This window comes from Alcaligenes sp. YSL9 (assembly GCF_030515105.1).
Taxonomy (GTDB): Bacteria; Pseudomonadota; Gammaproteobacteria; order Burkholderiales; family Burkholderiaceae_B; genus Alcaligenes; species Alcaligenes phenolicus.
Map to the genome: position 1 here is coordinate 1 of NZ_JALXJU010000003.1, position 57,355 is coordinate 57,355.

54 protein-coding genes (1 of these 54 cut by a window edge) are annotated in these 57,355 nt (G+C 56.2%); 42 read left to right on the forward strand and 12 right to left on the reverse strand.

From position 1 onward, the window contains the following. From M2Q46_RS12680 to dsbD, 26 genes are all read left to right on the forward strand, one after another. A partial coding sequence (locus M2Q46_RS12680) for an Ig-like domain-containing protein (protein ID WP_302357374.1) occupies window positions 1-4,901 on the forward strand: 4,901 nt, incomplete at its 5' end. 426 nt (window positions 4,902-5,327) lie between these two features. After that, window positions 5,328-5,960, forward strand: coding sequence for a transglutaminase-like cysteine peptidase (locus M2Q46_RS12685; RefSeq protein WP_035269590.1), 633 nt, complete (start codon window positions 5,328-5,330; stop codon window positions 5,958-5,960). 101 nt (window positions 5,961-6,061) lie between these two features. Next, window positions 6,062-8,002: a LapD/MoxY N-terminal periplasmic domain-containing protein gene (locus M2Q46_RS12690; RefSeq protein WP_257112714.1), complete on the forward strand. Its 1,941-nt coding sequence runs from the start codon at window positions 6,062-6,064 to the stop codon at window positions 8,000-8,002. Between the two features lie 278 nt (window positions 8,003-8,280). Beyond that, on the forward strand, window positions 8,281-8,649 hold the full coding sequence (gene rplN, locus M2Q46_RS12695; protein WP_003805375.1) for a 50S ribosomal protein L14: 369 nt from the start codon (window positions 8,281-8,283) through the stop codon (window positions 8,647-8,649). Window positions 8,650-8,662: 13 nt separating this feature from the next. Next, the gene (gene rplX / locus M2Q46_RS12700; RefSeq protein WP_003805373.1) at window positions 8,663-8,983 is read left to right on the forward strand and encodes a 50S ribosomal protein L24; all 321 of its coding nucleotides are present in this window, start codon (window positions 8,663-8,665) and stop codon (window positions 8,981-8,983) included. Between the two features lie 12 nt (window positions 8,984-8,995). Further along, the gene (gene rplE / locus M2Q46_RS12705) at window positions 8,996-9,535 is read left to right on the forward strand and encodes a 50S ribosomal protein L5 (RefSeq protein ID WP_009459981.1); all 540 of its coding nucleotides are present in this window, start codon (window positions 8,996-8,998) and stop codon (window positions 9,533-9,535) included. 10 nt (window positions 9,536-9,545) lie between these two features. Next, window positions 9,546-9,851, forward strand: coding sequence for a 30S ribosomal protein S14 (gene rpsN / locus M2Q46_RS12710; RefSeq protein WP_003805371.1), 306 nt, complete (start codon window positions 9,546-9,548; stop codon window positions 9,849-9,851). 11 nt (window positions 9,852-9,862) lie between these two features. Beyond that, window positions 9,863-10,258: a 30S ribosomal protein S8 gene (gene rpsH, locus M2Q46_RS12715; protein WP_009459979.1), complete on the forward strand. Its 396-nt coding sequence runs from the start codon at window positions 9,863-9,865 to the stop codon at window positions 10,256-10,258. Window positions 10,259-10,270: 12 nt separating this feature from the next. Then, the gene (gene rplF, locus M2Q46_RS12720) at window positions 10,271-10,804 is read left to right on the forward strand and encodes a 50S ribosomal protein L6 (protein WP_009459978.1); all 534 of its coding nucleotides are present in this window, start codon (window positions 10,271-10,273) and stop codon (window positions 10,802-10,804) included. Window positions 10,805-10,825: 21 nt separating this feature from the next. Next, window positions 10,826-11,179 (forward strand): 50S ribosomal protein L18, encoded by a 354-nt coding sequence (gene rplR, locus M2Q46_RS12725; protein WP_009459977.1) that lies wholly within the window; start codon window positions 10,826-10,828, stop codon window positions 11,177-11,179. Window positions 11,180-11,191: 12 nt separating this feature from the next. After that, window positions 11,192-11,713: a 30S ribosomal protein S5 gene (gene rpsE, locus M2Q46_RS12730; protein ID WP_003805367.1), complete on the forward strand. Its 522-nt coding sequence runs from the start codon at window positions 11,192-11,194 to the stop codon at window positions 11,711-11,713. Window positions 11,714-11,716: 3 nt separating this feature from the next. Then, window positions 11,717-11,902: a 50S ribosomal protein L30 gene (rpmD, locus tag M2Q46_RS12735; RefSeq protein WP_003805366.1), complete on the forward strand. Its 186-nt coding sequence runs from the start codon at window positions 11,717-11,719 to the stop codon at window positions 11,900-11,902. A gap of 11 nt (window positions 11,903-11,913) precedes the next feature. Then, a complete protein-coding gene (gene rplO, locus M2Q46_RS12740; protein ID WP_022983333.1) occupies window positions 11,914-12,354 on the forward strand; it encodes a 50S ribosomal protein L15 in 441 nt (146 codons plus the stop codon). Window positions 12,355-12,366: 12 nt separating this feature from the next. Then, window positions 12,367-13,692, forward strand: a complete 1,326-nt coding sequence (gene secY / locus M2Q46_RS12745; RefSeq protein WP_003805363.1) for a preprotein translocase subunit SecY — start codon at window positions 12,367-12,369, stop codon at window positions 13,690-13,692. Between the two features lie 9 nt (window positions 13,693-13,701). Beyond that, entirely contained in the window at window positions 13,702-13,920 is a 219-nt protein-coding gene (gene infA, locus M2Q46_RS12750) for a translation initiation factor IF-1 (RefSeq protein WP_003805361.1), read from the forward strand. 32 nt (window positions 13,921-13,952) lie between these two features. After that, on the forward strand, window positions 13,953-14,066 hold the full coding sequence (rpmJ, locus tag M2Q46_RS12755; protein WP_003805360.1) for a 50S ribosomal protein L36: 114 nt from the start codon (window positions 13,953-13,955) through the stop codon (window positions 14,064-14,066). 36 nt (window positions 14,067-14,102) lie between these two features. Further along, window positions 14,103-14,468 (forward strand): 30S ribosomal protein S13, encoded by a 366-nt coding sequence (gene rpsM / locus M2Q46_RS12760; RefSeq protein WP_003805346.1) that lies wholly within the window; start codon window positions 14,103-14,105, stop codon window positions 14,466-14,468. Window positions 14,469-14,482: 14 nt separating this feature from the next. Continuing rightward, the gene (rpsK, locus tag M2Q46_RS12765; RefSeq protein WP_003805343.1) at window positions 14,483-14,881 is read left to right on the forward strand and encodes a 30S ribosomal protein S11; all 399 of its coding nucleotides are present in this window, start codon (window positions 14,483-14,485) and stop codon (window positions 14,879-14,881) included. An 11-nt stretch (window positions 14,882-14,892) separates the two neighbouring features. After that, entirely contained in the window at window positions 14,893-15,516 is a 624-nt protein-coding gene (rpsD, locus tag M2Q46_RS12770) for a 30S ribosomal protein S4 (protein ID WP_009459976.1), read from the forward strand. Window positions 15,517-15,669: 153 nt separating this feature from the next. Then, window positions 15,670-16,653: a DNA-directed RNA polymerase subunit alpha gene (gene rpoA / locus M2Q46_RS12775; protein WP_003805337.1), complete on the forward strand. Its 984-nt coding sequence runs from the start codon at window positions 15,670-15,672 to the stop codon at window positions 16,651-16,653. Between the two features lie 202 nt (window positions 16,654-16,855). Then, window positions 16,856-17,242, forward strand: coding sequence for a 50S ribosomal protein L17 (rplQ, locus tag M2Q46_RS12780; protein ID WP_003805334.1), 387 nt, complete (start codon window positions 16,856-16,858; stop codon window positions 17,240-17,242). Window positions 17,243-17,740: 498 nt separating this feature from the next. Next, window positions 17,741-18,826, forward strand: a complete 1,086-nt coding sequence (locus M2Q46_RS12785) for an LLM class flavin-dependent oxidoreductase (protein ID WP_035269604.1) — start codon at window positions 17,741-17,743, stop codon at window positions 18,824-18,826. Between the two features lie 123 nt (window positions 18,827-18,949). Next, on the forward strand, window positions 18,950-19,495 hold the full coding sequence (locus M2Q46_RS12790; RefSeq protein ID WP_009459970.1) for a flavin reductase family protein: 546 nt from the start codon (window positions 18,950-18,952) through the stop codon (window positions 19,493-19,495). A gap of 123 nt (window positions 19,496-19,618) precedes the next feature. Then, window positions 19,619-20,593 carry an AraC family transcriptional regulator gene (locus M2Q46_RS12795; RefSeq protein ID WP_009459968.1) on the forward strand — a complete coding sequence of 325 codons (975 nt, stop codon included), beginning with the start codon at window positions 19,619-19,621 and terminating at the stop codon, window positions 20,591-20,593. Window positions 20,594-20,639: 46 nt separating this feature from the next. Continuing rightward, window positions 20,640-21,026, forward strand: a complete 387-nt coding sequence (gene cutA, locus M2Q46_RS12800; RefSeq protein ID WP_009459966.1) for a divalent-cation tolerance protein CutA — start codon at window positions 20,640-20,642, stop codon at window positions 21,024-21,026. Window positions 21,027-21,063: 37 nt separating this feature from the next. Beyond that, entirely contained in the window at window positions 21,064-22,989 is a 1,926-nt protein-coding gene (gene dsbD, locus M2Q46_RS12805) for a protein-disulfide reductase DsbD (protein ID WP_302357385.1), read from the forward strand. Between the two features lie 118 nt (window positions 22,990-23,107). Here the strand turns inward: dsbD and hemB are convergent, their stop codons facing one another. Together hemB and yihA are read right to left on the reverse strand one after the other, a co-directional pair. Next, window positions 23,108-24,127: a porphobilinogen synthase gene (gene hemB / locus M2Q46_RS12810; RefSeq protein ID WP_035269608.1), complete on the reverse strand. Its 1,020-nt coding sequence runs from the start codon at window positions 24,125-24,127 to the stop codon at window positions 23,108-23,110. Continuing rightward, a complete protein-coding gene (gene yihA, locus M2Q46_RS12815) occupies window positions 24,124-24,747 on the reverse strand; it encodes a ribosome biogenesis GTP-binding protein YihA/YsxC (RefSeq protein ID WP_009459957.1) in 624 nt (207 codons plus the stop codon). Before yihA ends, hemB begins: the two co-directional genes overlap by 4 nt. A 157-nt stretch (window positions 24,748-24,904) precedes the next feature. On the opposite strand from yihA, the gene M2Q46_RS12820 reads away from it, so the two are divergent. From M2Q46_RS12820 to ccsB, 3 genes are all read left to right on the forward strand, one after another. Beyond that, window positions 24,905-25,609 (forward strand): cytochrome c, encoded by a 705-nt coding sequence (locus tag M2Q46_RS12820; protein ID WP_026484814.1) that lies wholly within the window; start codon window positions 24,905-24,907, stop codon window positions 25,607-25,609. Between the two features lie 226 nt (window positions 25,610-25,835). Continuing rightward, window positions 25,836-27,878, forward strand: a complete 2,043-nt coding sequence (locus M2Q46_RS12825) for a cytochrome c biogenesis protein ResB (protein ID WP_035269614.1) — start codon at window positions 25,836-25,838, stop codon at window positions 27,876-27,878. A 15-nt stretch (window positions 27,879-27,893) separates the two neighbouring features. Further along, on the forward strand, window positions 27,894-29,252 hold the full coding sequence (gene ccsB / locus M2Q46_RS12830) for a c-type cytochrome biogenesis protein CcsB (RefSeq protein WP_035269615.1): 1,359 nt from the start codon (window positions 27,894-27,896) through the stop codon (window positions 29,250-29,252). An 877-nt stretch (window positions 29,253-30,129) separates the two neighbouring features. Here the strand turns inward: ccsB and M2Q46_RS12835 are convergent. From M2Q46_RS12835 to M2Q46_RS12850, 4 genes are all read right to left on the reverse strand, one after another. Further along, window positions 30,130-33,042, reverse strand: coding sequence for an EAL domain-containing protein (locus M2Q46_RS12835; protein ID WP_302357386.1), 2,913 nt, complete (start codon window positions 33,040-33,042; stop codon window positions 30,130-30,132). 199 nt (window positions 33,043-33,241) lie between these two features. After that, the gene (gene lysA, locus M2Q46_RS12840) at window positions 33,242-34,510 is read right to left on the reverse strand and encodes a diaminopimelate decarboxylase (protein WP_009461980.1); all 1,269 of its coding nucleotides are present in this window, start codon (window positions 34,508-34,510) and stop codon (window positions 33,242-33,244) included. Window positions 34,511-34,551: 41 nt separating this feature from the next. After that, window positions 34,552-34,686 carry a lipoprotein gene (locus M2Q46_RS12845; RefSeq protein WP_080655585.1) on the reverse strand — a complete coding sequence of 45 codons (135 nt, stop codon included), beginning with the start codon at window positions 34,684-34,686 and terminating at the stop codon, window positions 34,552-34,554. 96 nt (window positions 34,687-34,782) lie between these two features. Next, on the reverse strand, window positions 34,783-37,230 hold the full coding sequence (locus tag M2Q46_RS12850; protein WP_035269617.1) for a penicillin-binding protein 1A: 2,448 nt from the start codon (window positions 37,228-37,230) through the stop codon (window positions 34,783-34,785). 119 nt (window positions 37,231-37,349) lie between these two features. Here M2Q46_RS12850 and M2Q46_RS12855 point away from each other — a divergent pair, with 119 nt between their 5' ends. From M2Q46_RS12855 to M2Q46_RS12865, 3 genes are read left to right on the forward strand one after another with little or no spacing between them, the layout of a single operon-like run. Then, complete coding sequence (locus M2Q46_RS12855; protein WP_009461975.1) at window positions 37,350-37,955, forward strand: shikimate kinase; 606 nt, start codon at window positions 37,350-37,352, stop codon at window positions 37,953-37,955. Continuing rightward, window positions 37,956-39,044 (forward strand): 3-dehydroquinate synthase, encoded by a 1,089-nt coding sequence (gene aroB, locus M2Q46_RS12860; RefSeq protein ID WP_302357387.1) that lies wholly within the window; start codon window positions 37,956-37,958, stop codon window positions 39,042-39,044. Between the two features lie 5 nt (window positions 39,045-39,049). Continuing rightward, window positions 39,050-40,174: a deoxyguanosinetriphosphate triphosphohydrolase gene (locus M2Q46_RS12865; protein ID WP_060185522.1), complete on the forward strand. Its 1,125-nt coding sequence runs from the start codon at window positions 39,050-39,052 to the stop codon at window positions 40,172-40,174. A 148-nt stretch (window positions 40,175-40,322) separates the two neighbouring features. Here M2Q46_RS12865 and uvrA read toward each other — a convergent pair whose 3' ends face one another. Continuing rightward, window positions 40,323-43,286 (reverse strand): excinuclease ABC subunit UvrA, encoded by a 2,964-nt coding sequence (uvrA, locus tag M2Q46_RS12870; protein ID WP_302357644.1) that lies wholly within the window; start codon window positions 43,284-43,286, stop codon window positions 40,323-40,325. A 111-nt stretch (window positions 43,287-43,397) separates the two neighbouring features. Here uvrA and M2Q46_RS12875 point away from each other — a divergent pair, with 111 nt between their 5' ends. Together M2Q46_RS12875 and ssb are read left to right on the forward strand one after the other, a co-directional pair. Then, window positions 43,398-44,609: an MFS transporter gene (locus M2Q46_RS12875; RefSeq protein WP_302357388.1), complete on the forward strand. Its 1,212-nt coding sequence runs from the start codon at window positions 43,398-43,400 to the stop codon at window positions 44,607-44,609. 260 nt (window positions 44,610-44,869) lie between these two features. Further along, window positions 44,870-45,388, forward strand: a complete 519-nt coding sequence (ssb, locus tag M2Q46_RS12880) for a single-stranded DNA-binding protein (protein ID WP_063692165.1) — start codon at window positions 44,870-44,872, stop codon at window positions 45,386-45,388. A 185-nt stretch (window positions 45,389-45,573) separates the two neighbouring features. On the opposite strand, the gene M2Q46_RS12885 is transcribed toward ssb, so the two are convergent. The 3 genes from M2Q46_RS12885 to M2Q46_RS12895 form a co-directional block, all read right to left on the reverse strand. Next, window positions 45,574-48,045, reverse strand: coding sequence for a TonB-dependent receptor (locus tag M2Q46_RS12885; RefSeq protein WP_302357389.1), 2,472 nt, complete (start codon window positions 48,043-48,045; stop codon window positions 45,574-45,576). 79 nt (window positions 48,046-48,124) lie between these two features. Next, window positions 48,125-49,066 carry a FecR domain-containing protein gene (locus tag M2Q46_RS12890; RefSeq protein ID WP_035269623.1) on the reverse strand — a complete coding sequence of 314 codons (942 nt, stop codon included), beginning with the start codon at window positions 49,064-49,066 and terminating at the stop codon, window positions 48,125-48,127. A gap of 20 nt (window positions 49,067-49,086) precedes the next feature. Next, on the reverse strand, window positions 49,087-49,587 hold the full coding sequence (locus M2Q46_RS12895; protein ID WP_035269625.1) for a sigma-70 family RNA polymerase sigma factor: 501 nt from the start codon (window positions 49,585-49,587) through the stop codon (window positions 49,087-49,089). 159 nt (window positions 49,588-49,746) lie between these two features. On the opposite strand from M2Q46_RS12895, the gene M2Q46_RS12900 reads away from it, so the two are divergent. From M2Q46_RS12900 to M2Q46_RS12915, 4 genes are read left to right on the forward strand one after another with little or no spacing between them, the layout of a single operon-like run. Next, entirely contained in the window at window positions 49,747-50,406 is a 660-nt protein-coding gene (locus M2Q46_RS12900) for a GntR family transcriptional regulator (RefSeq protein ID WP_009461966.1), read from the forward strand. Window positions 50,407-50,420: 14 nt separating this feature from the next. Beyond that, window positions 50,421-51,338: a fumarylacetoacetate hydrolase family protein gene (locus M2Q46_RS12905; protein ID WP_083055022.1), complete on the forward strand. Its 918-nt coding sequence runs from the start codon at window positions 50,421-50,423 to the stop codon at window positions 51,336-51,338. Between the two features lie 11 nt (window positions 51,339-51,349). Further along, window positions 51,350-52,324: a tripartite tricarboxylate transporter substrate binding protein gene (locus M2Q46_RS12910; protein ID WP_302357390.1), complete on the forward strand. Its 975-nt coding sequence runs from the start codon at window positions 51,350-51,352 to the stop codon at window positions 52,322-52,324. A gap of 57 nt (window positions 52,325-52,381) precedes the next feature. Next, on the forward strand, window positions 52,382-52,768 hold the full coding sequence (locus tag M2Q46_RS12915; RefSeq protein WP_172400387.1) for a RidA family protein: 387 nt from the start codon (window positions 52,382-52,384) through the stop codon (window positions 52,766-52,768). Between the two features lie 40 nt (window positions 52,769-52,808). Here M2Q46_RS12915 and M2Q46_RS12920 read toward each other — a convergent pair whose 3' ends face one another. Further along, window positions 52,809-54,059 (reverse strand): MFS transporter, encoded by a 1,251-nt coding sequence (locus tag M2Q46_RS12920; RefSeq protein WP_239054886.1) that lies wholly within the window; start codon window positions 54,057-54,059, stop codon window positions 52,809-52,811. After that, entirely contained in the window at window positions 54,019-54,552 is a 534-nt protein-coding gene (locus tag M2Q46_RS12925; RefSeq protein ID WP_080747983.1) for a Chromate resistance protein ChrB, read from the reverse strand. The genes M2Q46_RS12920 and M2Q46_RS12925 overlap by 41 nt, the downstream gene beginning before the upstream one ends. A gap of 79 nt (window positions 54,553-54,631) precedes the next feature. On the opposite strand from M2Q46_RS12925, the gene M2Q46_RS12930 reads away from it, so the two are divergent. The 4 genes from M2Q46_RS12930 to M2Q46_RS12945 all read left to right on the forward strand — a co-directional run. Further along, window positions 54,632-55,081: a hypothetical protein gene (locus M2Q46_RS12930; RefSeq protein WP_302357391.1), complete on the forward strand. Its 450-nt coding sequence runs from the start codon at window positions 54,632-54,634 to the stop codon at window positions 55,079-55,081. Beyond that, entirely contained in the window at window positions 55,074-55,622 is a 549-nt protein-coding gene (locus M2Q46_RS12935; protein ID WP_009461955.1) for a bacterioferritin, read from the forward strand. The genes M2Q46_RS12930 and M2Q46_RS12935 overlap by 8 nt, the downstream gene beginning before the upstream one ends. A 183-nt stretch (window positions 55,623-55,805) precedes the next feature. Then, on the forward strand, window positions 55,806-57,041 hold the full coding sequence (locus M2Q46_RS12940) for a multidrug effflux MFS transporter (protein WP_302357392.1): 1,236 nt from the start codon (window positions 55,806-55,808) through the stop codon (window positions 57,039-57,041). 63 nt (window positions 57,042-57,104) lie between these two features. After that, window positions 57,105-57,355, forward strand: the 5' end (the start) of a protein-coding gene (locus tag M2Q46_RS12945; RefSeq protein ID WP_009461950.1) for a TetR/AcrR family transcriptional regulator. Its footprint extends 340 nt past the window's final position; only the first 251 of its 591 coding nucleotides appear in the window; it begins with the start codon at window positions 57,105-57,107; the stop codon falls past the right edge of the window.

Below are 57,355 nucleotides of genomic sequence, written 5' to 3' on the forward strand. Positions count from 1 at the left end.
TTCCTGGCTCTGAGCTGGCCCAGGATTCGAACGTACATGCCAAGGTCGAGACCGAAGATGCTGCGGGTAACCCTGCGAGCGCTGAAGCTGACCGCGGCTACGGCGTCGACACCGATCTGCCCGAAGCTTCGATCACCATCGACACCATTGCCGGTGATGACGTAATCAACAAGGCTGAATCGGAAGGGGATGTCACTGTTACCGGTACTGTGGGTAAAGACGTCAAGGCCGGTGACACCGTCACTGTGACCGTGAACGGCAAGGACTACACGACCACCGTGAACGCTGACGGCAAGACCTGGAACGTGGATGTTCCTGGTTCCGAGTTGGCTGCTGATTCGAACGTACATGCCAAGGTTGAGACTGAAGATGCTGCGGGCAACCCAGCCAGTGCTGAAGCTGACCGTGGCTACGGTGTCGATACCGACCTGCCCGAAGCTTCGATCACGATCGACACCATTGCTGGCGATGACGTGATCAACAAGGCCGAGTCCGAGTCCGACGTGACCATCACCGGTACCGTGGGTAAAGACGTCAAGGCTGGTGATACCGTCACTGTGACCGTGAACGGCAAGGACTACACGACCACCGTTAACGCTGATGGCAAGACCTGGAACGTGGATGTTCCTGGTACCGAACTGGCCCAGGACAGCAATGTTCACGCCAAGGTGGAAACGGAAGACGCTGCGGGTAACCCTGCGAGCGCTGAAGCTGACCGCGGCTACGGCGTCGACACCGATCTGCCCGAAGCTTCGATCACCATCGACACCATTGCCGGTGACGACGTAATCAACAAGGCTGAATCGGAAGGGGATGTCACTGTTACCGGTACTGTGGGTAAAGACGTCAAGGCCGGTGACACCGTCACTGTGACCGTGAACGGCAAGGACTACACGACCACCGTGAACGCTGATGGCAAGACCTGGAGCGTGGACGTTCCTGGCTCTGAGCTGGCCCAGGATTCGAACGTACACGCCAAGGTCGAGACTGAAGACGCTGCGGGCAACCCCGCTTCGGCTGAAGCCGACCGCGGCTACGGTGTCGATACCGACCTGCCCGAAGCTTCGATCACGATCGACACCATTGCCGGTGACGACGTGATCAACAAGGCTGAGTCCGAGTCTGACGTGACCATCACTGGTACCGTGGGTAAAGACGTCAAGGCTGGTGACACCGTCACTGTGACCGTGAACGGCAAGGACTACACGACCACCGTTAACGCCGATGGCAAGACCTGGAACGTGGACGTTCCTGGCTCTGAGCTGGCCCAGGATTCGAACGTACACGCCAAGGTCGAGACTGAAGACGCCGCCGGTAACCCCGCTTCGGCTGAAGCCGACCGCGGCTACGGTGTCGATACCGACCTGCCAGAAGCTTCGATTACCATCGACACCATTGCGGGTGACGATGTGATCAACAAGGCTGAGTCCGAGTCCACCATCACCATCACTGGTAAGGTTGGTCAGGACGTCAAGGCTGGCGACACTGTCACTGTGACGGTTAACGGCAAGGACTACACCACGACGGTTAACGCCGATGGTAAGACCTGGAACGTGGATGTTCCTGGTACCGAACTGGCTCAGGACAGCAATGTTCACGCCAAGGTCGAGACCGAAGACGCTGCAGGTAACCCTGCTTCGGCTGAAGCTGACCGTGGCTACGGTGTGGATACCGACCTGCCTGAAGCTTCGATCACCATCGACACCATTGCTGGCGACGACGTGATCAACAAGGCCGAGTCCGAGTCTGACGTGACCATCACTGGTACGGTTGGCAAGGATGTGAAGGCCGGTGACACGGTGACTGTGACCGTGAACGGTAAGGACTACACGACCACCGTTAATGCCGATGGCAAGACCTGGAACGTGGACGTTCCTGGCTCTGAGCTGGCCCAGGATTCGAACGTACACGCCAAGGTCGAGACTGAAGACGCTGCGGGCAACCCCGCTTCGGCTGAAGCCGACCGCGGCTACGGTGTCGATACCGACCTGCCCGAAGCTTCGATCACGATCGACACCATTGCCGGTGACGACGTGATCAACAAGGCTGAGTCCGAGTCTGACGTGACCATCACTGGTACCGTGGGTAAAGACGTCAAGGCTGGTGACACCGTCACTGTGACCGTGAACGGCAAGGACTACACGACCACCGTTAACGCCGATGGCAAGACCTGGAACGTGGACGTTCCTGGCTCTGAGCTGGCCCAGGATTCGAACGTACACGCCAAGGTCGAGACTGAAGACGCCGCCGGTAACCCCGCTTCGGCTGAAGCCGACCGCGGCTACGGTGTCGATACCGACCTGCCAGAAGCTTCGATTACCATCGACACCATTGCGGGTGACGATGTGATCAACAAGGCTGAGTCCGAGTCCACCATCACCATCACTGGTAAGGTTGGTCAGGACGTCAAGGCTGGCGACAAGGTCACTGTGACCGTGAACGGCAAGGATTACACCACCACGGTTAATACCGATGGCAAGACCTGGAACGTGAATGTTCCTGGCTCCGAGCTGGCTCTGGATGACAACGTCCACGCCAAGGTCGAGACCAAGGACGACGCCGGTAACAGCGCTAGGGCTGAAGCTGACCGCGACTACGGTGTGCAGACCACATTGCCTGAAGCCGAGATCACGTTGGACCCGATCGCCGGTGACGGCGTGCTGGATCACAATGAGGCTGGTGACGGCAAGGGTACGATTGATGTGACCGGTACGGTTGGCAAGGATGTACAGCCCGGCGATACCGTGACTCTGACTATCGGTGGCAAGGAATACACCGGTACTGTTGGCAATGATCTGACCTTCAAGATCCCAGTACCTGTACAGGATCTGTTGAAGAACGACACGGTTGACGCCAAAGTGACGACGACAGACTCGGCTGGCAACAGTGCGTCTGCCAACGACTCCGGCCCATACACGCTGGATGTGGATCAACTGATTGTTGATGGTAACGGTGGTGGCAATCCGAATGGTGGCGTGGGCGACGACGTCATTATTGGTGACCGCGGCGGTGTGCAAGAAAACATTGTTCACGGCCAGAGCTACAACATTGCCATCCTGGTTGACCGTTCCAACAGCATGAAGGAAGCCTCTGGTACGGACAATATGAACCGTATGCAGTTGCTCAAGGCTGCGCTGACGACCTTGGCTGAAAGCTTGGCCAACCACGAAGGCGGCACGGTGAACTTGAGCATTATTGGCTTTGGTACCAGGGCTGATACGCCTATGGTCTTCAAGGACCTGACTCATGCCGATTTGATCAATCTGCTCAATTCGATTGATACCTTGAACGGCTACAACTCCAGCTGGAACTCCAGCGTGGGTGGTACCAACTACGAAGCAGCCTTCAAGGCCGCTGAAGCATGGTTCAAGACTGGCGATGCACCTGCAGTCGACAAGTACGGCAACGCTTATGAAAACGTTACTTACTTCCTGACTGACGGTAACCCAACCCAGTACGGTACTGGCCAAGGTGCTGGTAGCGGTTACGACGCTACGGCTGATTCGCGTGGTAAGGCAGCCTACGACAGCCTGGTTACCTCTTCGGGTAGCAAGGTTTACGCCGTGGGTATTGGTAACGACGTCAGCGTGGATGTCCTGCGCAAATACGACAACACGGGTACTGAGGTTGTTGACGTTGTTCGTGGCACCAAGGACGTGACTGACTTTGAAAACGGCCGTCATGACGGTTGGAACAAGGTCGGCGGTAACGGCACAGTTGGAGTCAAGAACCAGGGTAGCACTTGGTATCCGGATAACCGATTGGAAATTACGGATACCTACAGCCGCAATGGCGATACCGCGACTACCGTTCGTGGCCCAGGTATGACCGTTGCTGCGGGCAGCTATGGCAAGTTGAGCTTCCACTATGCTGAAAGCGGCCGTAACAGTGCCGACGTCTTCAAGTGGCAACTGCAGAAGTACAACGAGAAGACAGGTAACTGGGAAGTTGTGCAGGAAGGTGGTCGTCCAGGTAGCTCCGGCACCATCACGACCAAGCCCGTGGGCGAAGGCCAATACCGCTTCGAGTTCCTGGTGGACGATCGTTCCAGCAGCAGTAACTACAAGGTCTACATTGATGACGTAACGCTGTTGTCCTCCGGCAATCCTCAAGATTGGACTGAGGTTAACAAGGTCGATATCGTCAACACCAAGGAAGACCTGGATGCAGCCTTGAAGGGTGGTTCGGTAACGAACGATCCAGCCCCCGTTGGTAATGACCACATCATCGGTGGTGACGGCAACGACATCATCTTTGGTGACACGATCAATACCGATGGCGATGTGTTGCCATGGCATGAAGTGGGTGGTCGTCCAGACAACCTGCCTGACGGCTCGGGCTTGAAGGCGCTGGAAGTGTTCTTGCAAATGAAGAACGGCGGTACTCCAGCAACAGGTAATGATCTGTACGAGTACATCAAGGAAAACCACGCTGACTTCAATGTTGACGGTGACAAGCGCGGTGGTAACGACATCCTTGATGGTGGTGCTGGTAACGACATCCTGTACGGCCAAGGTGGCAACGATATCCTGATCGGCGGTGCTGGCGACGACATCATGTTCGGCGGCGAGGGTGATGACACCTTCGTATGGAACAAGGGTGATGAAGGTACCAGCAGCAAACCGGCTGTGGATTACGTGATGGACTTTGGTGATTCGGGTACCGACACCTTGGATATCACTGATTTGCTGTCGGGCCACGACGTCAACGACGGTAATCTGAGCCAGTACCTGACGGTAGGCAGCTCGGATAACGGCAAGATGGAAATCGGTATCAGCTCTCAAGGTAATGGCCAGATCGATCAGAAGATCATTCTGGACAACATCGACTTTGACGCAGAGAAGGCAGCCCAGATCGCCAACTCGCTGAAAGACGGTACTTTGAAGTCTTCTGATTTCTAAGCTGTTCACCGGATAGGCACTATCTGCGGGTAGTGCCCAAGCCCCACAAGCCTTTTTGGGTTTGTGGGGTTTTTTTATGTCTGCAGCTTGTCGTCAGCGCCAATAGTGGGTGTTTGGCATTTGTGACTATGATCCTTGATGTGGCTGCAGGAAAGAGGGTGCATGCAGCAGAACGGCTGGCCAGGCTGAGCTGGTAGGCGTTGGCTCTGCGGTTTTGTAGACCAGCTGTTTCTTTTTGCTGGGGTGATTCGAGACCGTTTAACAGCCTGCTCTATATATAGAGGGTTCAGACGCTTTGTCGATTGCCAAGCGTTCACTAAATAGGCAAGCTATAACGCCGTTATAAGGGTTTGCTTATTTGGGATTGACGTGCTCTTGTCTCTTGCCTGGCTACGCCTTTTTCTTCGATCTAGGATTGCGCTGTTTGTGCTGGTCGCACTGCTGGTTGTGGTGTGGCTGCCCTTGTCGGCGCCTGCCTTGCAGTTCGAGGTCAGCAAGATTCGCCAGACCGCCGTTTCCCGCTTTGGCGCCCGTGCCGGGACTGCCGTGGATCGGTGGATGGCCAATCTGGAGTCCGCCCGTGGTTTAAGTGAGCGTCGTCAGCTGGATGCCGTCAATGATTTTTGGAATATGAATGTGATGGCTGGCGAGGACATTCATATTTGGGGCCAGCTGGACTATTGGGCCACGCCCATCGAGACTTTGGGCAAAGCGGCGGGTGACTGTGAGGACTTTGTTATCGGCAAGTATTTTTCCTTGTTGCACCTGGGTGTGCCCAATGAAAAACTGCGATTGATTTACGTGCGGGCTCAAGTAGGTGGGCAAAGCATTGCGCACATGGTTCTGGGCTACTATCCCACGCCCCAGGCCGAGCCTTTGCTGCTGGATAATTTAAGTGGCTCGATTCGCCCCGCCAGCCAGCGTCCTGATTTGACCCCTGTGTTCAGCTTCAATTCGCAAGGGGTGTATGTGGGTAATGCCCAGAAAGGTTCGGTGGACAGTATCAGCCGGTGGCGTGGTTTGCTGGAAAAAATGCGTAAGGAAGGTTTTGTTCCTTGATGATGTGCCGGTCCTTGGGCTAGAGCACCAAATGGAAACAGACTTCAGGACACCCTTGTCGGGTGGGCTAGACCAGAATTTATGGAATATACGGAAGCGCTATGTCTTTACTTAAACAGCTCCTGCTAAGTGTCTCGTGCGCGATTCTTGCTATCTTGATTGGCACGCTGTGGTTCAGCGTCGATTCGGCAAGGCAGTATTTGAGCAGTCAGTTGCAGGCTCAGGGTGAGTCGGCTGCGACTTCGCTGGCCTTGACCTTGTCCCAGCCCAGCAACCAGGACCCGGTGACGCAGGAGCTTTTGATTGCCGCCTTGTACGATACCGGGCAGTTTGAGCGTATCCGCTTTATTGACACCTCCGATACGGTCCTGGTGGAGCGTAGTGCTCAGCAAGAAACACAGATCAGCGGATCTTCGCCCGCGTGGTTCGCCAACTCTTTGCCGATTGATGTACCCGTGGCCTCGGCCCATGTCAGTAATGGCTGGAATCAGATTGGTACGATCGAAGTAAAACCTGCTGACGAGTACGCCCGCGCCAGTTTGTGGAAAAGTTTTGTGCGCGTCACTTTGTTGGTGCTGGGCGCCGGGGTTGCCTGGGGTGTGTTTGTATTGATGGTCATGGCCTGGTTGCGCCGGGCTTTGCGCGAACACGTCCAGTTCGAGCTGCAACAGATGGATCAAAGCGAGTCTGTACCCAGCCGCAAGAAAGTGCGCACGATCCCCGAGCTGGAAGCCGTCACACATACCTTAAGCACGGTGCAAAAACGTATTCGTGTTAGCAGCCAGGAGCAAAATGCCCGAATCGAGCAGTTACAGCTGGAGTTGAACTGCGATCCGGTCACGGGCCTGGCCAATCGCAAGTACTTCGTGAATATGTTCCGTCAGGTGCTGCAACAGGAAGAGGGCGGCCATGTGCTGTTATTCCGTCAGCGGGACTTGCTGCCATTGAATACCTCCCTGTCTCGTGACGCGGTGGATGCCTGGCTGAAGCTGGTGACTCAGCGTTGTACGGAGCTATTGCAGAAAAATGGCATGGACGCGGGCAATCTGGCGCGCTTGAATGGTTCTGATTTTATTGTGCTGCTCAAGGGCCAGACGGGTCCTCAAGTGATGGGCTTTGCCCAGGAACTGCGTACTGCCTTGCAGGAATTGCGCCAGCCTCTACCCGATGGCAGTTTGTGCCGCTGGTCCATGGCGATGACGAACTATGAAGGTCAGGACTCGCTCAGCGCCGTGATGACGCGTTTGGACAATGCCTTGATGCGCGCCGAAGGGGCAGGGCATCAGGAAGTGGAATACCGTCCGTCTGAAGGGATTCACTCCGAGGCGAGCTCTTCCATTGGTGAGCAGGAATGGCATTCACGTATTGAGCGTGGTCTGGAGCAAGGCCGGATTGAATTGAGTGTGAAGCCGGGCGTTGAAGTCTGGGGGCAAGCGGGCCAGATTCACGATGCAACCCTGAATTTGTTGCCCGAGCAACCGGGACAGGCCAGTTTGCCTGCCTATTTGTTCATTCCGGTGGCGGTGCGTCTGGGTCTGTCGTGGCAGTGTGACTTGCGTACGATGGAGCTGGCAAGCGACTGGTTAGCCGATAACGAGGGCAGTTTGAGTGTCCGTGTCTCCTGGGCATCGGTGATCAAGCCTGGATTTGCAGATCAGGTGGCAGAGGTTCTGGCCAAGGCCGGTGACAAGGCCCGGCGTCTGATTATCGAACTGGATGCTTATTGCCTGAGTGAGCACGATGTGGAAACGGTCGCTTTCGTGGATAAATTGCGGCCCTTGGGTGTGCAATTTGGTCTGCGTCGTGTTCTGGAGCAGCCCGAATCGATTCTGTGGTTGCACATGATGGCACTCAAATATATTGTCCTGGACGATGAGCGCGCCCAGACGCTGCAGGCCGAGGTGGGTGGCCGACATTTGCTGACAGCGTTCCTGCAGAGCCTGCAGGAATTGGGGATAGGTTTGCGCCGGGTAACCCGAGGCAGCAATAGTGCCCAGCTGGACGAGTTGTTGCGTGAAAACGCCGTCGTGCCAAGGCCTTAGCAAATAAATCCTTGTTTTTCTGGGGCTTATTTGCTAGTATATGTGGCTTACCTCTTTATTTTGACCGGAGAGGCTTAGTCGCCTATCCGGATTGAAGTTGGTAATACAACGTTTTGTCTCTCGCAAGATTTCAACCTAGGGTTCGGCTTGCCGGACCAGATCGAGATCGGGTTTACGGTATCGAACTGGCTGGATCCGAATCTGACGGGACCAAAACTGGTTGTGTGACCCAGTCATTTTGACTGGATCGTTGCAATTAAGTTGGAACAGGAAAAATCATGATTCAAATGCAGACCACGCTGGACGTGGCCGACAACACAGGTGCGCGTTCCGTAATGTGCATCAAGGTGCTGGGCGGCTCGAAGCGCCGTTATGCCGCAATTGGTGACATCATCAAAGTTACCGTTAAAGAAGCGGCCCCGCGCGGACGCGTCAAAAAAGGCGAAATCTACAACGCTGTAGTGGTTCGTACCGCTAAGGGCGTGCGCCGTAAAGACGGTTCGCTGATTCGTTTCGGTGGCAATGCCGCCGTATTGCTCAATGCCAAGCTGGAACCCATCGGCACCCGTATCTTCGGACCCGTTACGCGTGAACTGCGTACCGAGAAGTTCATGAAGATCGTGTCCTTGGCTCCCGAAGTGCTGTAAGGAGCGCGAAAAAATGCAAAAAATTCGTAAAGGCGACGAAGTTATTGTGCTGACCGGCCGTGATAAAAAACGCCGTGGCACAGTACTGCAACGCGTCGATGCAGACCACGTCATCGTGGAAGGCATCAACGTAGTCAAAAAACACGTTAAAGCCAATCCTATGGCTGGCACGCAGGGTGGTATCGTCGACAAGACCATGCCTATCCACATCTCGAACGTTGCACTGTTCAACCCGGAAACCGGCAAGGGCGACCGCGTTGGTATCCAGGTGATCGACGGTCAGAAGACGCGTGTTTATCGTTCCAGCGGCAAAGCCGTTGGCGCCAAGGCTTAAGGGGCGGATAACATGGCACGTTTACAAGAGTTCTACCGCGAAAAAGTGGTTGCCGATCTGCAAAAGCAGTTCGAGTACAAGAGCATTATGGAAGTACCCCGCATCACCAAGATCACTCTGAACATGGGTGTCTCGGAAGCGGTTGCTGACAAGAAGATTATCGAGAACGCGGTATCGGACATGACCAAAATTGCTGGTCAGAAGCCCGTTATCACGAAAACCCGCAAAGCTATTGCCGGTTTTAAGATTCGCGAAGATTACCCGATCGGTTGTATGGTGACCCTGCGCGGTCAACGCATGTACGAATTCCTGGATCGTCTGGTCGCTGTGGCTCTGCCACGCGTTCGTGACTTCCGTGGTGTGTCGGGTCGTGCGTTTGACGGCCGTGGCAACTACAACATGGGGGTTAAAGAGCAAATCATTTTCCCCGAAATCGAGTACGACAAAATCGACGCAGTGCGTGGTCTGAACATCAGCATCACTACTTCTGCCAAGACGGACGAAGAGGCCAAGGCGCTGCTTAGCGCGTTCAGCTTCCCGTTCCGCAACTAAGGGGCGCAACGTGGCTAAACTTTCCCTCATCAATCGCGACATCAAGCGCGCCAAGCTGGCTGAGAAATTCGCCGCCAAGCGTGCAGCACTGAAAGCGATCATTGACGACCAGTCCAAGTCTGACGAAGAGCGCTACGAGGCTCGTTTGCAGTTGCAACAATTGCCACGCAACGCGAACCCGACCCGTCAACGCAACCGCTGCGTTATCACCGGTCGCCCTCGTGGTGTTTTCAAGAAATTCGGTTTGACTCGCCATAAAGTGCGCGAAATGGCAATGCGCGGCGAGATCCCCGGTATGACCAAGGCCAGCTGGTAGGAGAAATACACATGAGCATGAGCGATCCAATCGCCGATATGTTGACCCGCGTGCGTAACGCGCAAATGGTCAACAAGACATCGGTCAGCATGCCCTCCTCGAAGCTGAAAGCAGCTATTGCTGCTGTGCTGAAAGACGAAGGCTACATCGAAGATTTCCGTATCGTTGGCGAAAAAGCCAAGCCAGAACTGGAAGTCACCCTGAAATACTATGCCGGCCAGCCAGTCATCGAGCGCATCGACCGCGTTTCGCGTCCTGGACTGCGCATCTACAAAGGCAGCACACACATCCCTCAAGTCATGAACGGCTTGGGTGTTGCTATCGTGTCCACGTCTCGCGGCGTGATGACCGATCGCAAAGCACGTGCAGCTGGCGTCGGTGGCGAAGTGCTGTGCTACGTGGCATAAGGAGAACATCATATGTCACGTATCGCTAAGTATCCCGTTTCCCTGCCTAAAGGCGTAGAAACGACCATTGCCGCTGATCAGATCACGGTCAAAGGCCCTCTGGGCACTTTGGTTCAAACTCTGACTGGCGACGTCACTATTGAACTTCAAGACGGTCAGCTGTCTTTTGTGCCTGCGAACGAAACTCGTCACGCAAACGCAATGTCCGGCACCGTGCGCCAACTGGTCAACAACATGGTTGTTGGCGTGAGCGCCGGTTTCGAACGCAAGCTGAGTCTGGTTGGCGTGGGTTTCCGTGCCTCCGTCCAGGGTAATGCCTTGAAGTTGCAACTGGGTTTCTCGCACGACATCGTGCACGACCTGCCTGAAGGCATCAAAGCCGAGTGCCCAACTCCGACGGAAGTCGTGATCAAGGGCTCGAACAAGCAGGTGGTTGGTCAGGTTGCCGCAGAAATTCGTGGCTATCGTCCACCAGAGCCTTACAAAGGCAAAGGTGTACGTTACGTCGGCGAACGCGTCATCCTCAAGGAAACCAAGAAGAAATAAGCCCGCAGGCAAGGACGAATCATGGACAAGAAACAATCCCGTATGCGTCGTGCAGTGGCTACTCGCCGCAAGATCGCCGAGCTGCGCGTACACCGCCTGTCGGTGCATCGCACGAATACGCATATTTACGCGAGCATCATCTCGCCCGAAGGCGACCGCGTTCTGGTCAGTGCTTCCACTGTCGAGACCGAAGTTCGCAAAGAATTGGCCGTTGGCAGCAACGTAGCGGCAGCCAGCCTGGTTGGCAAGCGCGTCGCCGAAAAGGCGAAGGCTGCGGGCATCGAGACGGTTGCTTTTGACCGCTCGGGCTTCCGTTACCATGGCCGCGTGAAAGCGCTGGCCGAGGCCGCGCGTGAAGCCGGCTTGAAATTCTAAAGGAATTATCAAATGGCTAAAGCACAAGGCAGACAGGCTCCAGAGCAAGAGCGCGATGACGGCCTGAAAGAAAAGATGATTGCGGTCAACCGCGTCAGCAAAGTCGTTAAAGGTGGTCGCACCATGAGCTTTGCTTCGCTGGCCGTGGTCGGTGATGGCGATGGTCGCATCGGCATGGGTAAGGGCAAGGCCCGCGAAGTACCCGTTGCTGTTCAGAAGGCAATGGAACAGGCCCGTCGTGGTCTGATCAAAGTGCCTCTGAAGAACGGCACTTTGCATCACACCGTAGTTGGTAAGCACGGTGCAGCCACCGTTCTGATCTCTCCCGCAGCTGAAGGTACTGGCGTTATCGCCGGTGGCCCAATGCGCGCTATCTTCGAAGTGATGGGCGTGCGCAACGTCGTAGCCAAGAGCCTGGGTTCCAGCAACCCATACAACATGGTTCGCGCTACATTGAACGGTTTGCGTGCTTGCTCGACACCTGCTGACATTGCTGCCAAGCGCGGCAAGACAGTTGAAGAAATTCTGGGGTAAGTCATGGCACAGAAACAAATCAAAGTTACGTTGGTGCGTTCGGTCATCGGCACAAAGCAAAGCCATCGCGACACCGTTCGCGGCCTGGGTCTGCGCCGAGTCAACACCAGCCGTGTATTGGTTGATACTCCTGAGGTTCGTGGGATGATCCGCAAGGTGGATTATCTGGTTACGGTCTCGGAAGCCTGAAAGGAATCGGGATGTCTGAATTGCAATTGAACAATCTCAAGCCCGCCGCTGGCGCCAAACACGCAGCACGTCGTGTTGGTCGCGGTGTCGGTTCCGGCTTGGGCAAAACCGGCGGACGTGGTCATAAAGGCCAGAAATCCCGCTCGGGTGGTTTTCATAAAGTCGGTTTCGAAGGCGGTCAAATGCCTTTGCAACGTCGTTTGCCCAAGCGTGGTTTCACCACCCTGGACGACCACCTGTACGCAGAAGTACGTCTGTCCGAACTGCAAAAAATGGATGCCGAAGTTATCGACGTCCAGGCACTGAAGCAGGCTGGCGTGGTTGGCCAAATGGTGCGTTACGCTAAAGTCATCAAGTCCGGTGAACTTTCCCGTAAAGTTGCGCTGAAAGGCATTAATGCAACGGCCGGCGCTCGCGCCGCGATCGAAGCAGCCGGCGGCTCGCTGGAATAAAAAGGGGTCACGGTGGCAAAAGCTCAGGCACAGAGTAAGTCGGGTCCGCGCTACGGCGATTTGAAACGTCGTCTCGTTTTCCTGTTGCTCGCCCTGATTGTCTACCGCTTGGGTACGCACATTCCGGTACCAGGCATCAATCCTGATGCCTTGTCCGAACTGTTTACTCAAAACCAGAGTGGTATTCTGGGTTTGTTTAATATGTTCTCCGGTGGTGCTTTAGAGCGATTCTCAGTGTTCGCACTGGGAATCATGCCCTACATCTCTGCGTCCATCATCATGCAATTGATGACCGCTGTGGTGCCCACGCTGGAAGCAATCAAGAAAGAGGGTGAGTCGGGTCGTCGCAAGATCACGCAATACACCCGTTACGGAACGGTCTTTTTGGCTTTGTTCCAGGGAGTTGGGATTTCCATCGCTCTAGAATCGCAGCCCGGTCTGGTTATCGACCCAGGGATGCTGTTTCGCTTCACGACAGTGGTAACACTGGTCACTGGCACCATGTTCGTCATGTGGCTGGGTGAACAAATCACTGAACGTGGATTGGGTAATGGTATTTCCATCCTGATCTTCGCCGGTATCGTAGCGGGTCTGCCTAATGCTTTGGGCGGTATGCTTGATCTGGTGCGTACGGATTCCATGTCGATTCTATCGGCACTGTTTATCCTCGTTTTAGTAGCCGCCGTCACGTACTTCGTCGTCTTTGTCGAGCGTGGTCAGCGTCGTATCACGGTCAACTACGCCAAACGGCAAGTAGGTAACCGTATCTATGGTGGTCAAAGCTCGCATTTGCCGCTGAAACTGAACATGGCTGGCGTGATCCCTCCGATCTTCGCTTCGTCCATCATTCTGTTGCCAGCGACAATTGCTAATTGGTTCTCCAGCACACCCGGTCTGGGTTGGTTGCGTGAAATCGAGGCTGCTTTGTCGCCGCGTCAGCCGCTTTACATTACTTTGTTCTCCGCGCTGATCATTTTGTTCTGCTTTTTCTACACGGCCCTGGTGTTCAACAGCCGCGAAACTGCAGACAACCTGAAAAAGAGTGGAGCCTTCGTACCAGGGATTCGTCCCGGTGATCAGACAGCGCGTTATATCGACAAGATTTTGATGCGTCTGACTTTGGCCGGTGCGATCTACATTACCTTGGTGTGTTTGGTACCAGAGTTCTTGCAAATGCGCTGGAATGTACCGTTCTATTTTGGCGGCACATCCTTGCTGATTATTGTTGTAGTAACCATGGACTTCATGGCGCAGGCCCAGGCCTATGTCATGTCACAACAATACGACTCGCTGCTCAAGAAGGCTAACTTCAAAGGCTCGAGCTTGCCGATGCGGTAATTCACGAAAATGGCAAAGGACGACGTCATTCAAATGCAGGGACAGGTTCTTGAGAACCTTCCCAACGCAACTTTTCGCGTCAAGCTGGAAAATGGTCACGTAGTGCTCGGATACATTTCAGGCAAAATGCGTATGCACTATATCCGGATTCTGCCGGGCGATAAGGTCACTGTGGAGCTCACGCCCTATGATCTATCCCGAGCACGAATTGTGTTCCGCTCCAAATAAGCGGCCGGTTACAGGAAACTAGGAGTCAAACCATGAAGGTAATGGCATCAGTAAAGCGGATCTGCCGCAACTGCAAAATCATTAAACGTCATGGCGTGGTGCGTGTCATCTGCACCGATCCACGTCATAAGCAGCGTCAAGGCTAAGTTGCCGAAACGCAACCGATTTAACAAGGAATAACCATGGCCCGTATTGCCGGCATTAACATCCCGCCGCATCAACACGCCGAAATCGGTCTTACCGCGATTTTCGGCATCGGTCGCACCCGCGCTCGCAAGATTTGCGAAGCATCGGGTATTGAATACTCCAAGAAGGTCAAAGATCTGACCGACGCGGAACTCGAGCGCATTCGCGAACAGATCGGCCTGTTCACCGTAGAAGGTGACCTGCGTCGTGAAGTTCAGCTCTCGATCAAGCGTTTGGCTGACTTGGGAACTTACCGTGGCATGCGTCATCGTCGCGGTCTGCCAGTGCGCGGCCAACGTACACGCACTAACGCTCGCACCCGTAAAGGTCCGCGTCGCGCCGCCGCGTCCCTGAAGAAATAATCGAGGAATAGAAGATGGCCAAAGCTTCTAGCAGCGCTTCACGCGCACGCAAGAAAGTCAAAAAAAGCGTGTCGGACGGGATTGCTCACGTCCACGCTTCTTTTAACAACACGATCATCACCATTACTGACCGTCAGGGCAACGCATTGTCCTGGGCTACGTCGGGTGGCGCGGGCTTTAAAGGCTCTCGTAAATCCACGCCGTTTGCCGCGCAGGTTGCCGCTGAAACAGCCGGCCGTACTGCCATGGAATACGGTATTAAAAATCTTGAAGTTCGCATCAAGGGCCCCGGTCCAGGCCGTGAATCGTCTGTGCGTGCTCTGAATGCTCTGGGTATCAAGATCACCAGCATTGCAGACATCACACCGGTTCCGCATAACGGCTGCCGTCCGCCCAAGCGTCGTCGCATCTAAGGGGAAGCGAAGTGGCTCGTTATATTGGACCAAAATGCAAGCTCTCGCGTCGCGAGGGTACCGATCTGTTTTTGAAGAGCGCCCGTCGCTCGCTGGATTCCAAGTGCAAACTGGAATCGCGTCCTGGTCAGCACGGCCGCACCTCCGGTGCTCGTACGTCTGACTTCGGTCTGCAGCTGCGCGAAAAGCAAAAGCTCAAGCGTATGTACGGCGTGCTGGAAAAGCAGTTCCGCAAGTACTACGTTGAAGCTGACCGCCGTCGTGGCAACACCGGTGAAACGCTGATTCAATTGCTGGAATCGCGTCTGGACAACGTGGTTTACCGCATGGGCTTTGGCTCTACACGTGCAGAAGCACGTCAGCTGGTGAACCACCGTGCAATCGAAGTCAACGGTCACACCGCTGACATCGCTTCCATGCTGATCAAGGCTGGTGACGTTGTTTCCGTGCGCGAAAAAGCTAAATCCCAAGGCCGTATCAAGGAATCCCTGGATCTGGCTACGGGCATTGGCTTGCCTCAGTGGGTAGAAGTTGACACCGCCAAGCTGTCCGGCGTGTTCAAGCAAGCTCCTGATCGCGCTGATGTCGCTCAAGACATCAACGAATCGCTGGTTGTTGAGTTGTACTCGCGTTAATTTTGTACGCGAAGACCTCTTACGCAATGCAGTAATCGCAGGCCCACTTCCCGATTTTCGGCAAGTGGGCTTTGCGATACTATCCCGCTGGCTTTGCCAGTTTCCGTCAGCCTTATCGGTGTAACGAGCCGAGGGTATTGAAAAGGAAATCGAATGTCTCAAGGTTTTTTGAAACCCCGTTCCATTGAAGTTGAACCGATCAGCAAAAATCACGCCAAGGTGATCATGGAGCCTTTCGAGCGCGGCTACGGCCACACTCTGGGCAACGCACTGCGTCGTATCTTGCTGTCCTCCATGACCGGCTATGCACCCACTGAAGTGCAGATTACCGGTGTGGTGCACGAGTACTCCACGCTGCCAGGCGTGGGCGAGGACGTGGTTGATATCTTGATGAACCTGAAGGGCGTGGTCTTCAAGCTGCACAGCCGTGAAGAAGTTACCCTGATCCTGCGCAAGGAAGGCGCCGGCCAAGTTCTGGCCAGCGACATCGAATTGCCGCACGACGTTGAAATCATCAACCCCAATCATGTGATTGCCACCTTGACCGACGACGGCAAGCTGGAAATGCAAATCAAGGTTGAGCAAGGCCGTGGCTACGTTCCTGGTAACGTGCGCGCCCTGGCTGATGATCGCACCCACACGATCGGTCGTATCGTGCTGGACGCCTCCTACAGCCCAGTGCGTCGTGTTAGCTACGCGGTCGAAAACGCCCGTGTGGAACAGCGTACTGACCTGGACAAGCTGGTTCTGGACATCGAAACCAACGGCGTGATCTCGCCCGAGGAAGCCGTGCGCCAGTCCGCTCGCATCCTGATGGATCAAATCTCTGTGTTTGCTGCTCTGGAAGGTGTGGGCGATGCCTACGAAGCTCCAGTGCGTGGCGCTCCACAGATCGATCCTGTGTTGCTGCGTCCTGTCGACGATCTGGAACTGACGGTTCGTTCCGCAAACTGCCTGAAAGCCGAAAATATCTACTACATCGGCGATCTGATCCAGCGTACCGAAAACGAACTGTTGAAGACTCCAAACCTGGGTCGCAAGTCCTTGAACGAAATCAAGGAAGTGTTGGCTGCACGTGGTCTGACTTTGGGCATGAAGCTCGAAAACTGGCCACCACTGGGTCTTGAGCGTCCATAAGTAGTAAGCAAGACAGACGTACTTAGACGCCGCTTACACTTTTTCTGGTGTTGTACACCTGCAAAAAGTGTAGGTGGCGGCTGAAAATGTGCTATTGTTTTGCGCTGTCCATCTGGTCCGCAGCTTAGCTGATAGAAGAACCGGATTTACGCATGTCGCATAAGCGGCGTGCCAATTAGATTCATTATTTAGGAAAATCATCATGCGTCACCGTCACGGTCTACGTAAACTGAATCGTACCAGCAGCCACCGTTTGGCCATGTTCCGCAACATGTCCGTGTCCCTGCTGACTCACGAAGCCATCAAAACCACCCTGCCTAAAGCTAAAGAGCTGCGCCGCGTGGTTGAGCCTCTGATCACTTTGGCTAAAAACCCAACCTTGGCAAACCGTCGTTTGGCTTTCGCCCGTCTGCGCGACCGCGATGCAGTGACCAAGCTGTTTGAAGTTTTCGGCCCACGTTACCAAGAGCGTAACGGCGGCTACACCCGCATCCTGAAAATGGGTTTCCGTCAGGGTGACAACGCTCCTATGGCATTCATGGAGCTGGTGGATCGTCCAGAAGTTCAGGAAGAAGCCGCTGCTGAATAAGCGCCGCTTGTTTCTACAGTAGTATTGAAAACGGACTCTCAGGAGTCCGTTTTTTTATTGGCGGCGTATGGTCTCTTGTTCATCATGGGCTGGGCATTTTTGGGAAGGTCTTAACCTTGTTGCTGCTGTTGCTGCTGGCCTTGTTTCCCACTTTCGTTTCGCTTTTGCCCCAGGCTTAGTGCCAAGCCTACCCCTCATATAAGTCCAAGCGTGGGCTTGAGCCAGAGCGTGGACTCCGTTTCAGTACAGTGTGAAGGTGTAAAGCAGGGTGCTTTGACTATTGAAAAAAGTTCTGAAAACACGACAAGCCGCTGTTATATAAGGGTTTTTGCTAGGTTTGGTGGCCTGTAGAGCTTTAAAGTTCAAATAATTGCAGGCAATTGATAAAACCGGCAGTGATCCGATAGTGGGCCGTAAAGCCAATCCCTAAAATCTGCGCTATGTCAGCTTCGCCATGGTGGTGAGCTGTAAAGAACAACGATTTTCAGGAGACTGGCGATGGCACAGAATACATTGCTCACACACGATAAGTTTCTGCTGGGAACCTTTGCTACCAACTGCGGTGGTGGCATGACGGTATCGACCTTGCCCGATCGCTGGCAGGCTACGTGGGAAAACAATCTGAAGTTGGGCAAGCTGCTGGACGATGCTGGCATCGACTTCATGCTGCCTATCGCCCGTTGGATTGGCTACGGTGGCGAAACCGATTTCCACGGCTATGTACTGGAAACTGTCACCTGGGCGACGGCCTTGCTGGCCAATACTCGCAATATCAGCGTGTTCGCCACTGTGCACACCGTTGCGAACCACCCCGTTGTGATCGCCAAGCAGATCGCCACCATGGCTCAGATGAGCGGCAACCGTGTCGGTCTGAATATTGTGGCTGGCTGGAACAAGCCCGAGTACGACGCTTTGGGTGTGAAGTTGCCTGATGATCACGAAACCCGCTATGGCTATGCACAAGAGTGGTTCGATCTGATCAAGAAGATCTGGCACCACGACGGTCGCTTCGATTGGGATGGCAAGTACTTTCAGGCCAAAGGCGTCTACGGCAACCCCCGCCCTGAATTTGATCCACCTATCTTTAACGCGGCTGGTTCCGGTCAGGGCCGTGAGTTTGCCAGCCGCAACGCGAACTTCCTGTTCACGCCTGCCATGGAGTTGGAGCGCTCCAGAAAGGAAGTGGCTGAACTCAAGGCACAAGGCCAAGCGCAAGGCCGCAAGGTTGATGTGATGACCTTCTCGCACGTGGTTTGCCGTCCGACGCAAGCCGAGGCCAAGGCCGAGTGGGAACGCATCATGGCCAATATCGACAATGGTGCGGTGGATAACCTGATGAATTTGCAGTTTGCCCACGCCCATTCCTTCCCGCACGAGCTGCTGGAGCAGATTCGCGAGCGTATGGCCGCGGGCCATGGTGGCTTCCCGCTGGTGGGTACGCCCGAGCAAGTGGCTGACGGTTTGTGTGCGTTGCACGAAGCCGGTTTCCGGGGAACAACCTTGTCCTTTGTGGACTATGTAAAGGAATTCCCTTATTTCCGTGATACTGTGCTGCCTTTGTTGCAGCAGCGTGGCATTCGCTAAGAGCGATTTTCTGGCTATCGGGCAGGCTTGGGTTTGCTCTGGGGGATAGCCAGTTCACGTACGCCACGCAGGCAGCACCGTCCTGATGACTGTGCTGCCCATAAGATTAAAAAAGGGTGAATCATGCCTGTGGAATTGGCTTCCTTGCCGACAGACCAAGCGCTGCACGCGCCTGGAGTTTCTGCCGAGCAGTTCAAACTTGCTATGCGCCATCTGGGTGGCACGGCCAATGTGATTACGGTCGAACACCAGGGCCAGCGTAGCGGCCTGACGGCAACGTCGGTCACCTCGGTAGCCGCAGATCCGGCAGAGGTACTGGTCTGTGTGAATCAAAGCTCCTCGTCCTGGCCTTTAATGCGTGACAGTGGCCTGTTCGGTGTGAATATTCTGGGTGTCGAGCAGGCAGGCATGGCTTTGCAGTTTGCCGGTTTCAAAGGCGAGCAAGGCGATGCGCGTTATGCCGGACATGATTGGCTGCGTACCGAGCACGGTATCTGGTTGGCACGACAAGCTCCTGCCGCTTTGGCCTGCCAGATCGTGGAAGTAATTGAACGTCATAGCCATGCTTTGGTATTGGGCCGTGTCTTGCAGGTGCACCATGCCGAGCAGGCACAGGATTCGCCTTTGCTGTATTGGCAGGGACGTTTTGGCCGTTTTCAGGGCCAGTAAATCGTCGGGATCGCTGTCTCTGTCTTGGCACCTTAGCCGGGCCTAGGGATAGTCTCGATGTTGCAGTGCGAGAGGCTGTGCCACACTGAGGCACAGCTTTTTTTATCGCTTGTTGCGACGCTCATGACCACCATACTGAATCGCTATGCCCAGCTGCATTCGCAGGATGTGGACTGCGTTCAGCACTATATCTCCCAGGTTTTCTGCCCGCATAGTCTGACCCTGGCGGATACTCGTCAGCGTCTGAATGCACGCTTGTATCTACGCCAAGGCCAGGATGTGGCCTATGGTCGTTTGCGCTATGGCGCGCAGGTGCAGATTCAGCCCCAGCCACTGGACGACTTCTATCTCTTGCAAATTCCTCTGTCGGGACAAGAGCAGATTCATACGGCGCACGGACGTTTCGCGTCTACCTCTCGCCTGGCTTCCATCATCAGCCCGACTCAAGACTTCAGCATGGAACATAGTCTGGAGGCCGATAAGCTGTTTGTGCGTATTGGACGCCAAGGGCTGGAGCGCCACTATCAGGAGTATTTTGCGCAGCCTGTACGCGGCCCCTTGGAGTTTCAGCCTTCCATTCCTTTGGATGCGCCTGGCGGAGCCAGTTTGCGCCGCTTGCTGGATTGGCAGTTTGCCGAAGTGTCGGACGGTACTTTGTTTGATCAGCCCCGTCAGGTACGCCAATTCGAGCAGACCCTGATTTATGCCTTGTTCGAGCTGCACCAGCACAATCAGCCCGCCCATAAGACCGCGGCAGCCTTGCCGCATGTTTTGCGACGTGCCCTGGATTTCATGGAAAGTCAGACCGGCCAGCCCATCACGATTGGCGATATAGCCCAAGCGGCAGGTGTTAGTGTGCGCAGTCTGTATGCGGGGTTCCGGGAACATTTGGGTGTCGCACCGATGGCGCGTCTAAAGCAGATGCGTTTGGAAGCGGCCCGCCGATATTTGCAGGAAGGTGGCATGTCAGTCACCGAAGTGGCCCTGGCCTGTGGCTTTGCCCACCTGGGACAGTTCTCTGCTGACTATCGACATCGCTATGGCGAGCGCCCCTCTGAAACATTAAGCGGCCTGACTCGACCTCGGTCCAGCATCTAAGCGCCGGCATCCGGCGCTACACTAAGGGCTTGATTAGGAGCCCTGCATGTCCTCTGAGAATTCCTCCAGTTCCAAACCCAAACTGGCCTTGACCTTGCCCGATCTGGATGCACAGCAATTGGTGCTGGTGCAGACGACGGTGCCCGATATGATGCTGGCCAAGTACCTGGCTCATCACCTGGTTGAAGATGGAATTGCCGCTTGTGCGAACCTTGCGCCCGCCAGTTTGTCTATGTACATGTGGCAAGGGGAGTTACAGGGTGATGAGGAAATCACGCTGACTTTCAAAACCACAGTGGCCCGGCTACCGGAACTGGCAGATCGCTTGCGAGAGCAGCATCCTTACGAGCTGCCCGAATTGATTGTGCTTCCGGTTGTTGGTGGTTTCACCGCTTATCTGGATTGGGTCCGCACCCAGACGCGTCCAGCGTGATCTTAGATAGCCCAGCCTAAAAAACCGGAATAGATTTGTGCCTTTGTCTTTGAAGCGTTCCCCGTTTTCTGCCCAGCGTCTTGGCGCGTGGTTTGCTGTTTTCTTTGTCCTGATGCTGGCCTGGCTGGCAACGCCATTGACGGCGCAGGCAGAAGAAGAGTTTCTGGACCCGGAACAGGCTTTTGTACTGACCGCGGCCATGAGCCAGCCCGATCAGCTGGATATCCATTTCCAGATTGCGCCTGAATACTATATGTATCGCAAGCGCTTCGGGATCTCGACCGAGAAGGCCGAGCATTTGGGTACTCCCCAGCTTCCCGATGGCGAAAAGGTGTACGACCCTACCTTTGACGAAGTCATGGAGGTCTACCGCAACTCGGTCACCCTGCGAGTGCCTGTTCTGGCCGATAGCGGTACGGGCCAGGATCTGAAAATTGATGTGGTCAGCCAGGGTTGTGCCGATGCTGGCCTGTGCTATTCCCCCTCTACGCAAACCTTGACCCTGATCCCCACCGGACAGGGCTGGGAAGTGGCAGGCCCCTTTGGTGTGGTGTCGGTGCCTGCGCCGGGTGAAGGCTCGGATCAGAAAGCAGACACCGCAGCCACGACGTCTACGGCTACATCTGCCAGCACAGGTGGTGTCGCGTCGGCCTTGAGCCTGAGTGATGTGGGCTTGGCGGATTATCTCAAGCAAGCAGGTTGGGGGCAGATTGTGCTGCTGAGCTTTGTGTTCGGCTTGCTGCTGTCCTTTACACCCTGCGTCTTGCCGATGGTGCCGATTCTGCTGTCCATCATTGCGGGCCGTAATCAGCCTGCGCCATCGCGCTGGCATGGTTTGAAAATGGCTTTTGCCTTTGTGCTGGGCTTGTCTCTGGTCTACACCTTGCTGGGTGTGGCGGCAGGTTTGCTGGGCGCAGGCTTGGCAAGCTGGTTGCAGAATCCGTGGGTTTTGGGCTTGTTCGCCCTGATCCTGGTGGTGCTGGCCTTGTCCATGCTGGATGTGTTTACGGTTCAGGCCCCGGCAGCGCTGCAAAATCGCCTGAATGAAACCATGAACCGTTTGCCGGGCGGGCAGATGGGTGGTGTGTTCCTGATGGGCATGCTGTCTGCGCTGATCGTCGGCCCTTGTGTAGCAGCGCCTTTGGCGGGTGTGCTGCTGTTTATCTCGCAGACGGGTGATGTGGTCCTGGGCGGCTCGGCTCTGTTCGCCTTGGCCTGGGGGTCGGGCGTGTTGCTGCTGATTGTGGGCGCGGGTTCTGGCAGTGTGTTGCCCAAGGCCGGTGCCTGGATGGAAAGTGTCAAAACCGCATTTGGTGTCTTGCTGTTGGCTACGGCCTGGTGGATGGTCTCGCCCTTGATGTCCGGCACGATCGCGGTCTTTGGCTGGGTCGTTTTGGCTTTGTGGGCCGCGGCCTTGTTGGGTGCATTTGGGCGCGGTACGGCAGCGCGCACACCTTGGTCGGGTTTGCGTCAGGGCGTAGGCATGATGCTGGCGGTCTGGGCCATCATGATGATGATCAGTATTGCCCTGGGTCGTCCTAGCGTGATTCGTCCACTGGAAGGGCTGAAATCGTCCGGTACGGTGGCAGCCGCTCAAAGCAAAGTGGAGTTTCAGCGCGTACTCACCTTGCAGGAGCTGGAAGAACGGCTGGCCAAGACCACCCGACCCGTCATGCTGGATTTCTATGCAGACTGGTGTGTGTCCTGCATTGAAATGGAGAATTTCACGTTCAGTGATCCTGCGGTTGCACAGCGTATGGCACAGTTTGATTTGCTGCAGGTGGATGTGACAGCCAACACTCCCGAGGACAGGGAGTTGCTGAAACATTTCCGCCTGTTTGGCCCTCCCGGCATCATGTTTTTCGATTCCAAGGGAAAACAGCTGGAACAATTGCGCGTGATCGGTTTTCAGGATGCCAGTCGCTTTTCCAAGGTGCTGGATGAGGTTCTGGCCGGTGCCTGAAGTTCCTGATTTGCCCCGAATCGGCCTTATCAGGGCTTAACAGACGATAGATCGTCGCGTACACACAACAAAAAACGCAGCTCACAGGCTGCGTTTTTTGCGTTCTGATTGATGTGAATCAGCAGTTCTGTTCGCGCATCAGCTTGGCGGCTTCGATGGCGAAATAGGTCAGAATGCCGTCGCCACCAGCACGCTTGAATGCCAGCAGAGACTCCATCATGACCTTGTCGTGATCCAGCCAGCCGTTCTGGGCGGCGGCCTTGATCATCGCGTACTCGCCACTGACTTGGTAGGCGTAGGTTGGCATGCCAAAGGCGTCTTTTACGTCGCGCAGGATGTCCAGGTAAGGCAGGCCAGGTTTGACCATGACCATATCGGCACCTTCGCGGATATCGGCGGCCACTTCGCGCAGGGCTTCGTTACGGTTGGCGGGGTCCATCTGGTAGGTGTTCTTGTTGGAACGCCCCAGATTGGCAGCCGAGCCCACCGCGTCGCGGAAGGGGCCGTAGAAGGCACTGGCGTACTTGGCCGAGTAAGCCATGATGCGGGTGTGGATGAACTGGTCCTTGTCCAGAGCAGCGCGAATGGAGCCGATGCGGCCGTCCATCATGTCGCTGGGGGCCACAATGTCCACGCCAGCCTGGGCTTGCGTCTGGGCCTGGCGGATCAGCATGGCGACCGTTTCTTCGTTCAGGATGTGACCGGCTTCGTCCAGAATGCCGTCCTGGCCGTGGCTGGTGTAGGGGTCCAGAGCCACGTCAGTCAGCACGCCCAGCTCGGGGAATTGCTGCTTGAGCATGCCCACCACGCGCGGAATCAGGCCGTTCGGGTTGGCGGCTTCGCTGCCATCCGGCGTTTTCAGGGACGGGTCGATGGACGGGAACAGGGACAACACGGGGATGCCCAGCTCCAGACACTGTTCGGCCACGCGCATCAGTTCATCAGGCGAATAGCGCATGACGCCGGGCATGGAGCCCACTTGCTCCTGAACTTTCTCGCCTTCACGTACAAAGACCGGGTAGATCAGGTCGTCTGTGGACAGGCGGTTTTCGCGCACCAGACGGCGGGAAAACTCGTCGCGGCGGTTACGGCGCAGGCGAGTGTTTGGAAAGTCGGCAGGAGGAATAAAACGAGTCATGGAACAACCTTCGGAGAAATCCAGTTTTCGATGCATTCGGTCGCTTCGGGCAAGCCGATACGATCAGTGGAGGAGAAGGGCAGCGCATGCAGGGCGCCAATTTCCCGGAGTTGGCGGCGCACTTCGGCCACCGCCTTGATGCGTTGACCATACGGCAGTTTGTCGGCCTTGGTCAAAAGAGCCAGTACGGGCTTGCCGGTAGGCGCAATCCAGTCGGCCAGGCGCATATCCAGGTCGGTCACGCCGCGTCGGATGTCGATTAGCAACACAATGCCGGCAATCGAGGGGCGGGAGACCAGGTACTCGCCCAGAATTTCGGCCCAGTCCTGCTTTTCGTGGCGCGCCACGGCGGCGTAGCCGTAGCCGGGCAAGTCCACCAGGTGGCCCAGAAAGTCGCCCGGCGAGAGCGGGTCGGGGATGCCGAACATATTGATCAGGCGTGTTCGTCCCGGCGTTTTACTGGAAAAAGCCAGTTTCCGTTGGTTGGCCAACACATTGATGGCGGAGGATTTGCCCGCATTGGAGCGCCCCACAAAACAGACCTCTGGCGGTCCGGGAGGAGGCAGCTGATCGATCTGAGCAGCTGAAATCGTGAAGTGAGCGCGGTGCAGTATCGACATGGTTGCAGCGTAATTCCATATTGGTTCAGCGCCTATTGTATAATCTCTCGATTTGAAACAGTAATGTCGTAGTCCACTGGGTACTGACCAGCGGCTTACGGTGGCTTTTGCGGGGCGCATGCGGCACCCCGATTGATTCGCGATTATCGAGGTCCAAATGAAGCGTGCGCTTTCCCGAGTCGTTATCGCAAGCAGCCTGACGATGGCTTGCTCTGTGGTTTTTACCGCTAACGTGGCCAATGCAGCTGGTCTGCCCAAGCCAGATGCCGCCAAAGGCGAGCAGCTCTACCTGCAAGGTGAGATGTCGCGTGGCGTGCTGGCCTGTGTGACCTGTCACGGGGATGGCGGCAACAGTATTATTCCGGTCAACCCGTCGCTGGCTCACCAGCCGTACGAGTACCTGGTCAAGCAGCTGCACGATTTCCGTGCCAAGGACGAGAAGTCTGTGCCTTCCCGTCGCGGCCCTGAGGGCGCCAACAGCCTGATGACCGCCATTGCTGCCGGCATGACCGAAGAAGATATGCAAAACGTGGCTTTCTTCCTGTCCCAACAGCCCGTGAACTGGGATCAGGCAGCTAACGCTACCAAAGAAGACACCATGGAACGTGGCCAGAAGATCTGGCGCGGCGGTTTGCCCGAGCGCGGTGTTGCGGCCTGTGCCGCTTGCCACTCGCCTGATGGCGCTGGTATGCCCGGTCAGTTCCCCCGTCTGGCTGGCCAGCACCCTGCCTACATTGCCGAACAGCTCAAATTGTTCCGCAGCGGCGACCGTGCCAATGGCCCGATGATGCATGACATCGCGGATCGCATGTCGGACGCCGACATTGCAGCCGTGTCAGATTTCGCAGCTGGCCTGCGTTAATCAGTCCAAGGGGGCCATTGGCCCCCTGACTGTCTGAAGCCTGACATTCGCTTTTTGGCCCCAGCTTCCTGATAGTCATGGCAGTTTGGGAGCCTTAACAACGGGCAGTGCCGATTTGGGCCGGGTCTCGTGTTGGTGTTTTGTCCAGCGATCGAACTTTGTGCGCGTTCTGCGTTCAAAGTCTGGATGTTTCCGGTGAAACCCCCCACCTCCTAAGCTAGCCTTTGTGAAAAAAGTATCCCCCGTACGTCGCTTTGCGGCCGATTTTCTGGAATTGCTCGGTTCGATGCGCTTTGCCATCAGCTTGCTGATGTTCATTTGCGTAGCTAGTCTGATCGGCACTGTTCTGGCGCAAAATCAGCCGGCCAATACGTATATCGATCAATTCGGGCCGTACTGGTTTGAATTTTTCGACCATTTCTCGATCTGGTCCATCTATAACAGTGGCTGGTTCATGGTCATCATGACGTTTCTGGTGGTCTCGACCACGCTGTGCGTCATTCGTAATGCCCCCAAGATGATCCGTGAAATGCGCACGTTCAAAGAGCATGTGCGCGGCGGCAGTCTGAAAGCCTTTCCCCACCGTGTTGAACTGGAAAGCGCCGGTGCTCCCGAACATAATCGCGAGCAGGTGCAAGGCTGGTTGCAGTCCCAGGGTTACGCCGTGCGCGTGCGTCAGGATGACGACGGCAGCATGATGATGGCGGCCAAGAAGGGCAGCGCCAACAAGCTGGGTTACATTTTTGCCCACTTGGCGATTGTGGTGATCTGTGTGGGCGGCCTGCTCGACAGCGAATTGCCCGTGCGCCTGCAAGTGTGGCTGGGTGGCAAACAGCCCATTACTGAAAACATGCTGATTTCCCAGGTTCCCGAGTCGGGTCGACTGGGCTTGGGCAATCCCAGCTTCCGCGCCAATATGCTGGTGCCAGAGGGAGCCCGTACGGCTACTGCCGTGGTCAATTCCGGTGAAGGCGTCCTGATTCAGCCCTTGCCTTTTGCCCTGGAACTCAAGCGTTTCCTGGTGGAGTACTACTCAACCGGCATGCCCAGCAGCTTCAAGAGTGAAGTGGAAGTTACCGATCCCGTCACGGGCGATACGTTCGAGCGCACCATCGAGGTGAACGAGCCGCTGCGCTACAAGGGTGTCACGGTTTACCAGTCCGGTTTTGACGATGGCGGCAGTATCCTCAGCCTGAAGGGTTACCCCTTGGTAGGCCCTGGCTCCAAGACCTTTGCGCTAAATGGCAAAGTGGGCGAAACCGTAGGCATTGCGGCCCAGGAAAGCCCCAACGAACATGCTTTGACGGTTCAGTTGACCGAGCTGCGCCCCATCAACGTGGAGAACCTGACTGAGGGTGATCCTCAGCCCAAGGCCATGATTGAACACGTAGCCGCGGTTACTGGTAGCGCTGCCAACAAGAAAGATCAGCATCTGAAGAACGTCGGCCCCAGCGTGAACTATCGCTTGATCGACGATCAGGGCCAGTCCCGCGAGTTTGTGAACTACATGCTGCCGGTGGAGCTGGATGGCACCCTGGTGTTTCTGGCCGGTATGCGTTTCTCGCCTGCCGAGCCGTTTCGCTATGTGCGTTTCCCGGCTGACGACAAGGGTTCCTTGAAGGAATTCATGGATTTGCGTGCGGCCACGCAGAACGAGGCCCTGGTGACCCAGGCGGCCGAGCGCTTTGCCGAGCGTAACTCTTCGTCGCCCGAGCAAAAAGAGCTGATGCTCTCTGCATCCAGAACCGCTTTGCAGACGTTTGTGCGTGCCGGTTTTGATGGCTTGATCAGCCGTGTCCCCGAGGCCGAGCGCGAGCGTATTCTGGGTTTTGCAATTCCCATGATTCAGTTCACACTGTCGGAATTGCGTGATTTGATCAGGCAGCAACAAGGTTTGCCAGAGCTGGATTACAGTCAGGAAAATAGCGATGCCAATCGCTGGATTCAGTCTGCTGTACTGGCGTTTGCCAACCTGCCTGATTACCCGGCACCGGTTATGTTGACCTTGGACAGCTTTGAGCAAGTTCAGGCCAGCGTATTCCAGGTGGCGCGCAGCCCCGGCATGTACATTGTGTACTTGGGTTGCTTGTTTCTGATTATTGGCGTGTTCTCGATGTTCTATATCCGGGATCGCCGTGTGTGGGTCTGGATTCGCCCTCACAACCAAGGCAGCAGTGTCATGGCTGCCATGACATCTCAACGTCGCAACTTGGACTTTAACCTCGAGTTTGATCGCCTTAAAGCGGCGTTCAACCGGCTATCTGTCTGACAAGGTGTAGCTACTATGGCGCAGACCCTTTCTTCGGCCACTCCCTCGATGTGGCAAGACAATATCGCTTCCAGTGGTGACCGGCGCGGTATCCGTGGCCGTCCGGACTGGACGGATGTGCTGTTTCTGGTGGTACTGGCTTTGGGTGCGGCGTATGCGCTCAATGTGTACAGCACCAGTATGGATTACTACGAAAAGATCATTCTGGTGGCTTTTGTGCCGTTTGTGGCCTGGCTGGGGTGGTTGTGGCGTCCGCTGCGCACGCTGCTGGTGTTGTCTGGTTTGACAGCTTTGCTGGCGGTCTGGCTGTACAGCACGGGTGATGGTTTGGGCACCGGCGATATTGAAAAGGCCGATTCGGTTTTTCTGCTGAAGTATTTGTTCTCTTCCCAGTCCGCCATTTTGTGGATGTGCGCGCTGTTCATTCTGGCTACGGTGATGTACTGGGCTGGTTTTTTCAGCAATACGGCGGCCTGGATGGGGTCGGGGCTGACCTGGGCGGCGATCTATGCCGGGATGACCGGTTTGCTGGTGCGCTGGCGCGAAGGCCACTTGTTGGGCCCGGACATCGGTCATATCCCGGTCAGCAATCTGTATGAAGTGTTTGTGCTGCTGGCGCTGATTACGGCCTTGTTCTACATGTATTACGAGCGTCGTTACAACACGCGTGCCTTGGGTGGCTTTGTGCTGTTGGCGATCAGCTCGCTGGTTATTTTTCTGCTGTGGTATTCCTTCACGCGTGATGCACACCAGATCCAGCCTTTGGTGCCTGCGTTGAAAAGCTGGTGGATGAAGCTGCACGTGCCGGCCAACTTTATTGGTTACGGTACGTTCTCGTTGGCGGCCATGGTGGGTTTTGCGTATCTGGTTAAGGAAAATGGCGAGACGCGTTCGCGTGCCAAGCTGATTCCGGTGTTTTTGCTGGGTGCGATTCTGTGTGCCGAGCCCATGATTTTTGGTTCGCGCGAGTTGTCGCCTACCTGGATGCTGTATTTCGGTATCGGTAGTGTGATCGTGGGTACGATTCTGTATTTCCGTGGTCCGATTTCGCGCAAACTGCCTTCGCTGGAGGTGCTTGATGACATCATGTACCGGGCGATTGCGGTGGGTTTTGCCTTCTTTACGGTGGCAACGGTGTTGGGGGCCTTGTGGGCCGCTGATGCTTGGGGCACATACTGGCAGTGGGACCCGAAAGAGACTTGGGCTTTGATTGTGTGGCTGAACTATGCGGCTTGGTTGCACTTGCGCTTGCTTAAAGGGCTGCGAGGCACGATGGCAGCGTATTGGGCGCTGGGTGGGCTGCTGATTACCAGCTTTGCGTTCCTGGGCGTGAATATGTTCTTGTCGGGGCTGCATTCCTACGGGGAGCTGTAAGGTTTCTGCTGTTCTGGGGTGCTTGTGTTTGGGCTTCGGAATGGCGGTTGTAGAATTGGGAAACCCGAGTTTGGCTGAGTGCCGGACTCGGGTTTTTTTGTGGCTGTTTACTTGTCCTGTTAGGGGCGGATGCCTGGTAGGGGCTTGAATGGTGCTTTGGGGGGGCATAAGCTCTGGGAGACGCCGCTGGTGTGCGGGCCGGGGTGTCGGGGCTTGAGCGCTTGCCGGTGCTGCGCACCGGTGCCCTTGGCAGAAGATCGCGTAGGGCGCATCCTGAACTCGCACGATGGTTTGTCCCCCGGACAAACCATAAGCGTCGTGCTCAAACAGCAGGATGCTTGAACCCCTACGCGATCTTCTGCCCGCGGCAAGCACTCTGAATCGCCCCGACACCCCGACCCGCACACCAGCGGCTCACAGTGTTTATTTATGGACCAGTCCTAATTTTTTCGGTGAATGGTGGGTGGGTTTAGGGGAGGCGTGATTGCGGTTTTTGGGTTAGGCGTTAATCGGAAGTTTGTTGGATTGAGGTGGCTTTGCTTAGCCAGACTCAGATCTAGACCGCTAAAACCCAAGCTAGCTCGATGTCTGTATCTATCTTCAGAACTATTTACTGCTCCAACTTTAGATACGCGCCTGCACTCGGAGCGGTAGCAGATATGAAGTGCGAAATTTAGAGTTGGGTATTACGCAGTGGTAAGTGGTGCGATCGGGCCAGAAGACTCAGGCTCTTATATGGCAGGGTGTCGGGGTGATGATGGCGTCAGGAAGGCTTTTATAGCTTCCCCATGACATTTGCAATGAAGGCGCATCAATGTGGTGAGAAACGCGGTCCTTTGCCACCCAGGCCCTCTGTGGGGCTTGGGCGCTTACCTACTTACATGGCGGGCGGGAACTTGTCCTGGGATTCGATCAGGAACTGTCTGGCGGCGGCGTCGTTGACCAGGTCGGTCATGGCGTTGGCTTTGAGCAGGTCTGCAGGGGTGCAGGCTTTGGAGATGATGAAGCCTTGTACGTAGTCCACGCCCAGTTCTTGCAGGGCTTTCAGGGTGGGGACGTCTTCTACCCATTCGGCGATGCTGATCATGCCTAGGTTGTTAGCCAGTTCAACGATAGTGCGGACGATGGCGACGTTGGTTTCTTTCTTCAGCATGTCGCAGATCAGGGCACCGTCAATCTTGATGGCATCGGCGGGCAGTTCGCGCAGGTAGGAGAAGGAGGTGTACCCCGCTCCAAAGTCATCCAGTGCGATGCGCACGCCCATTTTCTGCAGGCGACGCATGAAATTACGTGTGTGCTCCAGGTCGTCCAGTGCGACGCCTTCGGTGATTTCTACACACAGTCGGCGGGCCAGGTGTTCGAATCGGGCCAGGATGTCGAAGAGCCATTTGATGAAGGTGTCGTCGTTCAGGGACACGCCGCTCAGGTTGATGGTGACCCATTGGGTCTTGCTCAACTGAGCTTCGTGTTTGGACATCCATTCCAGGGTGGCGGAGAACACCCATTTATCGATGATGGTGATGGTGCCGCTTTCTTCTGCTGCTGCGATGATGCGGCCGGTAGGGATGAGCTGGCCAGAGGAGTCGCGCACGCGCAGCAAGGCCTCGAAGTTCAGGCTGTCCATGGGGCGACGCAAGGCAGCGATAGGCTGCATTTCCAGGTATAGCGCGCGAGAAGAGCCACCTTCCAGCTCTTCAAATAAACGTAGTTCTTCGGCGTGCTCTTGCAGGACGTTGGAGTCCTGCCCGTAGATAATCATGTCCTGATGCAGGCGGCGGGCGTCACGGGCAGCTCGGCTGGCGGCGGAGATGGCTTCTTGCGGAGCCATGCCGGGGGCGACTTCGACCAGTCCCAGTGTGCTGCGCAGGTTGAAACTGCGGTTGCCAGCCAGCAAGGGGCTTTTGTTCAGCGATTCCAGTACGCTATTGGCCAGAGTGCGAGCCTGGTCGGGTTCGCAGTCTTCAAAGATGATGACAAATTCGTCGCTGCCGATGCGGCCAATCTTGTCTTTGCTGCGCAGGACGGATTCCAGTTGCTCGCAGACTTTCAGCAGCAGGGCATCGCCCGAGGAATGGCCGAAGGTGCCGTTCACATATTTGATGTGGTTCAGGTCCAGATAGGCCAGCAGGCAGGGTTTGTCGTCCTGGCTGCGGCTGAGCAAGCCGTCCAGTGCTTTTTCGATACCGCGCTGGTTCAGGACATTGGTAACCGGATCGTTGTCGGCCATCAGGCGCAGTTGGCGGTAGGTCTCGGCCCGGGCGGTGATGTCTTGCAGAGATCCTTCGATGCACTGATTGACGATGGCCACACGCAAGGCAAATTGGCAGGGCTGGGCATCGGCGTCGTAGTAGGTAATGGTCACGTCCTGACCATGTTGTGTGCTTTGGGCGACAGCTTTCCAGTCTTGTTCGGGAAAGAAATTGGTCCAGTGAATGGTGCTTTCGTTCGGGTCTGCGTCTATGTTGAGCATGCGCGCCAGAATGGGACTGATGCGCAGAAAAACGCCGGATTCGTTCAGGGTGAACATGCCGACAGGGGTCAGCAGGTAGTGGGCCATGAGTTCGTTACGGGCGCGCAGGGATTCGCTGCGGTCTTCTCGCAAGCGTTCACCCACGGCCAGGGCCACCATCAGATTGGAGAGCAGGAAGGCGATGACACCGTTGAAGTTCTCTACAAAGCTGGAGCGACCAAAGGCCACCAGAAAGATGGCTGAAATCAGCATGCACAGGGCCATGCTGAGCAGCACCAGTTGCCAGAGCAAGATGCGCGAGCGGGTGTGCAGGAGGATGGACAGCAGTACGGCAGAGACGCAGCACAGCGCGTAGATGGTGCTGACCCACATGACGGGCTGGAACACGGACGCCGGGGCCAGCAGGGACACGGGTAACAGGATCAGGCCCAGTATGCCCACCGTAGGCAGCAAGCGTTGCAGGCGGGCGGTGGTAATCGAGTTGCCCAGCAATACCGTAAACAGGGAATAGCTCAGGATGAAGTAGCAGGCGATGGTCACCTGACGCAGCACCGGCATGTACTGCGAGGGCAGAATCTGGCCTAGCCACTGGGTATCCCAGCCCATGGCCATCGAACCCAGGCGCAGGTTGCCAATCAGCCAGACTGACAGCAGCAGGTAGATCCAGGCGCGGTTGGTGGCGGCCAGCACCAGCATGAACATGGCCATGGTCAGCAAGCCGCCTTCCAGCAGCCCTATGCCACGGCTAAGACGGATCGAGGAGTTGGTGACGTCAGCGCTGGCCCAGAGCTGAGCTTGCAGGAGGGTGGGGCGGGAGGTCTCGACACGGCACAGCACGGTGTCGGGGTGGTTCGCCTGGCCCAATTCCAGGGTGTAGCTTTTTACCGGGGCGGGTGACAGCGGGGTAGGCGGGTCCAGCTCACTGTTACGCAGGGCTTGGCCGCTGCGGGCGTCTTGGCAGTGCAGCGAAGAAATCGGGGAGGCCGGAAAGTGCAGGACCTGGTCCTGCTGGGGGAAGGGGGCGGGCAGGGTCAGCAGCAGCCAATGGGGCTCGCTCAGGTGCAATCGTTGCCGGGTCGGGGCATTTTCCAATTGCGTCAGTAACTCTGGATCCGCATGCTCTTGCTGGCTGGCCAGCGCCTGAATGCCCAAACTTTGACCGGGAACGGTAGGGTAGCGATTCGGCAGGAACAGTAATGCCCATAAAGTGAGCATGATCAGAAACAAAGGGATGACGTAAAGACTCAAGCCGCGAATCAGGCGCTCGCTGGCCGAAGTAACAGGCTCAAAGCCGTGTGTCGGTATCCCTGGGGTGGTCATGATGGTGGTACAGCCTCCAGCGCTTACCATCGAACTGTCTGGCCACTGACAGCGAAATCTGTGCGTTCCTGGCTAGGACAGGACGCAACAGGCCGGGACTGCGATGCCTGCTGATGGCAGCGCAGTCCCGGCCTGTTTTACGGTCAGATTCGAGAGTTCTTTAAGGCTGAATGGTTGTTACCTGCATTCTTGCCCGCCTTTAAGGGAGCAATCGTTCGGTGGCAAACAAACTTTCCAGGCTTTCGCGGGGGCGGATCACATGAACCTGATCGCCGTCGACCAGAATTTCAGCCGCACGGGGGCGGGTGTTGTACTGGCTGGCCATGGTAAAGGCGTAGGCACCGGCGGACATGATGGCGACCAGATCGTCCTGTTTCAGATCCAGCTGACGGTCACGAGCCAGCCAGTCACCGCTTTCGCAGATGGGGCCAACCAGATCGTAGCGGGGAGTGGACTCCGTCACTGGACGAGGCTCTACCGCTTCCACGCCGTGCCAGGCGTCGTACAGAGTGGGACGAATCAAGTCGTTCATGGCGGCATCAATGATGGCGAAGTTTTTGGTCTCGCCATGCTTGAGGTATTCCACGCGGCTGAGCAGCACACCGGCATTGCCCACCATGGAGCGGCCGGGTTCCAGCACGATTTCCAGATGGCCCAGGCCGTTCTTGTCCAGAGCGGCGAATACTTCGGTCAGCAGCTGGGTAGGGGTCACCAGGGTTTCGTCGGTGTAGCGAATGCCCAGACCGCCGCCCAAATCCAGATGAGTCAGGTTCACGCCTTGCTCTTTCAGGGCCAGGATCAGCTTGATCAGCTTGTCCAGCGCATCCAGGTAGGGGCTGACTTCGGTAATCTGTGAGCCGATATGGCAATCCACACCCACAATATTCAGGCTGGGCAGCTCTTGGGCGCGTGCATAGATGCGGGGAGCCTGATCAATAGGCACGCCGAACTTGTTGTCTTTCAGCCCGGTGGAAATGTAGGGATGGGTGCGGGCATCCACGTCCGGATTCACGCGCAAGGAAACAGGCGCTTTCACATTCATGCGTTCAGCAACCTGTGCAACGCGCTCCAGCTCGCCTTCGGATTCGACGTTGAAGCACTTCACGCCTGCTTTCAGGGCAGCTTCAATTTCCCAAACCTGTTTGCCGACACCGGAGAACACCACTTTGCCTGGATCGCCACCGGCGGCGATGACACGGGCCAGCTCACCGCCCGAAACAATGTCAAAGCCGGTACCCAGACGGGCGAATTCTTGCAGAATGGCCAGGTTGGAGTTGGCCTTCATGCCATAGCACACCAACAACTTGCGGTCCTGGCCTGCCACTCGATAGGACTCCCAGGCGTCGCGCAAGGCTTGGCGGGAATACACATACAGAGGGGTGCCGAATTCTTCAGCCAGCTTGTTCAGGGGAACTTGCTCGGCGTGCAGCGTGTTGTTCTGAAATTGGAAGTGAGGTGCAACGGTCATGGTGTCGTCAAATAACAGAGGTTAAGCGAGCAGGGCGGAAATCAGCGCGGCGCTGTTTGGGCGTCCGCTGCTTCCTGCGCAGGAGGGTGGTACAAGGGGCCTTTGTAGCCGCAAGCGCTAAGAAAAACGCTAAGTGCCAGCAAGGCCAGCAGGCGGGAGGAACGTAGTTTGTTCATAAGGTGTTGAGCTAGTGCAGACAATGCAGAACATTATGCCACTGTGAGGGGCAAAGCATAAAAAACGCCGGCTAGGCCGGCGTTTGGGTACTGGATTTAGAAGGGGACGAAGGGCTGGGCTTGCGTGCCCGAAGAACCGGAGTCAGAGTCCAGTTGCCGGAGCAGGTCGCCAATACCATCGCTTTGATCGCTACCGCCTTGTTGCAGGGCACCGTCACCTGGAGCGGGCAGACCAACACGGGCAATCGCTTGTCCGGGTGGGAATTCGTCAAAGTAGAAGTCCCCATTGATGCGCGACAGGCCGGAAGGCATGGGGCCTGGAGGGACGATAGGCTTGTCTTTGAGCGCGGCGCGCATGTAGTTGATCCAGATAGGCATGGAAGCACCACCGCCGGTTTCACCCGAACCCAGGCTGCGTGGCTTGTCAAAGCCCATCCAGGCAATACCGACCAGATCTGGCGTGTAACCGGCAAACCAGGCGTCCTGGGAGTCGTTGGTGGTACCCGTCTTGCCACCAATGTCCGTACGCTTCAATTCGCGCGAGGAACGGGCACCAGTACCGGAAGTTGCCACACCGCGCAGCAAATCGTTCATGACGTAAGCCGTACGGGCGTCGATGGCACGGGCAGCCGCATCACCGGCCACAATGGGCTTGGCACGCATGATGACTTTGTTGGTGCTGTCGGTTACGTAATCGATCAGGTAGGGCTCGGTGCGGTAACCGCCATTGGCAAAGACCGAGTAAGCACCGGCCATTTGCAGGGGCGTTACGCTACCTGCGCCCAGAGCCAGTGGCAGCACGGCGGGTTGACGGGCTTTGTCGAAACCAAAGCGGGTCACGTATTCCTGCACATACTTGGGACCGACGGCCTGCATGATACGGATGGACACCATGTTTTTGGATTTATACAAACCTTGGCGCATGGTCAGCATGGGCTCGTAGGTGCGACCGTAGTTCTTGGGTGTCCAGGGCTTGGAGCCGGTCTGGGCCGCGGTCAGAACAAAAGGTTCGTCTGAAATCTGCGTGGCCGGAGTCAGACCGCGCTCTAGCGAGGAGGCGTAGATGAAGGGCTTGAAGGCCGAGCCGGGTTGACGCCAGGCTTGCGTGACGCGGTTGAACTTCCCGTCCGAGAAGTGGAAACCGCCCACCATGGCCTGGATAGCGCCGTCTTGCGGGCGTACCGACACAAAAGCCGCTTGCACCGCAGGCATATTGATCACTTCCCAGTAATCGCCATTGCGGAACAGATAGACCACGGAACCGCGCTGAATGCGTACGTCTGCCTTGGCGTTTTTCACCAGGCCACGAGCGACAATCTTCAGGGCGCGCTTGTCGTTGACATCAATAATTTGCTGGGCGGTACGGGCCACGCGAATCTGGTTGGGGCTGGCATCGAGCACCACACCGGTCAGCAAATCGCCTGTGTCGGGGTACTTGTCCTGCAAGTCATCCAGAATGGAATCCAGCTGTGCGTGATCGTTTTCAATACCGGCAGGCAGATCCACCTGGCCTTGCGGGCCGGTGTAAGGGGCACGACGGGTGTAATCCAGGATACCGTTGCGTACGGCCAGGTAAGCCGCTTCCTGGTCGGTGGACTTGATCGTGGTGTAGATATTGAAGCCGCGCGAGTACACATTGTCCTGGTAGACGCCGTACAGCAGTTGGCGAGCCAGTTCAGCTGCGTATTCACCGTGGATGGCGTAGCCACCTGCAGGCGTACCCAGAGCCGATTTCACGACGATTTCCTGTGCCATCGCGTCCTGGTATTCCTGCTCAGTGATGTAGCCCAGGGTACGCATGCGGCCCAGCACATAGGCTTGGCGAGTTTTGGCACGCTCGAAGTTGGCAATGGGGTTGAAGCGCGAGGGGGCTTTGGGAATACCGGCCAGCATGGCGGCTTCTGCTGTGGTGATTTCGCCCAGTTGCTTGCCCAGATACGTTCGTGAGGCTGCTGCAAAACCATAAGCACGATGTCCCAGATAGATCTGGTTCATGTACAGATCCAGGATCTGGTCTTTGGTTAGCGTGGCTTCAATCTTGAAGGTCAGCAGCAGTTCGTAGAACTTGCGGGTATAGGTCTTTTCCGATGACAGGTAGAAGTTACGCGCTACCTGCATGGTGATCGTACTGGCTCCCTGGGTCTTGGACATATGGGTCATATTGGCCAAGGCAGCGCGGCCAACACCCATCCAGTCAATACCGCCGTGCTGGTAGAAACGATCGTCCTCGGCCGCCAGAATGGCCGATTTCATGACATCGGGAATTTCGTCAAAACGCAACACATTGCGGCGTTCTTCACCAAATTCGCCGATCAACACCTTATCCGCCGTGTAAATGCGCAGCGGCACTCGGGGGCGGTAGTCGATCATGGCGCTAAGGTCAGGCAGGTTTGGCCAGGCCAAAGCCAGCGCAAGCGACCCAAGCAGGACGGCACACAGACCAAGCCCCACAAAAAAGACCGAGGTCTTGATGATGAGGCGGGCAAGCCAGGAACCGGAGCTTTGCTCGGGTTTAGAATTGGGGGAGCGGGAAGAGGAACTCATTAGGGCTGATTTTAAAGTCCAAACGCAGCAGGACTGGGCCTCAAACCAAGTATCAATGTAACAAAATAATACTAAGCAAGCGGACTGTGCTTAGGGAAGGCTAATGGGATAATACACAAATGAACCACTCTTTACCCGCTGAGCTGATGCCTGTAGAACATCCTGATCCCTTAACAGACGCCGAGCTGCTCCATTTACAACAGACTGGCCCACGCCCCATTATTTTGGTAGGCATGATGGGAGCCGGTAAAACGACCATTGGTCGCCAATTGGCGCGGGAACTCAAGCGCGAGTTTATGGACCTGGACCACGAGCTGGAAGCCCGTAGCGGTGTGCGAGTGGCCACTATCTTTGAGTTCGAAGGCGAGCAAGGGTTCCGCAAACGCGAATCTGCGGTGCTCGATATTTGTTCGCGCCAGACCGGTATTGTGCTGGCAACGGGGGGCGGGGCCATTTTGTCCGAGGCCAATCGCCAGATCATCAAAGATCGCGGTATCGTAGTGTACTTGTGTGCCACCGTAGACGAGCTGTACCGTCGCGTGGCCCGAGACCGTAACCGGCCGCTGTTGCAAACAGCGGACCCACGCGCCCGCATCCAGGAACTGTTGCAAGCGCGCGAACCCCTCTATGAAGAAGTGGCAGATGTCCGCTTTGAAACTGGCTCGGCGCCAGTTCATCATGCGGTGCGCCACTTATTGTCCCTGTTGAAAGAACGAGGTTGCTAAATGTCTGTAGTGCATGTTGACGCCCAGGGTGGCGCTTATCCCATCCATATCGCCGCCGGGCGTCTGGCGCATCTTGCAGACGCGGTGCCAGCCGATACGTCTGCCATTGCAATCGTCACCAATCCTACGGTGGCCGCCCTGTACCTGGCACCTGCAAAGGAAGCCCTGGCTGCAACCGGCAAGCCTGTTCATGTGATCGAGCTGCCCGATGGCGAAGCCTACAAGAACTGGGAGTCCCTGAACCTGATTTTTGACGCGCTGCTGGGCGGTCACCTGGATCGCAAGGCCCTGATTGTGGCCTTGGGCGGTGGCGTTATCGGCGATATGGCCGGTTTTGCTGCGGCCTGCTTCATGCGGGGCGTGCGCTTTGTGCAAGTGCCGACGACCTTGCTGGCGCAGGTGGACTCCTCGGTGGGCGGCAAGACGGCGATCAACCACCCGCTGGGCAAGAATATGGTGGGCGCCTTCTACCAGCCTATCGCTGTAGAAGTGGATACGGACGTACTCAAGACTTTGCCTGCTCGTGAGATCTCCGCCGGTCTGGCGGAGGTTATCAAATACGGCATGATTTACGACCTGGACTTCTTCAACTGGTGTGAAGAGCAGATTGCGCCCATGCGTACGCTGGAACAAGAACAAATCGTCTATGCGATTCGTCGCTCCTGCGAGGTCAAGGCTGAAGTCGTTTCCCAGGACGAACGCGAATCTGGTCTGCGCGCCATTTTGAACTTTGGTCACACTTTTGGCCACGCGATCGAGTCCGGCATGGGCTACGGCCAATGGCTGCATGGTGAGGCCGTGGGCTGCGGCATGATTATGGCTGCCGAGCTCTCCGCCCTGGTCTGCGGCTTGCCTGCTCAGGACGTGGCTCGTATCAAGGCCCTGGTGCAAGCCAGCGGATGTCCGACCACTCCACCACAATGGCCTGCGGACCGTTGGCTGGAATTGATGCAGGTGGACAAGAAAAATGAAGGTGGCCAGCTGCGTTTTGTGCTGCTGGATAAATTAGGCCATGCCAAGGTGCAGGCGGTCGCGCCTGATGTGGTACGCCAGGCATTGGCCCGCTTTACAACGGTGGAACAGGAGTAAAACCTATGCAAATGCTTGCCGCTTATGCCTGTCACCCTGAACAGTCCCGCGGTCGGCGTTATGCAGAGGCAGCGCCCCAAGGCCGTAACGCCTTTCAGCGGGACCGCGACCGGATCATTCACTGCAATGCCTTTCGCTTGTTGGAATACAAAACCCAGGTGTTCATTAACCACGAAGGTGATTTATTTCGAACACGATTGACGCATAGTCTGGAAGTGGCCCAGCTGGCGCGGGCCATTGCCCGCAATCTGGGTTTGCACGAAGACCTGATCGAAGCGATCTCTCTGGCTCATGATCTGGGCCACACTCCTTTTGGCCATGCAGGTCAGGACACCTTGAATAGCTGCATGCAAAGCCTGCGTCCCGAGGCCGGGGGCTTTGAGCATAATCTGCAAAGTCTGCGGGTGGTGGACGAGCTGGAAGAGCGCTATGCCGCCTTCAATGGCCTGAACCTGTGCTTTGAAACCCGCGAGGGGATTTTGAAGCATTGTTCGCTGAAGCACGCCCGTGAATTGGGCGAGGTCGGCCAGCGCTTTATTGATCGCACCCAACCGTCGCTGGAAGCCCAAATGGCCAATCTGGCCGATGAAATTGCTTACAACAATCACGATATTGATGACGGTTTGCGCTCCGGCCTGATCCGCTTGGAACAATTGCTGGAGCTGCGCCTGTTCAACAGTCATTACGAGCATGTACAAGCCCAATATCCGGGCTTGAGCGGTCAACGTTTGGTGGCGGAGATTATCCGCGGCATGATCAACACGCTAGTGGTGGATTTAACGGAAACCACGCGTGCCAAGCTGGAAGAGCATCGCCCGGACAGCGTGGATGCGATTCGTCATTTGCCTCGTTTGGCCGGATTCTCGCCAGATATGCGGGCGCAGGCTGATGAGCTCAAACGCTTCTTGCACGCGAATCTGTATCGCCACTACAAGGTGGTGCGCATGATGAGCAAGGCGCAGAACATTGTGCGCGAGCTGTTCCATGCTTTTCTGGATGATCCTCGTTTGCTGGCGGCGGAGCATCGCCGTGAAGACCCGATTGCTCAGGCCCGTGCCATTGCTGATTACATCGCTGGCATGACGGACCGCCATGCCATTCGCGAGCACGACGCTATCTTCAAGATGTAGCTCTTGCAGCCTGTGGTGGAGTTACGCGAACTGCTGTCTGCCAGTAGCCGTGTGCTGTTCAGGAGCTCTTCTTCATTGATAAAGCGCCAAAAAACCATGTTTTGGTGCTCGAGGCCTGAACAGCGTGGCCTTTTAAGGGAGACAGCCTTTAGCGCTGCAATAAAGGCTTCAGATAGCGCCCGGTATGGCTTTGCTCGCAAGCAGCAACAGTCTCCGGGGTGCCTTGCACCACAATCTGCCCACCGCCCTGGCCACCTTCCGGTCCCATGTCCACAATCCAGTCTGCCGTTTTGATCACATCCAGATTGTGCTCAATTACGACCACGCTATTGCCCGACTCAACCAGTTTGTCCAGCACTTCCAGCAAGACAGCAATGTCCTGAAAGTGCAGGCCGGTTGTGGGCTCGTCCAGCACATACAAGGTTTGACCGGTACTGCGCTTGGACAGCTCCAGTGACAATTTCACCCGCTGCGCCTCACCACCAGACAGGGTAGTCGCGCTTTGACCCAGGCGGATGTAGGACAAGCCCACATCAATCAAGGTAGTCAATTTACGCGCGACCGCTGGCACCGCATCAAAGTATTCCAGCGCCTGCTCAACCGTCAGGTCCAGCACTTCGCTGATATTGCGGCCTCGGTAGCGAATGTCCAGCGTTTCACGGTTGTAGCGACGGCCCTGGCAGACATCACAAGGTACATAGACGTCCGGCAGGAAGTGCATCTCTACCTTGACCACGCCATCGCCCTGACAAGCCTCGCAGCGGCCGCCTTTAACGTTAAAGGAGAAGCGGCCTGGGTCGTAGCCACGCAATCGTGCCTCGGGCACGCTGGCGAACAGCTCACGAATAGCCGTGAACATGCCCGTGTAGGTGGCTGGATTACTGCGTGGGGTACGACCAATCGGGGTTTGATCGACGTTGATGATCTTGTCGAAATGCTCCAGGCCTTCCATACGATCGTAGGGCGCCGGTTCGGCGTGGGCACGGTGCAGCAAATGCGAGAAGGCGGTTGCCAGCGTGTCGTTGATCAGCGTGGACTTGCCCGAGCCGGACACGCCCGTAATGCAGACTAGTCGCCCAGCCGGAATCGCCAAATCAACAGACTTCAGGTTATTGCCGCTGGCACCGTACAGACGCAGCCAGTTCAGGCTGTCATCCACCGGGCGACGCTTGGGGATGGCAATCTGGCGCTTGCCGGACAGGTACTGGCCGGTCAGAGAGTCAGGGTTCTGGGCCAGATCTGCGGGTGAACCTTGAGCGGTAATTTGACCGCCATGTTCGCCAGCGCCGGGGCCCATATCGATGACATAGTCGGCGGTGCGTATCATGTCCTCGTCGTGCTCGACCACAATCACGCTATTACCCAGGTCCCGCAGGTGTTGCAGGGTCTGGATCAGCTTGTCGTTATCGCGTTGGTGCAGGCCAATGGAAGGCTCGTCCAGCACGTACATCACGCCGGTCAGACCGGAACCGATCTGGCTGGCCAGACGAATGCGCTGGGCCTCGCCACCGGAAATGGTGTCGGCGCTGCGGTCCAGAGACAGGTAGTTCAGACCCACATTGTTCAAAAACTCCAGCCGCAGGCGGATTTCACGCACGATGCGGTCGGCAATTTCTTTTTTCGCACCCGTCAGCGACAGGCGCTCGAACCAGGCCAGGCAGTCGGACAGGGCCAGGGCTTCGACTTCATAGATGGCCAGTCCTTTGGCTTGTCCTTGCGCTGCGGAGTGAGTCTGCGTGCACTGTGCGGCATTGTCAGACAGCTGGTCGACATTGAGGGTTGCGGAGTGGGCAGACGCGGTGCCTGCATGATGCTTGCACCCAGTATGGCTGGGAATCGGATCATCCCCGATACGGACGTGACGCGCCTCCAGACGCAGGCGTGCGCCATGGCAGGCTGGGCAGGTCTGGGTGCGACGCAGCTTGTTCAGTTCCTCGCGCACGGCGCTGGAATCGGTTTCCGCCCAGCGACGTTGCAAATTCGGAATCACCCCTTCAAATGGGTGAGTTTTCACGGTGGTGCGGCCTTTCTCATTCAAATAGAGAAAGGGGATTTCTTCCGCGCCGGAGCCATACAGCACGGTGCGACGTAGCGCTTCGGGCAGGGACTCGAAGGGGGCCTCTATATCAAAGTGATAATGAGCCGCCAGGCTGGTCAGCAAAGTGTAGGTAAAGGCATTGCGCCGGTCCCAGCCCGCAATGGCACCGCCTGCCAGGCTCAGTTCCGGAAAGGCCACCACCCGTTCGGGGTCGAATACATCCACTTGACCCAGGCCGCTACAGTCCGGGCAGGCTCCTGCTGGATTGTTGAAACTGAACAGGCGTGGCTCCAGCTCGGGCAAGGAGTAATCGCAGACCGGGCAGGCGTAGTGACTGGAATAGGGCTGTTCCAGGCCTGTGTCCAGATTCACCACCAGACAACGACCGTTGCTGGTGGACAGGGCGGTTTCCAGGCTCTCGGCCAGACGCTGCTGGCTATCGGGCCGAATGCGCAGACGGTCTATGACCAGGTCCAGGTCGTGTGCCTGTTGGGCTTTGAGTGCAGGCAGATCTTCAATACTGGAGATCTCGCCATCGACGCGTACCCGTACAAAGCCTTGGGCTTGCAGGCCGCGCAGTTCAAGCTGCAGGTCACCAACCAGGCCACGGTGCATGGGTGCCAGCACAGCAATACGGGTTTCAGGTTCCCATTGCAGAATCTGGTCTACCATCTGGCTCACGCTATGAGCCTGCAAGGCCAAGTGGTGTTCCGGGCAGTAAGGAGTCCCGACCCGCGCGTACAATAGGCGCAAATAATCGTGGATTTCGGTAGTGGTCCCCACGGTGGAACGCGGGTTATGGCCTGCTGCTTTTTGCTCGATGGCAATGGCAGGCGACAAACCTTCGATCAAGTCCACATCTGGCTTGTCCATCAGTTGCAAGAACTGACGTGCATAAGCGGACAGGCTTTCCACATAGCGCCGCTGGCCTTCGGCATACAAGGTGTCGAAGGCTAGAGAGGATTTCCCAGAACCGGACAGCCCCGTCAGCACGACCAACTGGTGGCGTGGCAGGTCTACGGAGATATTTTTCAGGTTGTGGGTACGGGCACCACGAATGCGGATGGCTTCCATCGCTTTATTTAGGCTTGTCAAAAGGCAACTTGCTACTATAGCGCGTTGCGTCAGAATTTATGTGAACGGGTATCCGGGCTCTCTGCTAGCCCAGTTGTGACAGAGTATTAAATGAGTACACACCAAACCATGAATACGGCCGGATCGCGCCCAGCGCGCCTGAGTCTGACTCAGCAAGAGCGCAAGGCCAGCATCCTGCTTGCCCTGTTGTTTGCCTGTCGAATGCTGGGTCTGTTTTTGCTGACCCCGGTCTTTGCAGTGGCCGCGCACTCCTTGCCCGGCGGTAATGATGCCGCCCGTGTGGGTCTGGCATTGGGGGCCTATGGTCTGACGCAGGCTGTCTTGCAGATCCCCTTGGGGATGGCATCGGATCGCTTCGGACGCCGACCGATTATCGTCATCGGCATGGCCTTGTTCGTGATCGGTGGGGTGATCTCCGCGCTGGCCCAGAATATTGACTGGGTGACGGTAGGCCGCTGTATTCAAGGTCTGGGGGCAGTTTCAGCAGCCATTTCCGCCTGGGTTGCCGACTCCACCCGTCCCGAAGTGCGCACACGTGCCATGGCGATGGTGGGTGGCTCGATTGGGCTGTCTTTTGCTGTATCGCTGGTGCTCTCGCCAGTGCTGGTGGGACAATTTGGTTTGTCGGGACTGTTCTGGGCCATCAGTTTGCTGGGCTTTGTCTGCTTGTTGATTGCCGCTTTTGTCGTGCCCAGCGCGCCTAAAGCACCCGCCTCGATTGTGCAGGTTACCGCCGGACAGGTGTTGCGTCATTTGGATCTGCTGCGCCTGAACTTTGGCGTGTTCTGTCTGCACTTTATCCTGATGTCCCTGTTCATCGTCGTACCGGGCATTCTGGCGACCTTGGGTGGCTACGGCACTCAGGATTTGTGGAAGGTGTACTTGCCCGTTATTCTGGTTTCCTTTGTGCTGATGGTTCCTGCGGTGTTCTGGACAGAGACCCGCAAGCGTCACAAACATGCGCTGGAACTGGCCGTGTTGCTACTGATTGTGGTGCTGGCCGTTATGCCTTGGGCGCGTGATTCGCTGGTTCCCATGGTGGCCGCGCTGACTTTTTTCTTCATTGGTTTTAACGTGCTGGAAGCCTTGCAGCCTTCCTTGGTGTCCCGCGTGGCACCGCCAGAATACAAAGGGTTGGCGCTGGGTTTTTACAACACCTCCCAATCCCTGGGCGTGTTTGCCGGTGGTTTGATCGGGGGCGTGCTGGCTGGGCGAGGGCTCACTCAATGGGTCTTGTGGACCGGCGCTGCTCTGGCTTTGCTCTGGTTGCTGACAGCGCGTGGTTTCAAAGACAAATATTAAAAGGCATTGCCTGTTACGCTTGTGCAAAGACGTGGCAGGCAGCAACAAGTAAAGTGGCTGGATTGGCCGCAAGAATCAAGAGCTGGGCGGAACAGGTGACACCATCAGGTGCTTAGCCATATACGCCGTTCAAGGTGCCGTAACAGGATCGATGGCATGGATAAAACTGCCCTTCCCGGAGCGGGGAGGGAGTGTTAATTAAGGCACGAATCCACGATAATACGGCTTGATATCGAATTTTTGACTACAGGATTTTTTTCATGGCATCGGTAAATAAAGTCATTCTGGTGGGCAATCTTGGCCGCGACCCAGAAGTACGCTACAGCGCAGAAGGCTCGGCCATCTGCAATATTTCCATTGCCACGACTTCGCAGTGGAAAGACCGTACCTCCGGCGAGCGCCGTGAGGAAACCGAATGGCACCGTGTGGTGTTCTACAACCGTCTGGCTGAAATTGCAGGTGAGTACCTGCGTAAAGGTCGTCCCGTCTACGTAGAAGGTCGTCTGCGCACCCGTAAATGGACAGGTCAGGACGGTCAGGAGCGTTTCACGACCGAAATCATTGCCGAGCAAATGCAAATGCTGGGTGGCCGTGACGGTGGTGATATGGGCGGTGGCAGCATGGGTGGTGGCGAATACGGTGGCGGCGGTGGTGGTGCACCAGCTCCGCAACGTGCTCAGCGTCCAGCGCCTCAGCAACAGCAGCAACAACAGGCCCCACGTAATAACGCTCCTATGTCGGACAATCTGGCCGATATGGATGACGATATTCCGTTCTAATTGGGCAAGATGAAGCTCGGCCTAGCCCTGTCAGGACAGAGGGTCTCTCTTTCCTGAACTGTTGGTTGGCTCGGCAATACTAAAAACCCCCGGCGAATTTAAAATTCACCGGGGTTTTTTATGCATCTCTGCGCGGCGCTGCGGCGCAAGAGTGGGGCAGAATGGGCTGCCTTGTCGTACCGCTATTAGAAACGGTGCGTGAGTGTAGCCAAGGCAGTGCGCCCTTCGCCGTAATATACCGAGTTGTAAAAGCCCATGGCACGGTAATAGCGTTTATCGGCCAGGTTACGCACATTGAGCTGCAACTGGGTTCGTTTGCCAAGGTCGTATTGCGCCATCAGATCGAACAAGGCATAAGGTTTTTGTTCAACCGATGCGGACTGTTCGCCGTAATAGCCTTGTGCATGGGTGCGGCTTTGCCAACGTATTCCCGCTCCTACCACCAGGTTCTTCAAGGTGCCTGGCAATCGGTACGTGGTATTGAGCTTGAGCATTTGTTCGGGTTGCGTAGTCTGGACCTTGCGCCCTTCGTTGTCCTTGGACATGCGGTAGGTATAGCCGATAAAGGCATTCCAGCCAGGGCTTAGTTCGCCGGCCAGTTCCAGTTCCACGCCCCGCGTTCGTGTGCCATCCAGCATTTCGTACCACGATTCGTTACGAGCGACATCAAAGCCGCCGTACTCGGCCACGTCTTTCTGATTGGTCTGGAAAACAGCCAGCGATCCGTTCAGGCGTCCATCCAGGTAGGACGCTTTGATACCTGCCTCGTAGTTGTGTCCGTACGCTGGCCCTGTCATTTCCCAGTCTTTGGTCTTGTACATCTGGGGCTGGAAGATGTTGGTGTAGCTGGCATAGACCGTATAAGTGTCATTCAGGTCATAGGTCACGCCCAGATACGGTGTTATTTCCGAGTAGCGCTGTGACTGGGACAGAATGATGGGGGTGGTGCCCGGTGTCCATTGGTTCCAGCGGTACTCATCGGCTTCCCAGCGTGTCCAGCGTGCCCCGGCGAGCAGGTGCAGATCATCGCTCAAATTAAAGCGGGTTGTGCCGAAAATTCCCGTCTGGGTGGTACGCAGGATTTGATCGGAGACGGCTTGATCCCAGACAGGTTCTGGCCAGTTGCCGTGCCAGTCATGAATATTGGGTATGGGATAGCTTGCCTGGTCGGAAGAATTCCATCCCTTGGTTTGACTACGAGATTTGGAGTGTGAGAAGCCCAGATTGAACTCGTGGTTTGCTCCCAGCAGATCGAAATCCCCTGTCAATGAGCCGCCATATACATCTTGCTTGCTATCGCCTTTGTATTTGCGCAGGGTGGGTGTCCCGGATAGCAAGCCCGTATTGGCATCGACAGGAAAGTCGGCGGCAAACAACAGGGAGGCATCAAAGTCATTGTTCAGCCTGGAATAGGACAGTCTGCCGTCCCAGCCATTGGCAAATGTGTGCTCCAGCGAGGCAAAGTATTCTGTCGCGTCGGTATCCCAGGTCGTCCATTTGGCGCCGACCGTTTGCCCTTTCTCCCAATCGACTTGCTCGCCATTGGTGTCAAAAATGGGCAAACCACCCCACATAACGCCTTTGGGACGAGAACGCTGAGTGGACACACCTGCGCTCAAGGTGGTGGCTTCACCCACGTCGGCTTCGATAATGCCGTAGAGAACATCGCGTTTTTTGCGATAAAAATCCAGCGTATCGCCTCTTCGCTCTTTGGCACCGACCAGGCGGGCGCGCAAGGAGCCTGACTCGTTCAGTGCAGAGGATAGATCCAGCTCGCCGCGGTAGGTATCGTTGCTGCCGCCCATGGCGCGGATAGTGCCCTGGAACTCACGGCCAGGACGTTTGCGGATGAAGTTCATGGAGCCGCCTGGGTTGCCGGTACCACTCATCAGGCCCGTTGCACCGCGAATAATCTCTACGTGATCATAGATAATCGGATCCAGATTGCCATCTCCGAACTGGTAGGTATCGTCCAACGGCTTGACCACACCATCAAACTGCATGGTGTCCATCTTGAAACCGCGTGAATAGTAGCTGAGCCGGTCAGTTTCGCTTTGCTGCACGTTCATGCCGGTGGCATTTTCCATAATGTCGCGCACGCTGCTCATCGCGTGATCATCCAGTTGTTGTCGGGTCAGGCTGCTGGTTGATTGTGGAGTATCGCGTTGCGTCAGAATCAGGCCGTTGGCCGAGCGCATCCAGTCAGTTGTATAGGAGCCTGTATGTTCCGTGGTATCGCCTGCACCGCGCACCACAACGGTGCCCAGTTGCGTGATGGGGGCGTTGGGAGTGTCCGTCAGGGTATAGCTGCCGTCAGTTTGCCGCCGAATCTGCAAGGGGGTTTGACTCAGGAGCTGTGCAAAACCCTCGTCAAGGCTATGAATTCCTTGCAGGCCAGGGGTCTGAAGGCCATCGGTTTGGGAGGGAGGGAATGAGAGCAGCACCTGCATGTGCTGGGCGTAACGTGCCAGAGCCGGTCCCAACGGCCCGGCAGGAATGTTAATGGCGCGCCCGCTGTTTTGCGCTGACCCTTGTGCCCATACGAGGGAGCTGGGGGGCAGGACACCTAACAAGGAGATCAGGATGGCAGTGGCCAGGGGGGCCAAGGTATGGCGCGGCTGGCAGGTGCCGCGAGAGTGCAGGGAAGGGGTGTACATAGTGTTTGGTTTCCGGGAAGAGGTTTACTACTTCACCCTGTATGCCAAACGAGATTGGAAAAGTGACAATTTTTAGTGCTTAACGTGCAATGATCCGCGTCCAGTACGCCGTGCGGCGTTCTGTTCGAACTGGTAAAACTCGTTCGATAGCACTAAGGCTGCGCTCAATGTCGCTTAAGGGGTAGGCACCAGAGATGCGCAGCGCGCCCACGGCTGGATCACAACTAAGAAAGCCTGGCTGGTAGCGGGCCAGGGCGGCTATCAATTCATCAAGGCGCATATTGTCGGCATAGAGCATGCCATCTAGCCAGGCGTGTTGTTGAGTGGGCATAGCCGTGGGGATGCTGGCTCGGTGCGCGTCCAGTGTGGAGCTCATGCCTGCGGGCACGATCGTGGTCAAGTTAGCGGCCAGCGCAGGTTCCAGCCTGACGCTGCCTTGACTGACATGAATATGGGCTCTGTCTTCGCTCCAGTAAACAGAGAACTGCGTGCCCAACGCCACGATTCGCCCTGCTGGGGTGCTGACCACCAATGATCTGGCTGGCAAGTGAGGATCGGCGTGCGTTGCAATGTGGATTTCTCCCCGGCGCAGCTTGATTTCACGGATTTGATTGTTATAGGAAATGTCGACAGCGCTATCCGTGTTCAGGCTTAGCTGGCTGCCATCTTCAAGTGTAGTCTGCCGGCGCTGGCCAACGGCCGTGCGCTGATCAGCGGTCCATACCTGCAGGGGAAGCTGCTGAATCAATGCCGCACTGGCACCAGCGGTCAGCACAAAGGCAAAAGACTTGAGTACGGTACGTCGGCGTCGAAAGAGCGGTGTGCTTAATGCATGGAAACCAGCGGCCTGATCAAACTGGCCAAATTGCTGATTCAGTAATTCGATACGTTTCCAGGCATGTTGATGCAAGGGGCTGGCGGCGAGCCATGCTTGCCAGGCTTGGTGGTCGGCGGGAGTGCACTCTTCCGCGCTCAAGCGCACAAACCATTCGCTGGCCGTAGCGATGACCTTTTCAGGCAAGTTTCCCGTATCCGGTGGATTCAACACGATGTCAGGCAATGTCGAATAGCCAGGGCTAAGTACTGCCGAACCGAACTGACAGAAACTTGCAGCTGTGCAGCGATCTGTGCGTGTTTCAGCCCCTCTAGCTGCAGCAATAAAAAGGCCTGGCGGGCTTTGGGAGGCAGGCCGTCAAGCAGTCTGTCTATCTCGACCAGTGCTTCCACGGCCAGGGCACGACGCTCCGGGGACGGCGCAGAATCGTCTTGGCGAGCAGCCAGTGCTTGCAGATAGGCACGCTCGATATCTCGTCGACGAAACATATTGACCAGCAGGCCGTGTGCGATGGTAACCAGATAAGCACGAGGTTCGCGAAAGCTGCGAACATCGTCACGGCGCATGAGCACTTTCAGGTAAGTGTCGTGGGTCAGGTCCGCCGCATCCTCCGGGCATCCGGTTTTGCGACGCAGCCAGTCGCACAGCCAAGACTGGTGCTGGCTGTAGAGCCCTTCAAACGAGGCGTCCGGACTGCTTTGGGTCATGATCAGGTGGAAATATACGACAGTTGCTAATAATAACCATTATCAATAATTGATCGCAATGTCCCACACAAACAATGCCTGGTTCGTACAAACACTAATGTGTACCAATATCAATTCTTGTATACAATCTATAAAAAATGAATGCAAAATAGGAAAACAATGACCACGATCAAAACAGCAAGTCACAGCGATGGGGTGTATGAGTCGGTGCGGGCTCACGTTCTTGGCCTGGTGAAAAACATTGATGAGCCCGTGCGGGTTCGGGAAGAAGAACTGGCCAAGATGCTCAATGTCAGCCGCACGCCGGTACGGGAAGCACTGCTGCGTCTGGGGCAGGAAGGTATTTTGACCATGGAGCCTCGGCGCGGTGCCTTGCTCTCGCCCTTGACCAAGCAGGACTACATCGAATGGCTGAAGCTGCGCATTGAACTGGAAGCCTTTGCGGCGCGTGAAGCCGCCTTGAATGCCTCGCAGCGGGATGTCGATGCCTTGCGCGCGCTGTTTGCCCCCTTCAATCAAGACAATGTGGAAGAGCGTGTCAGCGAATATGCGGCAGCCAATGTGGAATTCCACGCGGCCATCATGCGTCTGGCTGCAAACAGCTTGCTGGAGAAGGTATGGAAGTCCTTTGGGCACCGCGACATGCTCAAGACCAAAACCATCGAGCGCCTGAAACGTGCGCACGAGTCTTTGGCCGAGCACCTGGCCATGATCGACGCAATTGAAAAACGGGATGCAGCGCTGGCAGATCGTCTGGCGCGCGAGCACGTTCAAGGGCTGCTGACGCAAACCTTGAACAGTTCCAACAACATCCGATAAGGAGGTTTGCTGTCATGAAGTTACTGACCTTTGTAGCCGCAGGGGAAACGCATTTGGGCGGCATGCTGGACGATGATCGGGTGGTGGATCTGACACAGGCCTGGGGGATGTACGAGCATCCTTTACGTGCTCGGCAGGCTCCCACTGAGGTTATAGACGCTATTTTTATGGGTGATGAGATCCTGATCAGCCTGCAGCTTTTGATGGAGCAGGCAAGCCAGGCCAAGGCTCCCGTCCATGCCGCTTCAGATCTGTGCTTTCTGGCTCCTGTCCCGAATCCGGCCAAAAACATTTTCTGTGTGGGGCGCAATTACCGTGCCCACATCGTGGAAGGCAATCTGGCACGTGGTCGTGCGGCGGATGACTTCCCCAAAGCCCTGGAGTTCTTCAGCAAACCGCCCACCACGGTGGTGGGGCATCAGGCCCTGGTCAGCCGCCATGCGGCTCACACCAAGATGCTGGATTATGAAGTGGAGCTGGGCATTGTGATCGGCAAGGAAGGCCGGGACATTCCAGTTGAAGACGCGCTGGACTATGTCTTTGGCTACACGGTGATCAACGATATTACGGCGCGTGATCTGCAAGCGCTGCATGGTCAGTGGTTCAAGGGCAAGTCACTGGACGGCACCTGCCCGATTGGGCCGGTAGTGGCATTGAAGACCTCCATTGCCGACCCCAACGCGCTGGATCTTGAATTGGAAGTGAATGGCGAACTGCGCCAATCGGCCAATACGTCGGACATGTTGTTCGATGTGCCCAACATCATCGCCCAGTTGTCGGCGGGCATGACCTTGGAGCCAGGGGACATTATTGCAACAGGCACGCCCTCCGGGGTTGGCTTTGCCATGCAGCCTCCACGCTCTTTGGAACCAGGCGATGTCATCAAAGCTCGTATCCCCGCTATAGGCGAGCTGGTCACTACTATTGAGTAAGGTTGACGACTATGCGCTTTAAATTAATCCTGTCAGGCGTGGCTGTATTAAGCGCTTTAACGGCTGTGCCCTCGCTTGCGACGGCACAGGAATATCCCACCAAACCCATCACCATCATTGTTCCGTTCCCCGCGGGCGGCACACTGGATAATCTGACCCGCAGTCTGGCGCAGAAAATGTCGGATGACTTCAAACAGCCTGTCATCATCGACAACAAACCCGGTGCCGGTACGGTGATTGGTACGGAAATCGTGGCCCGCGCCGCGCCGGATGGCTACACCCTGGGGATGGTGGCGAACAGTTTTGCCATCAATCCCAGCCTGTACGACAAGCTGCGTTACGACACGGTGAAGGACTTTACGCCGGTTAGCTGGGTGGCCTACACACCGCACCTGCTGGTGGTGAATCCGGATGTGCCGGTCAAGAGCCTGGCGGATGTCATTGCTACAGCGAAATCCAAACCGGGCGAGCTGTCCTTTGCGTCCTTTGGTGCAGGTACATCGCCGCATATTGCCATTGAACGCTTGAAAGCAGAAGCCAAGATTGATGTGCTGCATATTCCGTACAAAGGCCAGGCTCCAGCGTTGAACGATTTGCTGGGCGGTCATGTAGACATGATGTTTGCTAACACGCCTGATGTTTTGCCCCACGTGAAATCCGGCAAGCTGCGTGCAATTGCTTTGGCGAACGATACTCGTCTGGAATCTATCCCCGACGTGCCTACTTTCAAAGAAGCAGGCGTGGACAATATGAACTCCAACTCCTGGTATGGCGTGATAGTGCCTTCTGGTACCCCAGCACCGATTGTGGAGAAGCTCAGTGCTGAATTTGTCCGTATTGTGAACCTGCCCGAAATTCGCGAACGCTTGTTGGCCCAAGGACTGGAACCTGCGGGTACGACGTCGGCCGAGTTTGCCGAGTATCTGAAGTCTGAAATGGAAATGGCCGCCAAAGTGGTAAAAGCCTCCGGCGCCAGCGTGCAGTAAACCCTTAACGAATACGAAAGAGCCCAGAGAGCTCAAGCTACTAATCAGGAGATGAATATGATCAAAGAAATTATCCGTTCCGACAAAGTGACTCCCCCTCGTGCCCCCTTGTCGCCTGCTGTGCGATCCAATGGCTTTGTGTTTGTGTCGGGCCAGCCAGGTTTTTTTGATGATCGCCAGATCGCTGAAAACGACTTCGACGCACAGATGCACCAGGTCATGGCCAATGTGAAAGCGCTGCTGGAAGAGGCGGGCTCCACCCTGGACCATATCGTCAAAGCCAATGTGATTCTGAAGAACGCTGGTGACTTTGCTCGCATGAACGAGATCTATCGCACTTACTTCAAGGACGGCGAATACCCGGCCCGCACCACGATTGCGGCGGATATGGGGAACCCCTTGTTCCTGCTGGAAATTGAATGCATCGCCGCCGTCGCGGAATGATGAAATGAAAAAAGGCCGACATGAAGTCGGCCTTTTTGTTTCAGAACGCTCCTTGAGCGGAACGTCGCAAGGTAATCAAACCTAGGCCAGTTAAAACCGCAAAGATTGCACCAGCGGCAAAGGTGCCTTGGAAACCTATGGTGTCCCAGAGCACGCCGGCAATGACGCTGGCCAGCAGCAGAGCGATACCGGTTAGCAGGTGGAACATGCCAAAGGCGGTGCCGCGCAGTTCGGCGGGGGCGCTGTCAGCGATCAAGACGTTGAACAGGCCCTGGGTAAAGCCCATATGCAGGCCCCACAAGGCAACGCCCAGACCCAGACCCAGCAAGCCGGGCACGAAAGCCAGGATCAGGTCCGCTGCAATCAGCAGGGCCACACCGATCAGGAGCAGGTCAGTTTTACGCATACGATCTGACAGCACACCGGCAGGGTAGGCGGACAGGGAAAAAGCCACGCTCATGACGACCAGCACGGCAGGGGCCCACATGGGCGGCAGTCCGCTGGATTCACCGCGCAAGATCAGAAAGGCTTCGCTGAAACGGGCCAGGGTAAAAGCCAGGCCAATTGCGACAACCCACCAGTAGCGGGAACCCAGGCGGCCCAGGTCTTCCCGGTTCAGAGGCAGTTTGCGGGGGCGGGTGGTGGCCGGGATTTTCGGTTCGCGTACAAAGAACACCAGAACGGCGATGGCCGCAAAGGCAGGCAGCACGGCAACCCAGAAGATCAACTGATAGTTGTTTGCTGTCCACCACATCAGGGCGATGGCCAGCAGGGGCCCTACAAAGGCGCCAATGGTATCCAGCGTTTGCCGCAAGCCGTAGGCGGCACCTCGCATTTCCGGCGGGGTGACATCGGCGACCAAAGCATCACGCGGCGCACCGCGTATGCCTTTGCCGATGCGGTCTACAAAGCGGGCACCGACCAGCCAGTCCAGCGAGTTCGCCAGTGGAAAAATGGGTTTGGTCAGGGCGGCCAGGCCATAGCCAATTACTGCCAGCAGTTTGCGCTTTCCAAAACGGTCGCTGACCGCTCCGGAAAACACTTTCATGATGGAGGCGGTGGCCTCGGCAATGCCTTCAATAAAACCGACCGCCAGTACCGATGTACCCATGACGGTGACCATATAAATGGGCAGCAGGGCGTGGATCAGCTCCGAGGAAATATCCATGAACATGGACACAAAGCCCAGTGCCCAGACGCTGCGGTGGATTTTGGCACGGGAGGCGTCGGCCGTCGGGGTAAGCGCGGGATTAGCGGTTTTCTTCATGAGCGTCATAGACCATTTGGGCATACGCATCCAGCCGTGCCTTGCACTCTTGCAGGCGCTCTTGAGCAACCTGTGCCAGGGGGGCGCCATAAAAATCCAGTTTCTGGATTTTCTCGTACCAGTTTTCCAGCTTCTTCAGATCGGTTTCTTCTTCATCCAGTTCGGCGTAGGTGAATTTCTGAATCGAAATTTCCTTGTCGATTTCGGCCTCGAAGTCTTTGCAACGGCCCAGCAGCTCCTGGTATTGCTCGTTGCGGTCGTCCGTAAAACGGGCGATGACTTTGTCCTCTTGTGCCTTGTCCAGAGCAATGGTCTCCAGCAAGACGCATTCACCTTCCATGGTCGTGATGTCGTTTTCCAGCACCTTCAGACGGCGCACATGCTCGTCGGTTTTAGGCAGAACACATACCCCGTTTTGCAGATACACCGCACCCAGCGCTTTCAGGCGCCGCCATAAGGCCAGCCGTTTTGCACTGGGTTCAGAGGGGACCTTATAGGTAAGAAGCAGCCAGCTCATTGAAGTCATGATCGTGGATTTAAAGTAACGATCGTTTCATATTAATCGAACTATATGATTCTGAAAAGAAGAACTGAAAATGTCGTTCGAAACCGAGGGTATGTATCCAAGTGTTTGGTCTTGTATCCCGGCTTGTACAGAATCAGGCCATTTTCGGGTCGCGATTGCCGGTAACAATTTCTTCCCCCAAGCCGCATGTGTCATGAGTTCTGGCGACTTTCACTTAAGGGATTTCCCGGTTTTCTATCCGAAAACAGCCACCTTCCAAGGAAGGAAAACAGCCGTTTTGCGCTTTCCAAGCCAAGGAGCAATCGCTACCATGACAACACCTATCCACTTTGTTCAGTTTCTTGCACGACCGGTCTCAACCACAAGCAGCGTGCAGACTTCAAGCCCAGGTTTAGGTAAAGCGCTTGTCCTTGGACAAGCTCTTGTTGGTTATGGAGTCAGTGTGTTCGTTTCCGGTTGTTGCGCGATACAGCGCCGCACTTTCGCGGTGGGAATCAATACGGAGGAATGCAATGAGTAAGCAGAAAGCAGTCCAAGCAAGCCAAGGTCCAATCGATGTTGCCGCTATCCGTGCAGCTGCCAAGAAGTTTGTGGACGACGGGGCGGTGGCATCCGGCTACAAGGGTAATCGTGAAGAAATCATTCAGATGCTCAATGAGGCCCTGGCCACCGAGCTGGTCTGTGTGATGCGCTACAAGCGCCACTACTTCACCGCTACCGGCTTGAACAATGAGCCTATCAAAGCCGAGTTTCTGGAACATGCCCAGCAAGAAGCCGAGCATGCCGACCGCATTGCCGAACGTATTGTGCAACTGAACGGCGAGCCGGATTTCAACCCGGCCAATCTGGTCCAGCGTAGCCATGCAGAGTACGACGATAGCGACGATATCAAATCCATGATTCGCGCCAACCTGATTGCCGAGCGTATTGCGATCGAGTCCTATCGTCAGATGATCGAGCGCATTGGCGACACCGACCCGACCACTCGCCAGATGCTGGTTGAAATCATGGCGGTGGAAGAAGAGCACGCCGACGATATGGGCGATCTGCTGGATATCTAAGTAAGTTGCGCAGGTGCTCACCAAAACCCCGGTATTTTCCGGGGTTTTTTTCTGCCTGAATTCTGAAAAGGAGTACAGTAGCGGCTTTCCTACCTATCGGTAGGTAGTTTTGATTGACGTCGCTATATACGGGGGTGTGAGCGTGTTTGAATTTCTGTTCTTCCGCACTGTAGAGGGTGTGACATGAGCGAGCTGTCACGTGCCAGAAGCCTGGCCTGGCCCTTGATCTTGTTGCTGGCCTTGTTGACGGCATTGGATGCCATGGCCATTGATATGTATTTGCCGGGCATGCCTGCTATCGCGCAGGAGCTGGGGGCTTCCCCCGGCCGGATTCAGCAAACCTTGTCGGTGTTTCTGGCAGGCCTGGCCTTGGGCCAAGGTATTTACGGCCCTTTGCTGGATCGCTTCGGGCGTCGAGTGCCCTTGCTGCTGGGCGTGGTTATTTTTGTGGTGGGCTCGGTTTTTGGCGCTTTGGCAACATCGGTTGAAGCCTTGTTGGCGGCGCGTTTTATCCAGGCGTTAGGCGCCGCAGCGGGCTTGGTCACACCGCGTGCCATTGTGGCGGACTTGTGCGATGTAAAAGAGTCGGCAAGCATCTTTTCCCTGCTGATGCAGGTGATGATGATTGCACCGATTGTGGCCCCCATTCTGGGTGCCTACCTGTTGAGCCATGCAGACTGGCGTGCCATTTTCTGGATGCTGGCGGCATTAGGGACGATAGGGCTGCTCTGGGGACTTAAAGCCATACCGGATTCGCTGCCCGTGAGCCAGCGTGTGCCTTTGAACCCCGGTCATATTGTTCGCGCCTACGGTCGCGAGCTGGGTAACAAGGCTTTCATGGCATATACCGGCTCCGGTGGTTTCGCACTGGCAGCCTTGTTTGTCTACATCAGCGGCTCGGCTTTTGTGTTCACGCAGCATTTTTCCTTGTCGCCGGCCGTATTCAGCTATGTGTTTGCCGGTAACTCGGTGGCGCTGGTTTTGGGTGGGGTCGTCAGCAATTATTTGTTGAAGGCCGGGATGCCCACCTCTCGCGTGCTGGCTTTGGGACTGATTGTCCATACGGCCTCGGCTCTGCTCCTGTATGTGGTGGTGCAAGCTGATGTGGCGGGCCTGATTCTGTATGCCGCCTTGATTGCTGTTTCGGTGGGCTCTTTAGGCATGGTGTTTGGCAACGTGACGGCCTTGACCATGGATGTGGCTGGCCCACAGGCTGGGACGGCTGCAGCCTTGATGGGCATGTTCCATTACCTGATTTCGGCGGTGGTGGGCTATATCGTCAGTCTGGCTGTGCCTGGGCCGCAGGTTTTGCCTGTGGCAATTGGTGGCTGCGGTCTGTTGGCTATTGTTCTGTATGTTCTGGCTGGCCGTTGCCGCACGGTGACCCGATCAGTCAGTGAGCTGGGGGTTGTAAAATAGGCAGTTGCTGCGGGCCGCGAAAGCGGCCCTGATCATTGGCCTTTGACTGAGAGCTGTTGGACTGTGAGCAAAACCACGACTGAAAAACTGCAGGATGCCGCGTTGGCGCGCTTTGCTGTTCAGGGCTTCGATGCCACCACCATGAACGAGATTGCCGCTGATGTCGGCATCAAGAAGCCCTCGGTCTACGCCCATTTCCGCAACAAGGACGAGCTGTTTCTGAACCTGATTCCGAAGATTGTGGAAGATGAGCTGAACCACGCCCGTCAAGTTCTGCAGGGAGGCGATGACATCAAGGAGCAGTTGCGAGCGTA

What these genes read in the sequence shown, in the direction of transcription:
- M2Q46_RS12690 (WP_257112714.1), top strand. Translation starts at nt 6,062, where the DNA reads ATGTCTTTACTTAAACAGCTCCTGCTAAGTGTCTCGTGCGCGATTCTT.
- rplN (WP_003805375.1), top strand. Translation starts at nt 8,281, where the DNA reads ATGATTCAAATGCAGACCACGCTGGACGTGGCCGACAACACAGGTGCG.
- rplX (WP_003805373.1), top strand. Translation starts at nt 8,663, where the DNA reads ATGCAAAAAATTCGTAAAGGCGACGAAGTTATTGTGCTGACCGGCCGT.
- rplE (WP_009459981.1), top strand. Translation starts at nt 8,996, where the DNA reads ATGGCACGTTTACAAGAGTTCTACCGCGAAAAAGTGGTTGCCGATCTG.
- rpsH (WP_009459979.1), top strand. Translation starts at nt 9,863, where the DNA reads ATGAGCATGAGCGATCCAATCGCCGATATGTTGACCCGCGTGCGTAAC.
- rplF (WP_009459978.1), top strand. Translation starts at nt 10,271, where the DNA reads ATGTCACGTATCGCTAAGTATCCCGTTTCCCTGCCTAAAGGCGTAGAA.
- rplR (WP_009459977.1), top strand. Translation starts at nt 10,826, where the DNA reads ATGGACAAGAAACAATCCCGTATGCGTCGTGCAGTGGCTACTCGCCGC.
- rpsE (WP_003805367.1), top strand. Translation starts at nt 11,192, where the DNA reads ATGGCTAAAGCACAAGGCAGACAGGCTCCAGAGCAAGAGCGCGATGAC.
- rpmD (WP_003805366.1), top strand. Translation starts at nt 11,717, where the DNA reads ATGGCACAGAAACAAATCAAAGTTACGTTGGTGCGTTCGGTCATCGGC.
- rplO (WP_022983333.1), top strand. Translation starts at nt 11,914, where the DNA reads ATGTCTGAATTGCAATTGAACAATCTCAAGCCCGCCGCTGGCGCCAAA.
- infA (WP_003805361.1), top strand. Translation starts at nt 13,702, where the DNA reads ATGGCAAAGGACGACGTCATTCAAATGCAGGGACAGGTTCTTGAGAAC.
- rpmJ (WP_003805360.1), top strand. Translation starts at nt 13,953, where the DNA reads ATGAAGGTAATGGCATCAGTAAAGCGGATCTGCCGCAACTGCAAAATC.
- rpsM (WP_003805346.1), top strand. Translation starts at nt 14,103, where the DNA reads ATGGCCCGTATTGCCGGCATTAACATCCCGCCGCATCAACACGCCGAA.
- rpsK (WP_003805343.1), top strand. Translation starts at nt 14,483, where the DNA reads ATGGCCAAAGCTTCTAGCAGCGCTTCACGCGCACGCAAGAAAGTCAAA.
- rpoA (WP_003805337.1), top strand. Translation starts at nt 15,670, where the DNA reads ATGTCTCAAGGTTTTTTGAAACCCCGTTCCATTGAAGTTGAACCGATC.
- rplQ (WP_003805334.1), top strand. Translation starts at nt 16,856, where the DNA reads ATGCGTCACCGTCACGGTCTACGTAAACTGAATCGTACCAGCAGCCAC.
- M2Q46_RS12785 (WP_035269604.1), top strand. Translation starts at nt 17,741, where the DNA reads ATGGCACAGAATACATTGCTCACACACGATAAGTTTCTGCTGGGAACC.
- M2Q46_RS12790 (WP_009459970.1), top strand. Translation starts at nt 18,950, where the DNA reads ATGCCTGTGGAATTGGCTTCCTTGCCGACAGACCAAGCGCTGCACGCG.
- M2Q46_RS12795 (WP_009459968.1), top strand. Translation starts at nt 19,619, where the DNA reads ATGACCACCATACTGAATCGCTATGCCCAGCTGCATTCGCAGGATGTG.
- cutA (WP_009459966.1), top strand. Translation starts at nt 20,640, where the DNA reads ATGTCCTCTGAGAATTCCTCCAGTTCCAAACCCAAACTGGCCTTGACC.
- hemB (WP_035269608.1), bottom strand. Translation starts at nt 24,127, where the DNA reads ATGACTCGTTTTATTCCTCCTGCCGACTTTCCAAACACTCGCCTGCGC.
- yihA (WP_009459957.1), bottom strand. Translation starts at nt 24,747, where the DNA reads ATGTCGATACTGCACCGCGCTCACTTCACGATTTCAGCTGCTCAGATC.
- M2Q46_RS12820 (WP_026484814.1), top strand. Translation starts at nt 24,905, where the DNA reads ATGAAGCGTGCGCTTTCCCGAGTCGTTATCGCAAGCAGCCTGACGATG.
- ccsB (WP_035269615.1), top strand. Translation starts at nt 27,894, where the DNA reads ATGGCGCAGACCCTTTCTTCGGCCACTCCCTCGATGTGGCAAGACAAT.
- M2Q46_RS12835 (WP_302357386.1), bottom strand. Translation starts at nt 33,042, where the DNA reads ATGACCACCCCAGGGATACCGACACACGGCTTTGAGCCTGTTACTTCG.
- lysA (WP_009461980.1), bottom strand. Translation starts at nt 34,510, where the DNA reads ATGACCGTTGCACCTCACTTCCAATTTCAGAACAACACGCTGCACGCC.
- M2Q46_RS12845 (WP_080655585.1), bottom strand. Translation starts at nt 34,686, where the DNA reads ATGAACAAACTACGTTCCTCCCGCCTGCTGGCCTTGCTGGCACTTAGC.
- M2Q46_RS12850 (WP_035269617.1), bottom strand. Translation starts at nt 37,230, where the DNA reads ATGAGTTCCTCTTCCCGCTCCCCCAATTCTAAACCCGAGCAAAGCTCC.
- M2Q46_RS12855 (WP_009461975.1), top strand. Translation starts at nt 37,350, where the DNA reads ATGAACCACTCTTTACCCGCTGAGCTGATGCCTGTAGAACATCCTGAT.
- aroB (WP_302357387.1), top strand. Translation starts at nt 37,956, where the DNA reads ATGTCTGTAGTGCATGTTGACGCCCAGGGTGGCGCTTATCCCATCCAT.
- M2Q46_RS12865 (WP_060185522.1), top strand. Translation starts at nt 39,050, where the DNA reads ATGCAAATGCTTGCCGCTTATGCCTGTCACCCTGAACAGTCCCGCGGT.
- uvrA (WP_302357644.1), bottom strand. Translation starts at nt 43,286, where the DNA reads ATGGAAGCCATCCGCATTCGTGGTGCCCGTACCCACAACCTGAAAAAT.
- M2Q46_RS12875 (WP_302357388.1), top strand. Translation starts at nt 43,398, where the DNA reads ATGAGTACACACCAAACCATGAATACGGCCGGATCGCGCCCAGCGCGC.
- ssb (WP_063692165.1), top strand. Translation starts at nt 44,870, where the DNA reads ATGGCATCGGTAAATAAAGTCATTCTGGTGGGCAATCTTGGCCGCGAC.
- M2Q46_RS12885 (WP_302357389.1), bottom strand. Translation starts at nt 48,045, where the DNA reads ATGTACACCCCTTCCCTGCACTCTCGCGGCACCTGCCAGCCGCGCCAT.
- M2Q46_RS12895 (WP_035269625.1), bottom strand. Translation starts at nt 49,587, where the DNA reads ATGACCCAAAGCAGTCCGGACGCCTCGTTTGAAGGGCTCTACAGCCAG.
- M2Q46_RS12900 (WP_009461966.1), top strand. Translation starts at nt 49,747, where the DNA reads ATGACCACGATCAAAACAGCAAGTCACAGCGATGGGGTGTATGAGTCG.
- M2Q46_RS12905 (WP_083055022.1), top strand. Translation starts at nt 50,421, where the DNA reads ATGAAGTTACTGACCTTTGTAGCCGCAGGGGAAACGCATTTGGGCGGC.
- M2Q46_RS12910 (WP_302357390.1), top strand. Translation starts at nt 51,350, where the DNA reads ATGCGCTTTAAATTAATCCTGTCAGGCGTGGCTGTATTAAGCGCTTTA.
- M2Q46_RS12915 (WP_172400387.1), top strand. Translation starts at nt 52,382, where the DNA reads ATGATCAAAGAAATTATCCGTTCCGACAAAGTGACTCCCCCTCGTGCC.
- M2Q46_RS12920 (WP_239054886.1), bottom strand. Translation starts at nt 54,059, where the DNA reads ATGCCCAAATGGTCTATGACGCTCATGAAGAAAACCGCTAATCCCGCG.
- M2Q46_RS12925 (WP_080747983.1), bottom strand. Translation starts at nt 54,552, where the DNA reads ATGAGCTGGCTGCTTCTTACCTATAAGGTCCCCTCTGAACCCAGTGCA.
- M2Q46_RS12930 (WP_302357391.1), top strand. Translation starts at nt 54,632, where the DNA reads ATGTCGTTCGAAACCGAGGGTATGTATCCAAGTGTTTGGTCTTGTATC.
- M2Q46_RS12935 (WP_009461955.1), top strand. Translation starts at nt 55,074, where the DNA reads ATGAGTAAGCAGAAAGCAGTCCAAGCAAGCCAAGGTCCAATCGATGTT.
- M2Q46_RS12940 (WP_302357392.1), top strand. Translation starts at nt 55,806, where the DNA reads ATGAGCGAGCTGTCACGTGCCAGAAGCCTGGCCTGGCCCTTGATCTTG.